Source organism: Gordonia sp. 852002-50395_SCH5434458 (assembly GCF_001665905.1).
GTDB classification, from domain to species: domain Bacteria; phylum Actinomycetota; class Actinomycetes; order Mycobacteriales; family Mycobacteriaceae; genus Gordonia; species Gordonia jacobaea.
On record NZ_LZTC01000098.1, the window covers coordinates 113,590 to 169,817 of the forward strand.

55 protein-coding genes, 1 tRNA gene and 1 pseudogene (1 of these 57 running past the window's edge) are annotated in these 56,228 nt (G+C 65.8%); 35 read left to right on the top strand and 22 right to left on the bottom strand.

All coding sequences use genetic code 11. The annotated features are described in order from the left end of the window. On the bottom strand, positions 1-524 hold the 5' end (the start) of the coding sequence (locus tag A5785_RS21410) for a prolyl oligopeptidase family serine peptidase (RefSeq protein ID WP_064869011.1). The gene continues 1,534 nt to the left of window position 1, outside the view; 524 of the gene's 2,058 nt are visible here — the first part of the coding sequence; it begins with the start codon at positions 522-524; its stop codon lies off the left edge, out of view. Positions 525-684: 160 nt separating this feature from the next. On the opposite strand from A5785_RS21410, the gene A5785_RS21415 reads away from it, so the two are divergent. After that, positions 685-3,228, top strand: a complete 2,544-nt coding sequence (locus A5785_RS21415; protein WP_064869008.1) for an AAA family ATPase — start codon at positions 685-687, stop codon at positions 3,226-3,228. A gap of 118 nt (positions 3,229-3,346) precedes the next feature. Here A5785_RS21415 and A5785_RS21420 read toward each other — a convergent pair whose 3' ends face one another. Together A5785_RS21420 and A5785_RS21425 are read right to left on the bottom strand one after the other, a co-directional pair. Then, complete coding sequence (locus A5785_RS21420; RefSeq protein WP_064869156.1) at positions 3,347-4,540, bottom strand: oxidoreductase; 1,194 nt, start codon at positions 4,538-4,540, stop codon at positions 3,347-3,349. Next, the gene (locus A5785_RS21425) at positions 4,537-5,139 is read right to left on the bottom strand and encodes a TetR/AcrR family transcriptional regulator (RefSeq protein ID WP_064869004.1); all 603 of its coding nucleotides are present in this window, start codon (positions 5,137-5,139) and stop codon (positions 4,537-4,539) included. The genes A5785_RS21420 and A5785_RS21425 overlap by 4 nt, the downstream gene beginning before the upstream one ends. 116 nt (positions 5,140-5,255) lie before the next feature. On the opposite strand from A5785_RS21425, the gene lpdA reads away from it, so the two are divergent. Then, entirely contained in the window at positions 5,256-6,641 is a 1,386-nt protein-coding gene (lpdA, locus tag A5785_RS21430) for a dihydrolipoyl dehydrogenase (RefSeq protein WP_082937874.1), read from the top strand. An 84-nt stretch (positions 6,642-6,725) separates the two neighbouring features. Here the strand turns inward: lpdA and A5785_RS21435 are convergent, their stop codons facing one another. Further along, positions 6,726-7,580 carry a universal stress protein gene (locus A5785_RS21435; RefSeq protein ID WP_049697622.1) on the bottom strand — a complete coding sequence of 285 codons (855 nt, stop codon included), beginning with the start codon at positions 7,578-7,580 and terminating at the stop codon, positions 6,726-6,728. A gap of 150 nt (positions 7,581-7,730) precedes the next feature. On the opposite strand from A5785_RS21435, the gene A5785_RS21440 reads away from it, so the two are divergent. Then, positions 7,731-8,615 carry a DNA-3-methyladenine glycosylase family protein gene (locus A5785_RS21440; RefSeq protein ID WP_064869154.1) on the top strand — a complete coding sequence of 295 codons (885 nt, stop codon included), beginning with the start codon at positions 7,731-7,733 and terminating at the stop codon, positions 8,613-8,615. Between the two features lie 44 nt (positions 8,616-8,659). Here the strand turns inward: A5785_RS21440 and A5785_RS21445 are convergent, their stop codons facing one another. Then, positions 8,660-9,352 (bottom strand): DUF2848 domain-containing protein, encoded by a 693-nt coding sequence (locus A5785_RS21445; protein WP_064869001.1) that lies wholly within the window; start codon positions 9,350-9,352, stop codon positions 8,660-8,662. Positions 9,353-9,482: 130 nt separating this feature from the next. On the opposite strand from A5785_RS21445, the gene A5785_RS21450 reads away from it, so the two are divergent. Then, positions 9,483-10,814, top strand: a complete 1,332-nt coding sequence (locus A5785_RS21450; protein ID WP_064868998.1) for an MFS transporter — start codon at positions 9,483-9,485, stop codon at positions 10,812-10,814. On the opposite strand, the gene A5785_RS21455 is transcribed toward A5785_RS21450, so the two are convergent. Next, positions 10,786-11,427: a GntR family transcriptional regulator gene (locus tag A5785_RS21455; protein WP_049697625.1), complete on the bottom strand. Its 642-nt coding sequence runs from the start codon at positions 11,425-11,427 to the stop codon at positions 10,786-10,788. The genes A5785_RS21450 and A5785_RS21455 overlap by 29 nt on opposite strands. A gap of 80 nt (positions 11,428-11,507) precedes the next feature. Here A5785_RS21455 and A5785_RS21460 point away from each other — a divergent pair, with 80 nt between their 5' ends. The 5 genes from A5785_RS21460 to A5785_RS21480 all read left to right on the top strand — a co-directional run bounded on the left by A5785_RS21460 (position 11,508) and on the right by A5785_RS21480 (position 16,186). Continuing rightward, positions 11,508-12,335: a carbon-nitrogen hydrolase family protein gene (locus tag A5785_RS21460; RefSeq protein ID WP_197494484.1), complete on the top strand. Its 828-nt coding sequence runs from the start codon at positions 11,508-11,510 to the stop codon at positions 12,333-12,335. A 173-nt stretch (positions 12,336-12,508) separates the two neighbouring features. Next, on the top strand, positions 12,509-13,507 hold the full coding sequence (locus A5785_RS21465) for an ABC transporter substrate-binding protein (RefSeq protein WP_064868992.1): 999 nt from the start codon (positions 12,509-12,511) through the stop codon (positions 13,505-13,507). After that, complete coding sequence (locus tag A5785_RS21470; RefSeq protein ID WP_064868989.1) at positions 13,507-14,349, top strand: ABC transporter permease; 843 nt, start codon at positions 13,507-13,509, stop codon at positions 14,347-14,349. Before A5785_RS21465 ends, A5785_RS21470 begins: the two co-directional genes overlap by 1 nt. Continuing rightward, entirely contained in the window at positions 14,346-15,086 is a 741-nt protein-coding gene (locus A5785_RS21475) for an ABC transporter ATP-binding protein (protein ID WP_156525547.1), read from the top strand. The genes A5785_RS21470 and A5785_RS21475 overlap by 4 nt, the downstream gene beginning before the upstream one ends. Further along, positions 15,083-16,186, top strand: coding sequence for an LLM class flavin-dependent oxidoreductase (locus A5785_RS21480; RefSeq protein WP_064868983.1), 1,104 nt, complete (start codon positions 15,083-15,085; stop codon positions 16,184-16,186). The genes A5785_RS21475 and A5785_RS21480 overlap by 4 nt, the downstream gene beginning before the upstream one ends. 78 nt (positions 16,187-16,264) lie before the next feature. On the opposite strand, the gene A5785_RS21485 is transcribed toward A5785_RS21480, so the two are convergent. Both A5785_RS21485 and A5785_RS21490 read right to left on the bottom strand, forming a co-directional pair. Further along, positions 16,265-16,921: a class I SAM-dependent methyltransferase gene (locus A5785_RS21485; RefSeq protein WP_064868980.1), complete on the bottom strand. Its 657-nt coding sequence runs from the start codon at positions 16,919-16,921 to the stop codon at positions 16,265-16,267. A gap of 9 nt (positions 16,922-16,930) precedes the next feature. After that, positions 16,931-17,491: a carboxymuconolactone decarboxylase family protein gene (locus tag A5785_RS21490; RefSeq protein ID WP_064868978.1), complete on the bottom strand. Its 561-nt coding sequence runs from the start codon at positions 17,489-17,491 to the stop codon at positions 16,931-16,933. Positions 17,492-17,517: 26 nt separating this feature from the next. Between A5785_RS21490 and A5785_RS21495 the strand changes: the two genes are divergently transcribed. After that, the gene (locus A5785_RS21495) at positions 17,518-17,985 is read left to right on the top strand and encodes a MaoC family dehydratase (RefSeq protein ID WP_064868975.1); all 468 of its coding nucleotides are present in this window, start codon (positions 17,518-17,520) and stop codon (positions 17,983-17,985) included. A 17-nt stretch (positions 17,986-18,002) separates the two neighbouring features. On the opposite strand, the gene A5785_RS21500 is transcribed toward A5785_RS21495, so the two are convergent. Then, complete coding sequence (locus A5785_RS21500; RefSeq protein WP_082937873.1) at positions 18,003-19,400, bottom strand: lipase family protein; 1,398 nt, start codon at positions 19,398-19,400, stop codon at positions 18,003-18,005. A gap of 242 nt (positions 19,401-19,642) precedes the next feature. Further along, entirely contained in the window at positions 19,643-21,064 is a 1,422-nt protein-coding gene (gene ramB / locus A5785_RS21505) for an acetate metabolism transcriptional regulator RamB (protein ID WP_049697635.1), read from the bottom strand. A 59-nt stretch (positions 21,065-21,123) separates the two neighbouring features. Between ramB and A5785_RS21510 the strand changes: the two genes are divergently transcribed. The 4 genes from A5785_RS21510 to A5785_RS21525 all read left to right on the top strand — a co-directional run bounded on the left by A5785_RS21510 (position 21,124) and on the right by A5785_RS21525 (position 25,785). Next, on the top strand, positions 21,124-21,891 hold the full coding sequence (locus A5785_RS21510) for a hypothetical protein (protein WP_064868972.1): 768 nt from the start codon (positions 21,124-21,126) through the stop codon (positions 21,889-21,891). A gap of 513 nt (positions 21,892-22,404) precedes the next feature. Next, positions 22,405-23,691: an isocitrate lyase gene (gene aceA, locus A5785_RS21515; protein ID WP_005209419.1), complete on the top strand. Its 1,287-nt coding sequence runs from the start codon at positions 22,405-22,407 to the stop codon at positions 23,689-23,691. 177 nt (positions 23,692-23,868) lie between these two features. After that, positions 23,869-24,762, top strand: a complete 894-nt coding sequence (locus A5785_RS21520; protein ID WP_064868969.1) for a 3-hydroxybutyryl-CoA dehydrogenase — start codon at positions 23,869-23,871, stop codon at positions 24,760-24,762. Between the two features lie 201 nt (positions 24,763-24,963). Beyond that, a complete protein-coding gene (locus A5785_RS21525; protein ID WP_049698014.1) occupies positions 24,964-25,785 on the top strand; it encodes a hypothetical protein in 822 nt (273 codons plus the stop codon). Positions 25,786-25,902: 117 nt separating this feature from the next. Here the strand turns inward: A5785_RS21525 and A5785_RS21530 are convergent, their stop codons facing one another. Then, positions 25,903-26,436 (bottom strand): helix-turn-helix domain-containing protein, encoded by a 534-nt coding sequence (locus tag A5785_RS21530; protein WP_065181035.1) that lies wholly within the window; start codon positions 26,434-26,436, stop codon positions 25,903-25,905. Positions 26,437-26,538: 102 nt separating this feature from the next. Between A5785_RS21530 and A5785_RS21535 the strand changes: the two genes are divergently transcribed. Beyond that, positions 26,539-27,750, top strand: a complete 1,212-nt coding sequence (locus A5785_RS21535) for a benzoate/H(+) symporter BenE family transporter (RefSeq protein WP_064869149.1) — start codon at positions 26,539-26,541, stop codon at positions 27,748-27,750. Between the two features lie 36 nt (positions 27,751-27,786). Here the strand turns inward: A5785_RS21535 and A5785_RS21540 are convergent, their stop codons facing one another. Together A5785_RS21540 and A5785_RS21545 are read right to left on the bottom strand one after the other, a co-directional pair. Further along, entirely contained in the window at positions 27,787-28,644 is an 858-nt protein-coding gene (locus A5785_RS21540; RefSeq protein WP_064868966.1) for a polyphosphate kinase 2 family protein, read from the bottom strand. Further along, positions 28,637-29,434 (bottom strand): TetR/AcrR family transcriptional regulator, encoded by a 798-nt coding sequence (locus tag A5785_RS21545; RefSeq protein WP_231894135.1) that lies wholly within the window; start codon positions 29,432-29,434, stop codon positions 28,637-28,639. Before A5785_RS21545 ends, A5785_RS21540 begins: the two co-directional genes overlap by 8 nt. A gap of 52 nt (positions 29,435-29,486) precedes the next feature. Between A5785_RS21545 and A5785_RS21550 the strand changes: the two genes are divergently transcribed. From A5785_RS21550 to A5785_RS21570, 5 genes are all read left to right on the top strand, one after another. Continuing rightward, positions 29,487-30,827 (top strand): DUF445 domain-containing protein, encoded by a 1,341-nt coding sequence (locus A5785_RS21550; protein ID WP_152930014.1) that lies wholly within the window; start codon positions 29,487-29,489, stop codon positions 30,825-30,827. A 72-nt stretch (positions 30,828-30,899) separates the two neighbouring features. After that, positions 30,900-31,430, top strand: coding sequence for a helix-turn-helix domain-containing protein (locus A5785_RS21555; protein ID WP_064868964.1), 531 nt, complete (start codon positions 30,900-30,902; stop codon positions 31,428-31,430). A 10-nt stretch (positions 31,431-31,440) separates the two neighbouring features. Then, positions 31,441-31,758, top strand: a complete 318-nt coding sequence (locus tag A5785_RS21560; RefSeq protein ID WP_064868961.1) for a DUF2516 family protein — start codon at positions 31,441-31,443, stop codon at positions 31,756-31,758. Positions 31,759-31,852: 94 nt separating this feature from the next. Continuing rightward, positions 31,853-32,686, top strand: coding sequence for a MerR family transcriptional regulator (locus A5785_RS21565; protein WP_064868958.1), 834 nt, complete (start codon positions 31,853-31,855; stop codon positions 32,684-32,686). A gap of 30 nt (positions 32,687-32,716) precedes the next feature. Further along, positions 32,717-33,796 carry an alpha/beta fold hydrolase gene (locus A5785_RS21570; RefSeq protein WP_064868955.1) on the top strand — a complete coding sequence of 360 codons (1,080 nt, stop codon included), beginning with the start codon at positions 32,717-32,719 and terminating at the stop codon, positions 33,794-33,796. 24 nt (positions 33,797-33,820) lie between these two features. On the opposite strand, the gene A5785_RS21575 is transcribed toward A5785_RS21570, so the two are convergent. Then, positions 33,821-34,903 carry a UDP-N-acetylmuramate dehydrogenase gene (locus A5785_RS21575; RefSeq protein WP_197494482.1) on the bottom strand — a complete coding sequence of 361 codons (1,083 nt, stop codon included), beginning with the start codon at positions 34,901-34,903 and terminating at the stop codon, positions 33,821-33,823. Positions 34,904-34,973: 70 nt separating this feature from the next. Here A5785_RS21575 and A5785_RS21580 point away from each other — a divergent pair, with 70 nt between their 5' ends. The 6 genes from A5785_RS21580 to A5785_RS21605 all read left to right on the top strand — a co-directional run bounded on the left by A5785_RS21580 (position 34,974) and on the right by A5785_RS21605 (position 39,903). Further along, positions 34,974-35,468, top strand: coding sequence for a DUF2505 domain-containing protein (locus tag A5785_RS21580; RefSeq protein ID WP_049697646.1), 495 nt, complete (start codon positions 34,974-34,976; stop codon positions 35,466-35,468). Between the two features lie 87 nt (positions 35,469-35,555). Further along, entirely contained in the window at positions 35,556-36,065 is a 510-nt protein-coding gene (locus A5785_RS21585) for a DUF2505 domain-containing protein (protein ID WP_005209386.1), read from the top strand. Positions 36,066-36,156: 91 nt separating this feature from the next. Continuing rightward, positions 36,157-36,858, top strand: a complete 702-nt coding sequence (locus A5785_RS21590) for a class I SAM-dependent methyltransferase (protein ID WP_231894134.1) — start codon at positions 36,157-36,159, stop codon at positions 36,856-36,858. A 44-nt stretch (positions 36,859-36,902) separates the two neighbouring features. Then, positions 36,903-37,697 (top strand): carbon-nitrogen hydrolase family protein, encoded by a 795-nt coding sequence (locus A5785_RS21595; protein WP_064869147.1) that lies wholly within the window; start codon positions 36,903-36,905, stop codon positions 37,695-37,697. A gap of 76 nt (positions 37,698-37,773) precedes the next feature. Continuing rightward, positions 37,774-38,949: an LmeA family phospholipid-binding protein gene (locus A5785_RS21600; RefSeq protein WP_064868951.1), complete on the top strand. Its 1,176-nt coding sequence runs from the start codon at positions 37,774-37,776 to the stop codon at positions 38,947-38,949. A gap of 150 nt (positions 38,950-39,099) precedes the next feature. Continuing rightward, on the top strand, positions 39,100-39,903 hold the full coding sequence (locus tag A5785_RS21605; RefSeq protein ID WP_064868948.1) for a hypothetical protein: 804 nt from the start codon (positions 39,100-39,102) through the stop codon (positions 39,901-39,903). Positions 39,904-39,964: 61 nt separating this feature from the next. Here the strand turns inward: A5785_RS21605 and purU are convergent, their stop codons facing one another. Further along, positions 39,965-40,858 carry a formyltetrahydrofolate deformylase gene (purU, locus tag A5785_RS21610; RefSeq protein WP_064869143.1) on the bottom strand — a complete coding sequence of 298 codons (894 nt, stop codon included), beginning with the start codon at positions 40,856-40,858 and terminating at the stop codon, positions 39,965-39,967. A 27-nt stretch (positions 40,859-40,885) separates the two neighbouring features. On the opposite strand from purU, the gene deoC reads away from it, so the two are divergent. Then, positions 40,886-41,563 carry a deoxyribose-phosphate aldolase gene (gene deoC, locus A5785_RS21615; RefSeq protein ID WP_064868945.1) on the top strand — a complete coding sequence of 226 codons (678 nt, stop codon included), beginning with the start codon at positions 40,886-40,888 and terminating at the stop codon, positions 41,561-41,563. A gap of 157 nt (positions 41,564-41,720) precedes the next feature. Here the strand turns inward: deoC and A5785_RS21620 are convergent, their stop codons facing one another. Both A5785_RS21620 and A5785_RS21625 read right to left on the bottom strand, forming a co-directional pair. Continuing rightward, positions 41,721-42,698, bottom strand: coding sequence for an NAD(P)/FAD-dependent oxidoreductase (locus A5785_RS21620; protein ID WP_064868941.1), 978 nt, complete (start codon positions 42,696-42,698; stop codon positions 41,721-41,723). A gap of 16 nt (positions 42,699-42,714) precedes the next feature. Further along, complete coding sequence (locus tag A5785_RS21625) at positions 42,715-43,566, bottom strand: class I SAM-dependent methyltransferase (RefSeq protein WP_231895497.1); 852 nt, start codon at positions 43,564-43,566, stop codon at positions 42,715-42,717. Positions 43,567-43,614: 48 nt separating this feature from the next. Here A5785_RS21625 and A5785_RS21630 point away from each other — a divergent pair, with 48 nt between their 5' ends. Next, on the top strand, positions 43,615-44,220 hold the full coding sequence (locus A5785_RS21630; protein WP_064868934.1) for a helix-turn-helix domain-containing protein: 606 nt from the start codon (positions 43,615-43,617) through the stop codon (positions 44,218-44,220). 78 nt (positions 44,221-44,298) lie between these two features. Beyond that, entirely contained in the window at positions 44,299-45,543 is a 1,245-nt protein-coding gene (locus tag A5785_RS21635) for a L,D-transpeptidase (RefSeq protein WP_156525553.1), read from the top strand. A 21-nt stretch (positions 45,544-45,564) separates the two neighbouring features. Here A5785_RS21635 and A5785_RS21640 read toward each other — a convergent pair whose 3' ends face one another. Beyond that, complete coding sequence (locus A5785_RS21640) at positions 45,565-46,365, bottom strand: SDR family NAD(P)-dependent oxidoreductase (RefSeq protein WP_231894123.1); 801 nt, start codon at positions 46,363-46,365, stop codon at positions 45,565-45,567. 90 nt (positions 46,366-46,455) lie between these two features. Between A5785_RS21640 and A5785_RS21645 the strand changes: the two genes are divergently transcribed. The 3 genes from A5785_RS21645 (at position 46,456) to A5785_RS21655 (ending at position 49,623) form a co-directional block, all read left to right on the top strand. Next, positions 46,456-47,574, top strand: a complete 1,119-nt coding sequence (locus tag A5785_RS21645) for an ROK family transcriptional regulator (protein ID WP_049697654.1) — start codon at positions 46,456-46,458, stop codon at positions 47,572-47,574. A 107-nt stretch (positions 47,575-47,681) separates the two neighbouring features. Then, the gene (locus A5785_RS21650; protein ID WP_197494476.1) at positions 47,682-48,506 is read left to right on the top strand and encodes a transglutaminase-like domain-containing protein; all 825 of its coding nucleotides are present in this window, start codon (positions 47,682-47,684) and stop codon (positions 48,504-48,506) included. Between the two features lie 4 nt (positions 48,507-48,510). Further along, a complete protein-coding gene (locus A5785_RS21655; protein ID WP_049697655.1) occupies positions 48,511-49,623 on the top strand; it encodes a zinc-binding metallopeptidase family protein in 1,113 nt (370 codons plus the stop codon). Between the two features lie 7 nt (positions 49,624-49,630). Here the strand turns inward: A5785_RS21655 and otsB are convergent, their stop codons facing one another. The 4 genes from otsB to A5785_RS21670 all read right to left on the bottom strand — a co-directional run bounded on the left by otsB (position 49,631) and on the right by A5785_RS21670 (position 53,759). Then, positions 49,631-50,410 carry a trehalose-phosphatase gene (gene otsB, locus A5785_RS21660; protein ID WP_064868931.1) on the bottom strand — a complete coding sequence of 260 codons (780 nt, stop codon included), beginning with the start codon at positions 50,408-50,410 and terminating at the stop codon, positions 49,631-49,633. Further along, complete coding sequence (locus A5785_RS21665; protein ID WP_049698023.1) at positions 50,407-51,930, bottom strand: alpha,alpha-trehalose-phosphate synthase (UDP-forming); 1,524 nt, start codon at positions 51,928-51,930, stop codon at positions 50,407-50,409. Before A5785_RS21665 ends, otsB begins: the two co-directional genes overlap by 4 nt. Before the next feature lie 123 nt (positions 51,931-52,053). Further along, positions 52,054-52,215 (bottom strand): hypothetical protein, encoded by a 162-nt coding sequence (locus tag A5785_RS23575; protein WP_005172211.1) that lies wholly within the window; start codon positions 52,213-52,215, stop codon positions 52,054-52,056. 104 nt (positions 52,216-52,319) lie between these two features. Further along, entirely contained in the window at positions 52,320-53,759 is a 1,440-nt protein-coding gene (locus A5785_RS21670; protein ID WP_064868929.1) for a threonine/serine ThrE exporter family protein, read from the bottom strand. Between the two features lie 4 nt (positions 53,760-53,763). On the opposite strand from A5785_RS21670, the gene A5785_RS21675 reads away from it, so the two are divergent. The 3 genes and pseudogenes from A5785_RS21675 to A5785_RS21685 form a co-directional block, all read left to right on the top strand. Next, positions 53,764-53,838 (top strand) — tRNA-Thr (locus tag A5785_RS21675). 138 nt (positions 53,839-53,976) lie between these two features. After that, a complete protein-coding gene (locus A5785_RS21680) occupies positions 53,977-55,563 on the top strand; it encodes a carboxylesterase/lipase family protein (protein WP_231894122.1) in 1,587 nt (528 codons plus the stop codon). Positions 55,564-55,694: 131 nt separating this feature from the next. Beyond that, positions 55,695-56,111, top strand: a pseudogene (locus A5785_RS21685) (hypothetical protein); the annotation flags it as partial. Positions 56,112-56,228: the final 117 nt, after the last annotated feature.

Consider the following 56,228-nt stretch of genomic DNA (forward strand, 5'->3'; position numbering starts at 1 on the left):
ACGTTGTCCTCGTCGATCCAACTCACCGTCGACTTGTTCTCGGGGAGCGTGAATCCGTCGGTGACCCAGGTGCGTGTGGTGAAGTCGAATTCGCGCACCACCGCGGCGTCGGCACCGCCGCGCGACAGCGAGATCAGCACTCGCCGATAATCGGGGCGCAGCGCCGTAGCGCCCTTCCACACCCAGTTCTCGTCCTCGGACTTGGCGAGTTCGTCGACGTCGATCAACACGTCCCACTCGGGATCGTCGGTGCCGTAGGAGTCGAGGGTCGTGCGGCGCCACAGGCCGCGCGTATTGGAGGCGTCGCGCCAGAAGTTGTAGAGGTAGTCGCCGCGGCGTCGAACGTAGGGGATGCGGTCGTCGGTATCGAGCGCCTCGAGAGTCTGTTCCTCGATCTCGGCGAACCGCTTCGACGCGGTCAGCCGGTCGACGGTCGGGGCGTTGTGCTCGCGCACCCAGTCGAGCGCGGAGTCGGAGGTGACCTCCTCGAGCCACAGGTAAGGGTCGGTGCTCTCGGATGTCATCGGTGCGCAACCTCTCGTCGGGGACGTCTGGCGTGGTCGATCGTCCGCTCTCACGGACCTACTGGCCAAAATAGCGCGCCCGTGTATTCGGATCGGCGCGCTGCTGGTCGGCGGTGTCGGCGGCGTGTCGATACGGTCGGGCGGGGATAGGCTCGAGAGGGTGAGCCGTTCCGTCGAGCACGTGTCTGCCCCTGTGCGTCGCAGTGCAGAGCCCGATCAGATCTCCGTGCGCGGGGCTCGGGTGAACAACCTGGCCGATCTCGACGTCGACATCCCGCTGCGCGCGCTGGTGGGAATCGCGGGGGTGTCCGGATCGGGCAAGTCGTCGCTGGCTCTCGGGGTGCTGTACGCGGAGGGGTCGCGGCGCTACATCGAGGCGCTGTCCACCTACACCCGACGCCGCATGGCGCAGGCAGCGCGCGCGAACGTCGACTCCGTCGAGCACGTACCGGCGGCGCTCGCGCTGCGACAGCGACCTGCGCCACCGGGAGTGCGTTCGACGTTCGGTACGTCGAGCGAGTTGCTCAACGTGCTGCGCCTGATGTTCTCGCGCCTGGCGTCGCACAGATGTCCCAACGGCCACTACGTGCCCCCGACGATCGACGTCGCAGCCGAACGGCCGTTCTTCTGCCCGGTCTGCGGCGCGCAGGTCGACGCTCCCGGCGCCGAGGATCTCGCCTTCAACTCGCGTGGCGCGTGCCCGACGTGCGGGGGGACCGGCGTCGTACGGACCGTCGACGACGACGCGCTCGTCCCCGACCCCGACAAGACCCTCGACGAGGGCGCGGTGGTGCCGTGGAACATGTTCGGGTTCAACGTGCAGCCTGCCATCGCCCGCGAGTTCGGGGTCCGCACCGACGTGCCCTGGCGCGACCTCACCGACGACGAACGCGAGATCGTGCTCGACGGACCGGAGGAGAAGAAGCACATCACCGTCACGTCGAAGAAGGGCGTGCACGATCTCGACTTCACCTTCCGCAATGCCCGGCTCACGGTCACCGAGGAGCTCAAGCGTGCTGACAACGAGAAGCGGCTGGCTCGGGTGAGCCGTTTCCTCACTGTCGGAACGTGTCCCGCATGTGACGGCACACGACTGAGCGACGCTGCGCGGGCACCACGGATCGGCGACGACAATCTGGCGGATATAACCGCGCTCTCGCTCGACGATGTACTCGCCTGGGCGCCAGGGGTTCCGGCAACACTGCCGTCCGAGATGCGGGAAATGGCACAGGGACTCGTCGACACGCTGTTCGGTATGGCGCGGCGGCTCGTCGAGTTGGGACTCGGCTATCTCACCCTCGATCGCGCGGGTGCCACGCTGTCGACGGGCGAACGGCAACGGGTACAACTCGCGCGGGCGGTGCGCAATCGGACCACCGGCGTGCTCTACGTGCTCGACGAGCCGTCGATCGGTCTGCATCCCGCGAACATCGAGGGTCTGCTCGGTGTGATGAACGACCTTCTCGCCGATGGTAATTCGGTGGTCTTCGTCGACCATGACGTGCAGATTCTGCGTCATGCGGAATGGCTCGTCGAGATCGGACCCGGATCGGGAAGTGACGGCGGCAGGGTCATCGCACATGGGACGGTGCCAGCGGTTTCCGACGACCCGGATTCGCGCCTGGCCGGATTCCTCACCGGCGCGGAGGAAGTGGTGGTTCGTGCGCAGAGTCCGCGCGACGAGGTGTTCGCGCTCGGGACATTCCATCTCGAGACGTCGGCGATCCACACCGTCGAACCGCTGGCCGTCGACATCCCGCGTGGTCGGCTCGTTGCCGTCACCGGGGTGTCGGGTTCGGGCAAGACCACGATGGTGCTCGAGTCGTTCGTGCCCGCGCTGGCGGCGTTGTCGACCGATCCTGCAGGGCGGCTCCCGCGCCACGTCGTCGAACTCGGTGTGCCGGAGCTGCCCTCGGGCAAGAGATTTCATCCCCAGGTGGTCGACGCGACGCCGATCGGAATCAACGTACGGTCAACTGTCGCAACTTATTCCGGTGTGATGGACGATCTCCGTCGGGCCTACGCCGACACCGACACCGCACGTGCTGCGGGTTTGACCGCTTCGGACTTCTCCTACAACACCGGATCGCTCTCGTGCCCGAGATGTGAAGGTACCGGCGAGGTCTCACTCGACGTACAGTTCCTGCCCGACATCGACATCGTGTGCCCCGAGTGCAAGGGGAGCCGGTTCGCGCCGCGCGCGAGGGAGTTCACCCGCGACGGAGTATCGCTTCCGGTGCTGCTCGGCTACACCATTCGCGACGCCGCCGACGCAGTATCGGGTCTGGCGCGAGTGACCAAGCGGCTCAAGGCTCTTGACGAACTGGGACTCGGCTACCTGACGCTCGGCGAATCAACCCCGGCGCTGTCCGGCGGCGAGGCGCAGCGTCTGAAACTGGTGAATCAGTTGCACCGCGACCAGTCCGACACGGTGTTCGTCCTCGACGAGCCGAGCGTCGGGCTGCATCCGCTGGACGTGCGCACGCTGCTACAGGTGCTGACCCGACTGACCGAGCGCGGCGCGACGGTCATCGTCATCGAGCACGACCTGGACGTGATCGCCAACGCCGACTACGTCATCGACATGGGTCCAGGGGGCGGCGAGGCGGGCGGTCGGATCGTCGCGGTCGGCACACCCGCAGAGGTGGCGAGCAGCTCCGCGTCGATCACCGGCCGCTACCTCGCCGAGCACCTGCGGGGCTGAGGGGTGGTCTCGACAAGCTCGACCAGCGGTGGGGCGCTCGGCCGGCGGTGGTCTCGACAGGCTCGACCAGCGGATAACGCTCGACCAGCGGTGGGCGCTCGATAAGCGGAGGGCGCGGTTACACGCGCAGCGGGCACCGCGTGCGCGAGTAGATGGTCGGCATGCACAGGTTGCAGTGCGTGCAATGCGAGCGCACGGTGGGGTCGTCGGCGATCCGCAGCGGTAGGTCGGGTTCGCGCAGCAGGGCGCGGCCCATCGCGAGAAAGTCGAAGCCCTCGCCCAGCGCGGCGTCCATCGTCGCGCGGTCGGTGATACCGCCGAGCAGGATTATCGGCAGGTCGATGCTCTCGCGCAGCCGGCGAGCGAGCGGCATCAGGTAGCCGGGGTGATAGTCGTAGTGCTTGAGGAAGAAGGGGCCCGCGGCCTTCAGTCCCCACCGCATCGCGCCGTGGAAGGCGTCGGCGAAAGCCTCGCGCGGTGCGTCGCCGTGGAAGAGGTACATCGGGTTCAGCAGTGAGCTGCCTGCCGTCGGCTCGATCGCGTCGAGGTGGCCGTCCGATTCCAGAAGTCGCGCGACCTCGCATGCCTCGTCGACGTCGAATCCGCGCCACCTCCCGACGCCGCCCACGCCGTCGTACATGTTGAGTTTCACCCAGACGGCTGCCGAGTCGCCGACCTCGTCACGCACCGACTCGACCACTTCGCGCGCGAGCCGCGCACGGTTGACCAGCGAGCCGCCGTACCCGTCGTGTCGATGGTTGAGCAGCGGTGAGAGAAAGCAACTGATGAGATAGTTGTGGCCGCAATGGATTTCGAGTCCGTCGAATCCCGAGTCGACCGCGATGCGCGCCGCCCTCCGGAACGATGTGCGGAGTTCGGCGATGCGGTCAGCCGAGATCTTTCGTGTCACCGACATCCCCATCGGCGCCGGAATGCGTGACGGACCAAGCGCTTTCGCGCGATTCGACGCCGAGTTCGCGACCGGCCCCGCGTGGCCGAGCTGTGCAGCGGCAAGCGCGCCTTCGGCGTGGATGGCGTCGGTGAGTCGACGCAAGCCAGGTTGCGCCTCGGGACGCATCCAGATCTGATGTCGATCGGTCCGACCCTCGGGGCTGACCGCGCAGTACGCAACCGTGCTCATGGCGACGCCGCCCGCCGCGACTTCGCGGTGGAACTCGACGAGATCGTCGGTGACGAGCGCGTCGGGCGTCGCGCCCTCGAACGTCGCACATTTGATGAGTCGGTTGCGCAGCGTCAGCGGCCCAAGGCGTGACGGCTCGAAGGGGCCGGAGGTCGACGACGAGCCGTTCACGAGCTGACCGCGGCCGGGTTGGTGACGGTTGCCGGTGTACACGGCTGACCGAGCCCGGCCACGACGAACTCGGTCAGCGACGTCACGGCGTCGTCGGACAGCGGACGTTCGGCGGAGAAGCTTGACAGGATCAGCTCGAAGGCGAGTGCCCAGCGTCGTCGAGCCTGGTTGTGGCCGAGGGCACCGACCATCGCGACCAGCATGTCGGCCCACCGGTCGAGGTCGAACCACGCACCGTGCCAGGGTGCCTCCGGATTCGCGTGGACGAACCGCGCGAGCAGCTGCAGATGCAGGTGGCCGGCGGGATCGTGTTGAATCTCGACAAACGGCGAGATCACGACGTCGACCAGTGCTGCCACCGAGGCGCGCGAGGTGTCGATCGACATGAGCTGATCTGCCCAGAGCGGCGTGAGGCGCGCCTCGAGCAGTGCCGTCGCGAGTTGATCCTTCGATCCGAAGTGGTAGTGAACGGCTGCCGGATTGGCTCCCGCGCCCGCGCAGATGGCGCGCGCCGAGACGGCGTCGTAGCCGTCGGTGAGGAAGAGGCGCTCGGCTGTCCGCAGCAATTGCTCGCGGGTGGGTGACGTGGACACGCTCATTCGGCGATTCAATCAATGATTGAACGACGCGGTGGCCGATTCGCCGGAACGGTCGATTCGGGTCAGTAAGGGGGACGTTCTGCGCGCAGGCTGGCCCTAGTCGTAGGCTGACAGTCGTGGCTGATCACTTTGAAACAGTTGTCCTGGGAGCAGGTCCAGGTGGGTACGTGGCCGCGATCCGGTCCGCCCAGTTGGGCATGAACACCGCCATCATCGAAGAGAAGTATTGGGGCGGTGTCTGTCTGAACGTTGGATGTATTCCGTCCAAGGCATTGCTGCGCAATGCCGAACTCGCCCATATCTTCAACCATGAGTCGAAGACGTTCGGGATGTCCGGGGATGTGACGTTCGACTTCGGCTCGGCATTCGACCGCAGTCGCAGCGTGGCCGACGCGAGCGCCAAGGGTGTGCACTACCTGAACAAAAAGAACAAGATCACCGAGATCGAGGGGTACGGCACCTTCGTCGACGCCAAGACCATCAAGGTCGGCGACCGCGAGATCACCTTCGACAACGTCATCATCGACACCGGCTCAGTGGTCAAGCTCCTGCCCGGCGTCGAGCTTTCCGACAACGTGGTCACCTACGAGACCCAGATCCTCACCCGCGATCTGCCGGGCTCGATCGTCATCGTCGGAGCAGGCGCGATCGGCATGGAGTTCGGCTACGTCCTCGCCAACTACGGCGTCGACGTGACGATCATCGAGTTCCTCGACCGCGTGCTCCCCAATGAGGACATCGACGTGTCCAAGGAGATCGCCAAGCAGTACAAGAAGCTCGGCGTGAAGGTCCTCACCTCCACCGGAGTGCAAACCGTCACCGACAACGGCAACGACGTCACCGTCACCTACAAGGACGCTAAGGGCAACGACGGCGAGGTCACCGTCGACCGCGTGCTGATGTCCGTCGGCTTCGCTCCCCGCGTCGAGGGCTTCGGCCTCGAGAACACCGGCGTCGAACTCACCGAACGCGGCGCCATTGCGATCGACGACTTCATGCGTACCAACGTCGACGGCATCTACGCGATTGGCGACGTCACCGCGAAGCTCCAGCTCGCACACGTCGCCGAGGCCCAGGGCGTCGTCGCTGCGGAGACCATCGCGGGCGCCGAGACCATGACCCTCGGCGACTACCGGTTCATGCCCCGCGCGACGTTCTGCCAGCCGCAGGTCGCCTCGTTCGGACTCACCGAACAGCAGGCCAAGGACGAGGGCTTCAACGTCAAGGCCACCACCTTCCCGTTCAGTGCGAACGGCAAGGCACGCGGCATGGGCGAGACCGCAGGCTTCGTCAAGCTCCTCACCAACGCCGACACCGACGAGCTCCTCGGCGCACACCTCGTGGGCGACAACGTCTCCGAGATGCTGCCCGAACTCACGCTCGCACAGAAGTGGGACCTGACCGCCAAGGAACTGGCCCGCAACGTCCACACCCACCCGACCATGAGCGAAGCAATGCAAGAAACGTTCCATGGCGCGATCGGGCACATGATCAACCTGTAGAAGACCTGCAGCACAACGGAATTCACGCGAGCCGGGACCGACGACGATGTCGGTCCCGGCTCGCGTCTCTTCAGCGACGAGACGTCACGGCACGATGATCAGCGGGCACTGGGCCGAATGCAGAACCCGTTGGCTCGTCGACCCCAATAGAAGCCCGGTGAATCCGCCGCGACCCCGGCTGCCCACGACGACGACATCCGAGTCGGCCGACGCCTTGGTGAGTGCGGCAACCGGAGCGTCGTTGACGATTTGCGTTGTCACCCGCAAGCCGGGCAGGCGTCGTCTGATCGCTTCGACGGGCACGGCGAGCGTGCCTTCGATCTGGTGTTCTGCGGTGGTGAACGCCTTGTGAGAGTGATCGAAACCCGTTGCGTCCCATGCCGAGAGTACGAGCAACTCGGCCGCTCGGTCGGTCGCCTCGTGCGCCGCCCAATCGAGTGCCTCGAGCGATTCGGGAGAACCGTCGACGCCGACGGTAACCCGACCGGTGGGTTCGACGTCGTTGCTGGTTTCGCGGATCACCGCGAGGGGGCACACCGAATGCGACGTCAGCGCTGACGCCGTGGACCCGATGAAAGCCGCTGTGAGACGGCCGGTTCCGGATGCGCCGACAGCGACCATCGACGACGTCCGTGAGCGCGAGAGCAACGCGCCACGTGGCGAACCGGTGACGATGTGCGTGCGCGGTGCGAGGTCGGGGTCCTCATGGAAGGCGACGTCTGTCGCCGCGTTGAGCGCGGCCTTGGCGCCGAGACGCGCGGCGTCGAAGAATGCCTCGGGCACCGCGAACTCGATCAGCGGGGGCGATGCAGGCTCGATCGCGAACACGATGTCGAGGGTGGTCTGATGGATAGATGCTGTGTGCGCTGCCCAGCGCGCCGCTGCCAATGCGCTCGACGATCCGTCGATGCCTACGGTGATGGGTTCCGAGTACCTCATACTTCGAGTGTGCGCTGGTCAGCGATGCCGATCGTGAGGCTTACGTCCCATCCGGATCGGGTCGCACGCCCCCGATGACGGGCAGTGCGCCCGCGCAGCGATGTCGGACCCGACGACTACAGTCGAGGTGGCGCAGGCGAGGAGAAACCGATGAGCAGGGGCGAGGCCACACGTTCGTGGACGCCGCAGCAGCCGGTCGACATCCGCGCCACGCTCGGACTCCACCGACGAGGTAGTGGCGACCCGGCTTTCCGGTACGGCGCCGACGGTTCCATCTGGCGCGCGGTGCACACTCCCGACGGCCCGGGCACGCTGGCGATCGCCTCCGACGGTTCGACGATCCGCGGGCGCGCCTGGGGACCTGGCGCCGCATGGCTACTGGAACAGATGCCGGACATGCTCGGCGCCTCAGATGACCCGGCCGCCCTGGTGCCGCGAGACGATGCCGTCGCTCGATTGGTCGCGGCGTCGACAGGTTTGCGCATCGGTAGCACCGGCCGCGTGTGGGAGGCGCTTGCAGCGGCGATCCTCGAGCAGAAAGTCGTCGGGACCGAGGCGTGGCGGGCGTGGCGGCACATACTTCGACGCTTCGGCGAACCAGCCCCGGGTCCCGTCCCGCGCGACATGCGCGTGCCACCCCCGCAAGCCGACTGGACCCGGATTCCGGTGTGGGAGTGGCATCGCAGTGGCGCAGAACCAGTGCGCATGCGCACCATCAGAGGTGCTACCGCCCTCGACGTCGAACGTCACCACGACAAGTTGGACGTGCTCCGCGGAGTCGGCCCGTGGACGGTTGCGGAAACCCGTGCGCGAGCCGTCGGCGACGTCGATGCCGTGCCGGTAGGCGACTACCACATCCCCGCTCTCATCGGCCATACGCTGATCGGCGAGAAAGTCGACGACGCCGGGATGTTGGAACTGCTGGAACCCTATGCGGGCCAACGCTATCGGATCGTGCGCATGGCAGAACTTCACGGCACGTATGCGCCGCGCCGAGGGAACCGGATGTCGGTCCGCGACTATCGGGAGCTGTGATCGGTTGTCAGGCAGTGAGTTTGGGGGTAAGCAGGGTTCGGGTGTCAGCCAATGGGTTCGGGCATGCGGGCAACGCGGTACCCGCACTCGATCGTCGCGCCCGTGGCCTCGTCGGTCATCGCGACCCGCCACGAATCGGCGAACTGGTCTATCCCCTCAACCATCGGAATGGTTCCCGAGATCACAATCGTGCCTTCGCGCAGCAACTTTCGTTCCGCGAGGACGTCGAGCCAGTAGTCCGGCGACAGCAGATCGCCGAGGGTGCCGGACTGGATCAGGGTGTCTGCGGTGTCGCTTCCGTGCCCGACCCACGCCGACAAGGTGATGTCATCTAAGTGGTCTGCGACGTCGGACAGGCGCCACGCCGCTGTACCGAGCACGTCTGGTGACGCGTTCTTGCTCCACGCGACTCCGTGAACTTCGAGTTCTCGGTCGGTGTGGTCGCATGCGACGGTGAGCAAGACGTCGTCACGGGTGTTGCCGGTGACGATCAGGGCCCACTCCGCTTCGCCGGAGGTGCGACCGTGCTGCACGGCGACCTCGTCGGTCTGCTGCGCGAGGTACGGCGAGATCGGGTACAGCGACGGAGTCACTGCGGGTGCAGGTACTCCGAGCTCGGCGAGTTCTGCGATGTGGCTGGCAACGGCGGCCTGGTCGCGGCCCGCGTAGCCGGCATTGCACACGACCTGCGGTTCTACGGCGACCGACGATCCATCGGGGAGCGTAAATGTGAGCATGTGGGTCGGAGTCCTTTCGTAAACAGCCTGTTTCGATAGCGCCGAAACACTTGCGCATACGTCTTGTATACAGCAAGTATGGGAGGCACGTCACACGACGACAGTCCGCGACAACGAATGGAAACTACCGATGACCGATGCTGTCACCGATAAGAAGTCGCTGGTCAAGGCGTTCGCTGCCAGTCTGACCGGCACCGCGCTCGAGTGGTACGACTTCGCTGTCTACTCCGCGGCGGCCGCGCTGGTGTTCCCGAAAGTCTTCTTTCCCGATAGCGATCCGCTGACCGGCACCCTGCTCGCGTTCTCGACGTACGCGGTTGGCTACGTGGCCAGGCCCGTCGGCGGTTTCGTCTTCGGCAGACTCGGCGACGTGATCGGGCGTAAACGCCTGCTCGTGATCACGCTGCTGCTGATCGGTGCGACCACCTTCGTGATCGGACTGATCCCCTCCTACGCGGCGATCGGGGTCGTCGCCCCGATCATCCTTGTCATCATGCGGTTCGCACAGGGAGTTGCGGTGGGCGGCGAATGGGGTGGTGCGGTGCTGCTCTCCAGCGAGTACGGCCCGCCGGAGAAAAGAGGCTTCTGGTCGTCGGCAGCACAGATCGGTCCGCCCGCGGGAAATCTCCTCGCCAACGGTGCACTCGCGCTATTGACCCTCACCCTCACCGAGTCCCAGTTCGAGTCGTGGGGCTGGCGAATCGCGTTTCTGCTCTCGGCGGTACTTGTCGCTTTCGGACTCTGGATTCGACTGCGTCTGGAAGACACACCGGTCTTCAAAGCGCTCCAGGACAGCGATGATCGTTCCGATGCCCCGGTGAGTGAAGTCTTCCGTACTCAGACCAAACCGCTTGTCTCGGCGATACTCTCGCGCATTGCGCCGGATGTGATGTACGCGTTGTTCACCGTCTTCTCCATCACCTATGGGGTCAACAAGCTGGGATTCGACCGTGGAGACGTGCTCATCGCGATTCTCATCGGATCGGCATTCCAGCTCGGCCTCATTCCGTTGGCAGGGGCGGCGTCCGATCGCGTGAACCGCCGACTGCTGTACGCCATCGCGGCCGTTGGCGGCGTCGCGTGGAGTGTTCTCTTCTTTGCGCTCGTCCGCGGAGACTCGCTGCCGTTGCTCATCCTCGGCGTGACGGTCGGACTGGTGTTCCACTCGTTCATGTACGGACCGCAGGCTGCGTTCGTGACCGAGCAGTTTCCGGTTCGGTTGAGGTCGACGGGAAGCTCGTTGGCGTACACGATCGCCGGAGTGTTCGGCGGCGCACTGGCGCCCCTGATCTTCACGTTCCTGCTCGACAAGACCGACAACTGGGTGCCGATCGTCGGGTACATCGGTCTCGTCGGTGTGCTGACTCTCATCGGACTGGCGATCGGGCGAGACCCGGACCGCGCTGAAGCCGAGGATGCGTCCCTGCGGAGAATCAACCCCGCAGCAGTGCCTGCAGAGTGATCTCCAGATGCGCGTCTATGGCATTTCCGACGGCCGATTCGTCTCCGGATTCAAGCGCGTCGACGATCGCGCCGTGTTCTCGGCAGACCGACTGTTGCCGATCCGGCGTCGTGGACAACGCCGTCAGGCCGGCACGGAGCTGACGCGACCGCAGCCCGGCGTAGGTCGTCGACAGCAGCTCGCTTCCGGCTGCGTCGATGAGTGCCATGTGGAACGAACCGTCGAGATCGATGAATTGTTTCGCCGCTTCATCGCTCGGCGCGTCGGCAAGTTGATGCTGGTCAGCCAGGATCGCGCGCATCTGAGCAACCGGCGCCGACTTCGCGCGCAGTGCGATCGACGCCGCGTGGCGCTCCAGCACGCCGCGCAGATCCATCAATTCGCGCAACTGGCGGCCGGACATCGGCGGGACGTGCGCGCCACGTTTCGGCACCAACTCGACGAGGCCCTGGGCCTGCAGCATCAGCAATGCCTCACGGACCGGCGTGCGGGAGACCCCGATCTGCGTCGCCAGGTCTTGTTCATTGAGAAATGCACCAGCGGCCGCGGGCGACGTGAGTACGACGTCGCGCACGTACTCGTATGCCTTGTCCCGGCCGGACGGACTTTGCATACCTCATGTATACCCCATCTATAACCCGTGGTCGCGGACCTATCCAGGAGGATCCAATGAGAACAACATCAAACCCGCAACTGCGCATCGGACTCGCACAGGTCAACAGTGGCACCGACCCGGCCGCGAATTTGAGGATCATAAAACGTCACGTCAGCGATGCCGCAGCACGCGGAGTTGATGTCGTCGTCTTTCCGGAGGCCATGATGTGCCGATTCGGGGTCCCCCTTGCCGAGATTGCAGAGCCGATCTCCGGGGACTGGGCGCGTGCTGTCGACGAGATCGCGTCGGAGGCAGGGGTCACGGTCGTCGCAGGCATGTTCACGCCGGGCGACGGGCCGAGAGTGCGCAACACCCTGTTGATCACGGGACCCGAAAACCGCACCCACTACGACAAGATCCACCTCTACGATGCGTTCGGATACTCGGAATCCGACACCGTGTCGGCCGGTGATCACCTGGTCACCGCGCAGGTGAAAGGCGTGACCATCGGATTCGCGACCTGCTACGACATTCGGTTCCCGGCGATGTTCCAAGAGCTTGCGGCCGCGGGGGCCGACCTCGTGGTCGTGTCGGCGTCCTGGGGTGCGGGCGAGGGCAAGGTCGATCAATGGACGCTCCTGGCACGGGCAAGGGCGCTGGACTCTACGACGTTCGTCGCGGCATGCGGACAGGCCGACCCGGCGGCAAGCGGCGAAATCATCACCGGCACTGCGCCTTTAGGTGTCGGACACAGCGTGGTCTGTGACCCTTCCGGGGCGGTGATCGGTCAGCTCGGCAGCGGCCCCGACCTGTTGGTTGCCGATATCGATACGGCGGCAGTCCGACGCGTGCGCGAGGCGCTGCCCGTCCTGCGCAACCGCCGACGCATTGATGCCTCGATGATCGGCAGTGCTGTGCCGAGCTGAACCAACGGTTCTTTCGGTCGCGGTGAGTGAAAATGTTTGCGGCGCAGCTGAGCTGGGCCGATGCGACCGGCCTCCGTGTCCGGCAGCGGCGGTGATTGGTGTGATCGCTACACCGGCGCCGACAATTCTTCCCAACATCGACGCCCACGGGGGTGGTCTGGGAAGGAAGAACTGTGTCGAGGAAACGTTGGGGCGCACTGGCCGTCGGACTCATAGCTGCGCTGTCGCTGTCGGTGAGCGCGTGCTCGTCCGACGATTCAGGAAGCGGTACGCAATCGGCGTCGGCGCAACGCATCACGCTGACCGTCGGCGATCAGGTCAAGCAGACGCAGTCGCTCCTGGAGGCGTCTGGTGAGCTGAAAGACCTGCCCTACGACATCGACTGGGCCTCGTTCGAGTCGGGTCCGCCACTGCTCGAAGCCGCGGCTGCAGGCAAGGTCGACATCGGTGGAACCGGCGATGTGCCACCGGTTTTCGCGCAGGCCAGCGGCGCTCCCCTGAAGATCGTCGCCGTCCAGGCACGCGAGAAGCCCGGAGACTTCCTGCTGGTTCCGAGCGGTTCGTCGGTGAAGTCGATCGCCGACCTCAAGGGCAAGAAGGTCGCATTCACCAAGGGATCGAGCTCCAACGGACTCGTGCTGGCGCTCCTCGACAAGGCGGGCCTCAAGCCCAGTGACATCCAACAGACCTACCTGACGCCCACCGAGGGTCTTTCGGCATTCACCAACGGCCAGGTCGACGCCTGGGCGGTCTGGAATCCGTTTGCTCAAGTGGCGATCTCGCAGCACGGCGCAAAGGCCGTCTCCGACGGTGCGGGTTTGGTCACCCAGCAGGCCTACTACCTCGCCTCGTCGGCATCGCTCGGCGACTCGGCGAAGCAGAAGGCCATCAGCGACCTGATCGGCCGTCTCGCGCGAGCCAACAAGTGGTCCGTGACCCATGAGGACCAGTGGATCCCGATCTACAGCAAGCTCACCAAGCTCCCCGAACCCGTTGCGCGAGCAACGTTCTCGACGTCGTCCGGTTCTCTGGTCCCGATCGGTGACGCGCAGATCGCCAAGCATCAGCGACTCCTCGACCTGTTCGCCGACGCCAAGGTGATCCCGAACAAGCCCAAGGCCGCCGACTACTTCGACAACCAGTTCAACGGCGCACTCTCGGGCACGAACTGATGACGGGGGCAGTCGCGGGCTCGGCCACAGCGGTCCGGGGTGACACCGAAGCAGGCAGTCGACGTGCGTCGGGCGGACGACGTCATCGCCTGTCGGTCGGCCCGTGGCTGCGCCTCGTCTCGCCGCTGGTCTTGCTGATCGCCTGGCAGGTGCTGTCGACCAACGGAGTCATTCCGGCCAGCAAGCTGTCTCCGCCGACACAGGTGTGGGCGGCAGCACGTGAGCTGTGGGGGACAGGAGAACTGCAAGCGGCGCTGGGGGTTTCGCTGCAGCGTGTCGGCATCGGCCTGACGCTCGGTGTGGTGCTTGCGGTCGCGCTCGGTCTGCTCGTCGGCTTCTTCCGGATCGCAGATCTGGCCATCGACCCACCACTACAGATGCTCCGCACCGTGCCATTCCTCGGGCTGATTCCGTTGTTCGTCGTGTGGTTCGGCATCGGCGAAGAGCCCAAGGTCTACATGGTGGCGCTCGGCGTGCTGTTCCCGCTGTACCTCAACCTGGTGTCGGGTATCCACGGAGTCGATGCGAAACTGATCGAGGCGGGACGCTCGGTGGGACTCGGCCGAATCGGATTGGCTCGCACCGTGATTCTTCCCGGGGCGATGCCCAGTGCCCTCACCGGGTTTCGACTGTCGCTCGGTGTGGCATGGCTATCGCTGATCGTCGCGGAGCAGATCAACGCCGACGCCGGACTCGGCTACCTCGTCATGAATGCGCGCACCTACTTCCGCAACGACATCATCGTGCTCGGTTTGGTGATCTACGCATTGCTGGGCTTGTTCAGCGATTCGATTGTCCGCGGCCTCGAGGCTTGGCTGCTCCGATGGAGGGTGAGTCGATGAGTGGGAAGACAGTTGTTCGTGCACAGGGGATTACACGTTCCTTCGGCAACGTCGAGGTGTTGCACGGCATCGATCTGACACTGCACAGCGGCGAGATCGTGGCACTCGTCGGCAGATCGGGATCGGGAAAGTCGACGCTGCTGCGGATCATCGCCGGGCTCGACGACCAGCACGGCGGCCGACTCGAGGTCGACGGATCGCGCGCGGTGGCATTCCAGGAACCGAGGCTGCTGCCCTGGCGGAGCGTCCGAAAGAACGTGTCGCTCAACCTCTCCGGTGGCAATGCCGCAGCGCGGGCCGTGACGGCGCTCGACGAGGTGGGACTGTCGCATCGCGTCGACGCCTGGCCGCTGACGCTCTCCGGTGGAGAAGCCCAGCGCGCGTCACTCGCTCGCGCGCTGGTGCGCAATCCAGAAGTACTACTGCTCGACGAACCGTTCGGCGCACTCGATGCGCTCACCCGGATCGAAGCGCACTCGTTACTCACGAGACTGTGGAGCACACACGGTTTCGCCGCGCTGCTCGTCACTCACGACGTCGAGGAGGCCGTCGTACTGGCCGACCGTGTGCTCGTCCTCGAGGACGGCGCCATCGCCTACGACGTCGCGGTCGACGTCGAGCGTCCCCGCCATCGAGACGATCAGCGCGTCGTCGAACTGCGTGAACGAGTGCTCGGCCACCTCGGCGTCGGAAGCCGGGATACCACTGCGACATCTGTTGAGGAGCCTGCCCGATGAGTGCGTCATTCCACTGGTTTCTGCCGACGTCGGGCGACGGTCGTGAGGTATTCGGTGCGCTGCAGTCGTCGGGCGTCCTCGGCACCGCGTCGGCACACCGCGCACCCGACCTCGAGTACCTGACCCTCGTCGCCAAGACCGCCGAGAAGCTGGGATTCGAGTCGGTGCTCACTCCGACCGGAACCTGGTGCCTTGATGCGTGGGTGACCACCGCGGCGCTCATCCAGGAGACGAGCAGGCTGAAGTTCCTCGTCGCGTTCCGGCCGGGATTGATCACGCCGACGCTGGCTGCCCAGCAGGCCGCGACGTTCGCCGAACTGTCCGGTGGGCGACTGGCATTGAACATCGTGACCGGTGGTGATCGCGAAGAGCAGGAGCGCTTCGGTGATCACCTCGGCAAGGAGGAACGGTACGCCCGTACCGCAGAGTTCTTGCAGATCGTGCGCGGGGCGTGGTCGGGGACACCGTACGACTTCGTCGGCGAGTACCTCGACGTCACCGGCGCCACCGTGGCACGGCCTCCGTCACCAGCGCCCGCCGTATTCTTCGGTGGCGCAAGCGAAGCCGCACGGGAGGTTGCCGCTGCACACGTCGACACGTACCTCACGTGGACCGAACCGCCCGAGAAGGTGGCCGCCCTGATCGACGATGTGCGTGCCCGGGCGGCGAGGCACGGCAGGACGCTCTCCTTCGGCATCCGTGCGCACGTGATCACCCGCGACACGCGCGAAGAGGCATGGGCAGAAGCCCGCAAGCTGGTCGACCGCATGGACCCGAACGTGATTGCCATTGCGCGAGAACGGCTTCTGCAGTCCGAGTCCGAGGGGCAGCGTCGACAACTCGCGTTGAACGCCGACCTCGCGAATCTCGAGGTGTACCCGGGCTTGTGGGCAGGCTACGGACTGGTGCGTCCCGGTGCCGGCACCGCTTTTGTGGGCAGCCACGCCGAGGTGGCCGACCTCATCGGTCAGTATCGTGCGCTCGGCGTCGACCACTTCATCCTGTCCGGTCAGCCGCACATCGAGGAGGCGTACTGGTTCGCGGAGGGCGTTGCGCCGCTGGTGCGTGCTGCCGAAGCCCGCGCGCCCCAGGTGATCTGAGGTTCGCGGCGTCTGGATGTGTGTCGTATCGGAGGATGTGGGTGCTGCAGCGCACACATCCTTCGATACGACACACATTCAGGGACAGTCCTCTTCGGCGGGCAGCCGGGCGAGGACGAATTGCCCCTGCCCGGTGATGGTCTGCTCGACGTCGACCGCGCCGGCCGCCCGCAGGCGATCAACGATCTCGGTGCGGCCGAAGATCCGATACCCGGTGAGCGCGGTGACGGTTCGGACTCCCGGCAGTCCGGTCAGGTTGGTGACCACGGAGGTGAACACCGCGACCTCGCCACCTGGTTTGGCAACCCGGACCAGCTCGTCGATCACCGGCAGCGGGTCGGGGATCAGGTACAGCGCGGCCAGGCAGACGACGGAGTCGAAGGTGTTGTCGCCGAACGGAATCGAATGCGCGTCGGCGCGGATGTAGGCGACCCGTTCGCCACTGTTCGTGGCCACGGCCTTGGCCAGCATCGTCGGCGAGAAGTCGATACCGACGCATCGGCCGTCGCCGGTCAATCCCGTCGACAGCCTGCGCGTGTAATTGCCCGGGCCGCACGCGACGTCGAGGATGCTGCGCTCACCGGGCCGCGCCAGATGCGCAACCAGTTCGCGGTCGGCGACCGCGGTCGACGACCCGCCGAAACTGAACAGTCGGGTGAACGCCGGTCGCCACAATCGCTCGTAGACCTCGCTGAACAGTCGGTTGTTCATGGCCCGCTGGGCCAGCGAGGTCATGGGTGAACCTCAGACGCGTTCGTCGCGCGCGACGCGCAGGGTGTGCAGCGTGGTGGCCAGCGAGTCGTACTGCATGGCGAGCAGGACGAAGGCGATGGCACGGCGTTCGTCGAGATGGCGACGCAGCGACGTCCAGGTGGTGTCGCTGATGTCCTTGTCGGCGATCAATTCGTCGACGGCCTGCAGCATCCACTTCTCCCGATCACCCCAGCCCGCGTCGTGGCCGGAGATGATCTGGGCGAACTCGGCGTCGTCGATACCTGCACGTTTGCCCAGGCGGCGATGGTGGTCGAGTTCGTAGTCGCTGCCACGCAGATGCGCGACCCGGATGATCACCATCTCCGACTCGCGGCGCGACAGTGAGCCGAAGGGCATCAGCCTGCTCGAGAAGTAGAGCCACGCGCGGAAGAGCCCGCGCGTGCGGCCCAGGGTGGAGAAGACGTGAGCGTCGCGGACGCCGATGACGCGTGCCGCGCCCCTCGCGAACACCCAGTTGATGAGTCCGAGGTCGCTCAACGTTCCCGGAGCAACACGCGGGCCGGTTGCCACGTCACCTTCGCTGGTCGTCATGAACGCAACGGTAGACTACAGAATTCATGACGGACATCACACCACGGACGTTCAACAGCATCTCAGAGCTGACCGCAGCGATCGGCGAGGACCTCGGCTACGGGGACTGGTTGGAGGTCACCCAGGACCGCATCGACGCCTTTGCCGACGCGACCGGCGATCACCAGTGGATTCACGTCGACCCCGAGCGCGCGAAGGACGGACCCTTCGGTGCGACGATCGCACATGGCTACCTGACTCTGTCGCTGCTCCCGCTACTGGCGGGCGACATCTTCACCGTGAACGGACCCAAGCTGGTGATCAATTACGGACTCAACAAGGTCCGCTTTCCCAGCCCGGTCAAGGTCGGGTCGCGAATCCGCGCCAACGCCGAGATCGTGTCGATCGACGACAGTCCGGCCGGGGTGACCATGGTGGTGCGCAGCACGGTGCAGATCGACGGTGTGGAGAAACCCGCCTGCGTCGCCGAGAACGTGCGCGTGCTCGTCTACTGAAATCACCGCCTGACTCATCACCGATGAGGGCAGCCGCTGCGTGCAGGTGAGCCGCGTAAACGAGCGTCGAGCCAACTCATCGCGTCAGGAAAGCCGATCACGGCGGCGGTGACGTGTTCGCCGACGACGTCACGGTATTGAGCGTTCGCGCCGAGTCGGCACTGTTCGAGGAACAGGTTGCGCGCCCCGGCGGCCGGTATCCACCACTCCTGGGCGCCGTTGTAGATGTAGAGCGGAACCGCCGATCGGGTGTCGGACATCTTTGTCACGCGGTAGATGTGTTCTGCGATGGGCGAATGGAACGGATCACCGACGTTCGCCATCAACTGCATCGGCATGAATGTGGCGCCCGCGAGGGCCTCGGGTATCACGCACACGTTCTTCAACGGCGACGGCGCAATCCACTGAGCAGGGTTGTTGGCCATGGTGAGGATCTCGGGCCGCTCACGGGCAATACCGAACGTCGCGGCATGGAACAGTCCCGTCGCGAGGTTGGCGTTCATACTGCCGACGAGCATGCGGAAGTCGGCAGGCACACCGCCCAGTGCCGCCCCGACGACGCGCGGCGCGAGTTCAGGCGCGTACCCGGCCAGGAGTTTCGCCGCGCCGGCGGTGGCGATCGAGCCGCCGGAGTATCCGCTCATCGCAATTGCGCTTTGCCCGAACATCTTCGGCTTCAGGTTCGACGCGGCGCGGATAGAGTCGAGCACGATATGACCTGCGACGACGGGCTCTGCATATGCCATCCGCGGGCCCTGGTGGTCGGGGATCAGCACGCCATAGCCGTGGGCAAGCGCGAGCTGCGTCGTCGGAGGCAGTAGGTCTGTCACACCACTTGCGATCGAAAAGCCATGGGCAAGCGTGTAACCCGGGTTGCACGCGGTCCCGAGTGAATCGATGGGGAGGTTGTTCAGGAGGATCGGTCGGGGTCCGCGCACCGGTGCGGACGCGGTAGGAGTTATCAGCGTCGCGGTACCGAAGCTCGGTTTTCCGACGGCGTCGGTGCTGCGGAACTTGATGAGCGTCGCCGACGCAATCGGCACGGTGACCACCGGCGCGGCCGGCGCGGTCACGTCGCGGGTCGCGATGACGGTGCCGGGCTGGAGGGAGCCGAGGTTCGACGGCCACCGGTCGAACATGGGATCCCCGGTCGGGGTAGGCAACGTCGCCTCGCGCAATTCTTGTGTCCGCCAAGACAACCCGGGTGACTGTGCGCGCAACGGGATGGTCGACAGATGTGGAAAGGGTGGTGCGGGGACGACGCGGTCGATGGTATCGGGGACCTGTTGGGGGATACCCATCATGTTCGGCGGATCCGCTGCGGCGACGCCCGGGGCAATCGCGGCGACAACACACGCCAGCAGGAAGACGGCGGCGGAGTTTCGCCGCGATGGGTGTCGCCGTGACGAACGCATGGCGCCTTGCCTCCAGACCGGGAGAAGGGAAGCACCCCCGACGGCTGCTTCCCCTCTCCCGCGCCCACCATAGGGCTGCATCCTGATCGTTCGACCCACAAATGGCTACGCCGTATGACATGTGATTGATCTGTAACCCTCGGACCGGGGTCCGCTTGTGCGACAAGAAGAGTTGTCGAGAATGCGTCGACTGCGTCATAGCGACTGCGTCGACTACGTCAAAGGCGACTGCGTCGACTGCGTCAGAGCGACATGTAGGGCGACACGCTGCTGCGATGCGAGTCGATGCGCAGGCTCGAGCCGAGCGGCGGGAATGCGCGCTGTGCACAGTGCTGGCGTTCGCACACGCGACATCCCGCGCCGATTGGGGTGATTCGCGCCTGCGGGCCGATTTCGAGGCCGTCCGAGTAGATCACTCGAGCGGCGTGGCGCAGTTCGCAGCCAAGTCCCAGCGCGAACGTCTTGCCCGGCTGGCCGTATCGCACCGCCCGCCTCTCCACTGTGCGTGCGACCCAGAAGTAGTCACGGCCGTCGGGCATTTCGGCGATCTGCGTGATGATCTTTCCCGGATAGGCGAACGTCTCGTAGACATTCCACAGTGGACACGTGCCGCCGCTCGACGAGAAGTGAAATCCCGTGGCGGACTGTCGTTTCGACATGTTTCCCGCGCGGTCGACGCGGACGAACGACCACGGCACACCACGGAGATTCGGGCGTTGCAGCGTCGAAAGTCGGTGGCAGATGGTCTCGTAGGAGACCGCGTAGAACGCCGACAGGCGTTCGATGTCGTAGCGAAAATCCTCTGCCGCACCGTGAAACTGCGTGTAGGGCAACAACACTGCGGCCGCGAAGTAGTTGGCCAGTCCGGTCTTCGCGAGCGCCTGCGCCTCGGTGTTGGTGAAATTCGCCTCGTCGACCAATTCGGTGAGGAGATCGTCGAATTCGACGAGCGCGAGTTCTGCGGCAAGTTTGAACGCCCGCTGGCCGGCCGACAGCGCGGCCGAGACCTCGAGACGTCGTGTCGTGGGGTCGAATCGGTGCAGGAGGTAGTCGCCGAGGTCGACGCGCGGCGCGATCGTCACCCCGTGGACGCGTTCGAGCCGGTCGGCGATCTCCCGTCGGACGTCGCCCGAGTGCATCCGCATGCGTGCGTTGAGCTCTTCTGCCGCGACGTCGAGTGCGTGAATGTAGTTGCGGCGCTGGTAGAAATAGTCGCGCACCTCCTCATGGGGTGCGGTTATCGATCCGCGCATGGCGCGGTCGCTGCGTTCGTCGGTCGCCGCGGCGAGCTGGTCGATCGCAATCCGATACCGGCGATGCAGATTCACCATCGCCTGCGCCATGTCGGGGTGAGCCGAGACCATCGCCGCGATCTCCTGCGGGTCGGCGGTCGTCGGCGCGGCCTCGATGTCGTCGTCGAGCAGCGCCTCGCGCAGTTCTGCGACGAGTCGGACGTCGTCTTGCGAGTCGAAGAACCCGCCGTCGACTCCGAAAGCCTCGGTGATCCGCGCCAGCACCGACGCGGTGAGCGGGCGGGCGTCGTGTTCGATCTGGTTGAGGTACGACGCGGAGATGCGCAGCGTCTGCGCCAACGCCACCTGCGACAGCCCGCGTTCGGAGCGGAGTTGCCGCAAACGCGATCCGACATAGGCCCTGTTGTTCATAGGTCGCCGCAGTTCATAGGTCGCCATTTCGTCGGACCCGCTCAGGGTACGGTGACCCGATGCGTGGGCGGTGGGTTCGACGGTGGGTGGCAGCGACGCTGCTCGGCTGCGTCGCTGCCACGCTCGCGGGCTGCGGCGACGATGACGCGGTCGTGACCGCCACGGCCGTCGCTCCCGCCGATCTGCTGCTTCGGCCCGCGCAGTTGCCTTCCGGCTTCGCGACGACGCAACTGACCGTCTCCGACCTCGTCGACTCCGACCGGGCCCAACTGGCCGCGGCACGCGCCGACGGTGTGGTGCCGCAGGAGTGCCGCCCAACCGCCGATACGAGCTTCACCGAGAAGGTCAGCGAGTCGAACTCAGCGGTGTTGGCGGCGAGCGCGGCCGACGTCGGGCTCGTCGAGCTGGTGTCCACCGTTCGACGCGACATCGACGACGACATCCGCACGAGGAGCGGGCAGTGCCGAACGACGCGAACCACCGTTGCGTCGGGAAGCCTCGCGGGTGCGACGGTCACCACCGAGTCGACGACGCTGCCCGACCCGCCGGAGGTCGCCAACGGTCCCGACGGACTCAGCGTCGAACGTGCTTTTCTCTCGCGGTCGGATGTGTCGACGGCACTGCCGGATTCGACGATCCGCAAGCAGGTCGGATATGTCGGATATGCGCTCGTGAAGCGCGCCGGAGGAGCGGTATTCACGGTCGCTCTCACGGTGAACGGCCCTGCCGGACGGGCGCAGAACCCGCCAGCCGACGCGGTGGAGCCGATGCCGTCGTCGGCCTTCGTTGATCTCTTCGGCACAGCCCTGAGCGCGGCCGCGCGGTGACGAGGAGTGGCGTCGGCGCCCGGGAGTACCTCGAACCGCAGTGTGAAACACGCCACATGTGAGGTGTCGGGAGTCTTTCCGGCGAGCGTCGACGCGGTGTGCCGCCGTGGGCGGGCCACCGCTGAGGCGTATCGAGAAAACGCAGTACGCGCGTACTTTTTAACGTCCTGCTGACGACTCTTCACATCTCCAGATTTGCAAAATTTGCAAATCTTCGCCACATGGTTGGCGCATTTTTGCAGTCAAAGGGGATTGGACCTGCGCGTTTCCGTTGTGGCACCCTTGAGTCAGGCGTTTCCGGGAAGTGCCGAAGAGTTCGCAAACTACGATCACACGCTGTGATGGTCGTCACACATGTGAGCTCGACGCGCGCCCGGAGGCCTGACACCACCCGGCCTGGATGCATTCCCTGGCAGCCTCGGCCGGGCCCATATAGGCCCCGGTCTCTGTGAGCCGGACAAGCATTCGTCCCGGGAGATCGGGACGAGCAGCACAACGAAAGCGAAGTGGCTAATGAGCAACGTCGGAAAGCCCCGCACCGCCGCGGAAATCCAGCAGGACTGGGACACCAACCCGCGGTGGAAGGGCATCACGCGCGAATACACTGCCGAGCAGGTTGCCGAGCTCCAGGGCACCGTCGTCGAGGAGCACACCCTCGCTCGTCGTGGCGCCGAGATCCTGTGGGAAGGCGTCAACAGCGACAACTACATCAACGCCCTCGGCGCGCTGACCGGTAACCAGGCCGTGCAGCAGGTGCGCGCGGGCCTCAAGGCCATCTACCTCTCGGGTTGGCAGGTCGCCGGTGACGCGAACCTCTCCGGCCACACCTACCCCGACCAGTCGCTCTACCCGGCCAACTCGGTGCCGGCCGTCGTGCAGCGCATCAACAACGCGATGCTGCGCGCCGACGAGATCGCCCGCGTCGAGGGTGACAACTCGGTCGACAACTGGGTCGTGCCGATCGTGGCCGACGGCGAAGCCGGCTTCGGTGGCGCCCTCAACGTCTACGAGCTCCAGAAGGCCATGATCAAGGCCGGCGCCGCCGGTACCCACTGGGAAGATCAGCTCGCCTCGGAGAAGAAGTGCGGCCACCTCGGTGGCAAGGTGCTCATCCCCACCCAGCAGCACATCCGCACCCTGACCTCGGCTCGCCTGGCTGCCGACGTTGCCAACACCCCGACCGTCGTCGTCGCTCGTACCGACGCCGAGGCCGCAACCCTCATCACCTCCGACGTCGACGAGCGCGACAAGCCGTTCGTGACCGGTGAGCGCACCACCGAGGGCTTCTACAACGTGAAGAAGGGCATCGAGCCCTGCATCGCGCGTGCCAAGGCCTACGCTCCCTACGCCGACCTCATCTGGATGGAGACCGGCAAGCCCGACCTGGAGCTGGCTCGCCAGTTCGCCGAGGCCGTCAAGAGCGAGTTCCCTGACCAGCTGCTGGCTTACAACTGCTCGCCTTCCTTCAACTGGAAGCAGCACCTGGACGACGCGACCATCGCGAAGTTCCAGAACGAGCTCGGCGCGATGGGCTTCAAGTTCCAGTTCATCACCCTGGCAGGCTTCCACGCCCTCAACTACTCGATGTTCGATCTCGCTTACGGCTACGCCCGCGAGCAGATGACCGCTTACGTCGACCTGCAGGAGCGCGAGTTCGCTGCTGAGGCTCGTGGCTACACCGCCACCAAGCACCAGCGCGAGGTCGGTGCGGGCTACTTCGACCGCATCGCCACCACGGTCGACCCCAACACCTCGACCGCAGCTCTGAAGGGCTCCACCGAGGAAGGCCAGTTCCACTAGGAACCAGCCCGCCTCTCTGAGGTTTTGCGCATCAGGCGGCTCGCAGCGTTACGTTGCGGGCCGCCTGTTGGCATATCTGGGGGCTTCCGGGCGTGCACCGGAGCTGCTCGTGTGCTCGCCAAATACGTTGTCGCGCATAGGTTATGGGCAGAGTGGATCGGGTCGGCGTTGATCTGAATGGAGGCAGTGGTGGCGGACGCATGGCGTGTCGGCGTGGTCGGTGCGGGCCAGATGGGCGCGGGGATCGCCGAAGTGTGTGCTCGGTCGGACGCAGACGTACTGGTCTACGAACCGACGCGTGAGCTCGTCGCCGGTGGCCGGTCGCGGATACTGCGCTCGCTCGAGCGGGGAGTGTCGAGCGGCAAGCTCACCGAGCGTGAACGCGAACAGGCGGCGTTGCGACTGCGATTCACCACCGAACTCGACGGTTTCGCCGACCGGCACGTCGTCTGCGAGGCCGTCGTCGAGGACGAGGCCGTCAAGACCGAGCTCTTCGCCGTCCTCGACAAGACCGTGTCGGATCCCGGTGCCGTTCTGGCGTCCAACACGTCGTCGATTCCGATCATCACGCTGGGCATGGCGACCCAGAACCCCGCGCGTGTGGTCGGCCTTCACTTCTTCAATCCTGTCCCGGTGCTACCGCTCGTCGAATTGGTGTCAACGCTGCACACGGGTGCCGACATCGTCACGCGCGCAGAGTCTTTCGCCAACGCGGTGCTCGGCAAGCAGGTCATCGCGTCTGCCGATCGGTCGGGGTTTGTGGTGAACGCGATGCTCGTACCGTACCTACTCTCGGCAATTCGATTGGTGGAGAACGGATTTGCCGACATCGAAGACGTCGACCGAGGCATGGTTCTCGGCTGTGCGCACCCCATGGGTCCGCTGCGGCTTGCGGACATGGTCGGACTCGACACCGTCACGGCGATCGCCGACCGCATGTATGCGGAGACAAAAGAGGCGCTGTACGCACCGACGCCGTTGCTGTTGCGCATGGTGGAGGCCGGACACCTCGGCAAGAAGTCGGGGCGTGGCTTTTATCAATACGCCGACGACCAGCAGGCACGATTCTGACTGTGTGCGGTATCACAGCGATTCGACAATTAGTGCTAGCAGATTGCTTGCAATAGCTAGCAAACGTGGCATACTGGTTTACGGAACCACTACAAGTGCTGGTGCGGCACCTATCGAGAGCAGAAGCGACAAAGTGGTTTGCCTCCTCGATATGCCTTGTGCCGCAACCTTTTTTGGTGACCAATGACTAAGGAGATCGCCATGACCACCACCGAACGCAATCTGCCCAGCCCGTTCTATGCCGTGGTTGGCGCGGGAGACCTTGCACTCAAGCAGGTGAGCGACGCTGTCACGCAGATCAAGGAGCGCACCGAGGCTGCGGGCGAGACCGCTCAGACCCGCTTCGAGGAGACCCGCGGCCGCCTGAACGCGCTGCCCGAGGAGCTCCCCGGCACCATCGAGTCGACCATCGACGACCTGCGCACCAAGCTGTCGCCCGAGGAACTGCGCAAGGTTGCCGACGGCTACGTCGAGTTCGCCACGACCATCTACACCTCGCTCGCCGAGCGCGGCGAAGAGGCCGTCGGCCGCCTCTGGCAGCAGCCGATCGTGCAGGAGGGCCTGACCCGCGCGGAGAAGACCTACAACGACGCCGTCGACCTGACCGAGGACGCACTCGGCGTGGTCTCGCATCAGACTCGCGCCGTCGGTGAGCAGGCTTCGAAGCTCGCCACGCTGGTCAGCACCCGCGTCGGCGAAGCGGGCGATGCCCTCGATGACGCCGTCGACGATCTCAGCGGCAAGGTCGAAGAGGCCGCCCTCGAGGTGAACGAGAAACTCGACGAGGCAAGTGCAGCGGTCACCGAGGCCGGCAAGACCGCCAAGGCCCGTAGCGCGACCGCAGCGTCGAAGATCGACGGTGCCGCAGGCGCGGTCGAGGGCAAGGCGCGCACCGCAAATGCGTCGCCCGCCAAGAAGATTGCCGCCAAGCGGACCACCACGGCTGCTCCGGCAAAGTCGACCACCGCGACCAAGTCGACCACCGCCAAGAAGTCGACCACGGCCAAGAAGAGCACCAGCTAACCCATTTCGGGTAGCAGAGTTCGCGTCCCGCGTACTCGGACCTCACGATCGATGATTCGATCGTGCAGCGTCCGAGTCGCGGGACGCTCTGCGTTGACGAGACCATCCACGTGGCCGCTAGCCGGGTGAGTCGATGGTGAGTACGGCGAGGACGTCGTCGTCGGTGCTGTAGGTGTGCGGGCGGTCGCTGATCCATTGCAGTGATTCGCCTGCGCCCGCGGGCTTTTCGTCGCCTACGGGTCCAGCGACCAGGTTTCCGCGCGCCACCCGGACATGTTCGACGACGCCTGCGCCGTGTGCGGGGGAGCGTCGGACTCCTCCGGAGGAGACGTGGAGCCAGAAGACCTCCGTCGTCGAACCGTCGTCGTGATGTTCGACTTGGAGTAACCGTGCGGTGAGGTGCGTGCCGTCGCCTTCGGTTCCCGACGCCTCGCCGAGGAGTGCCGTCAGTGGCACGCCGAGCGGGCCTGCCACGGCATAGAGCGTGTCGAGGGTGGGGTTGCGTTGTCCCGCTTCGAGTTCGGAGAGTGAGCCCTTGCCGATCCCGGCGGCGCGGGCGAGTGCGGACAGGCTGAGGTTGCGTTCGATGCGTAGCGCGGAGATCCGCTCACCGACGTCTCGTCGTCGATCATCACGCTTCGAGTCGCTCACAACTCCGTCGACCACGTGCCTGCCTTCCGCTTCATTCGTCGGTCGCGGTGGGCACCGCTCCCGAGTGTTCTGTTTACAGAACGATACCGCTATGCTGGCATCGTGACCACACAGCAGCGGGTGTCGAACACCGAGCCGATCGTCGCAGGCATCGTCACCGCGCTCGTCGGTTTCACCTCGTCCTTTGTGGTCGTTGTCTCCGGGCTCCGCGCTGTCGGCGCGTCGTCGACGCAAGCCGCCTCGGGTCTGTTGGCGCTGACGGTGACGTTCGCGCTCGGCATCATCGTGCTGTGTCTGCGCTATCGGATGCCGATCACCCTGGCATGGTCGACCCCGGGCGCAGCCCTCCTCGCGGCGATGGGCGCGAGCTACCACGCGGGCTGGCCAGCCGCCGTCGGAGCATTTCTCGTCGTCGGAGTTCTCGTCCTCGCAACGGGATTGATCCCGGCGCTCGGCGATCTCATAGCGAGAATTCCGACTCCCATTGCACAGGCGATGCTCGCGGGCGTGCTGCTGACCCTCTGTCTGGCGCCGATCAAATCCCTTGCGGTGCAACCGTTGCTGACCATTCCGATTCTCGTCGTGTGGTTGTGTGCCACTCGCTGGTTGCCGCGCTGGGCGTTGCCGCTCGCTCTGATCACGGCACTCGTCGTGATCGGAATCTATCTCGCGGTGCACGGCGTCGACTCCGCGGCGCACACCGAGTGGTGGCCGCAGATCACTTGGACCACACCGCATTTCGACGCCTCGGCGATCGTCGGGATCGCGATCCCGCTCTACGTGGTCACGATGGCATCGCAGAACGTGCCAGGCGTTGCGGTGTTGAAGTCGTTCGGCTACCAGACCCCGTGGCGGGCTTCGATGTTCGTCACGGGTACCGGAACGGTCATCGGCGCGCCGTTCGGTGGCCACGCGATCAATCTGGCGGCGTTGTCGGCAGCGCTCGCCGCAGGTGACGAGGCCGGACCGGATCGTTCTCGACGCTGGATCGCCGGGATCTCGGCGGGCGTGTCGTACCTGATCCTCGCAGCACTGTCGGGGGTGCTGGTCACGATCACGGCGATCGCGCCGCACGGTCTGCTCGAAACTGTTGCGGGACTGGCGCTACTCGGCACCTTCGCCTCGGCGCTCGTCGGTGCGCTGGCGCAGGAGGAGTATCGGATTCCCGCCGCACTCACGTTTGTGACCGCGGCCGCGGGAATCTCGTTCTGGGGCATCGGTGGAGCGTTCTGGGCGCTCGTCGTCGGACTCGTGGCGCACACGGTGCTTCGACGCCGCGACGAGTCGGGCGCCGGATCGGCTACGCGGGACTGAACCTTGCGCGACCTAACTGACGTAGAACCAACGCGCTCAGACGGATTCGGCGAGCCGCTTCTTCTGGGCCTCGATGTCGAAGTCGGCCTTCGGCCATTCGAGGTCGAGCCCTTGCAGTGCGGAGATCAGCAGTTCGCAGATCGCGAGGCGCGAGAACCACTTCTTGTTCGCGGGAATCACGTACCAGGGTGCGGCGTCGGAGTCGCAGCGATCGAAGATCGCCTGGTATGCCGCGAGGTAGTCGTCCCAGAACGGGCGTTCGTCGATGTCGGCCGGATTGAACTTCCAGTATTTGTCCGGCCGTTCGAGGCGCTCGGCGAGACGCGTGCGCTGCTCCTCCTTGGAAACGACGAGCGCACACTTCACGATGGTCGTTCCGGTCGCGACGAGGTCGTCCTCGAACTCGTTGATCGTCGCGTAGCGCCCTTCCCATTCCGATTGCGGCACAAGGTTGTGCACTCGCACGGGCAGCACGTCCTCGTAGTGGGAGCGATCGAAGATGCCGATGCGTCCCGCAGGCGGCACGGCCTTGCGGATGCGCCACAGGAAGTCGTGTTCGAGCTCTTCGGGCGTCGGCTTGCCGAAACCCTTGATGGACAAGCCCTGTGGGTCGACGAGGCCGCCGACGTGACGCACGATCCCGCCCTTGCCCGCAGTGTCCATCCCCTGCAGCACGAGCAGGACCGATCGGTGATCGCCCGACCGGCCGTTGGCGAACAGCAACTCCTGGAGGTCGGCGAGCACCTCCCCACGCTCGGTGAGCAACTCCGCACCGCGGTCACGGTCGCCGTCGAAGCCGGGGGTCGAGTCGGGATCGAAGTCGGCGATCGGCCCGAGCGTCGATGCCCGCAGCGACTCGGTCGCGGGCGTCGTCCATCCAGCCTTCTTAGCCATCGAAGCTGACCTCCTCAGGTCTCGTCGGTTGTGTCAGCACGGGAGGGTCGGCGATGAACGCTTCGCGTGATCCGTTGACGCGTGCGATCCCGGTGACCGAACTCCAGACCATCATCGTCAGGTAGTCGATCAGGTCGTCGACGGGAAGCTCGCGGTCGGTCATCCACCAGTCGACGGCGCGCTGCATGCCGCCAACCAGAACGTGCGACCAGACCATGGCGCCCGACGTGTCCGCGGCGCGCTCCTCCATCCGCGCGACGATGGTCGCGGTGAGCAACTGCGCGACCAGACGTTCCGATTCGACGGTCCCGACAGACGACGTCGGAGAGTTCGTCAGGGCGAAGCGGTAGAGGCCGGGATCGTCGGCGACGGCTCGCACGTAGACGCCGATGACGGTTCTGGTCAGGGTGTACTCGTCGGCGTCGTCGGAGATCGCCTCCGCCAATCGAGGGAGGAGCGTTGTCTCGAAGAAGCGCACCGTGACCGCTGTGCCGAGGTCGTTCTTGTCGCTGAAGTATCGGTAGAGCACGGTCTTGGAGACGCCGATGTGCGTGGCGATCTCGTCCATGCCGGCGTCGGCTCCGAGTGCCCGCACGGCCTCGATGGTGCCGTCGGTCAACTCGCTGCGGCGTTCCTGTTTGTGCTTTTCCCAGCGCTGTCTGCGACCGTCCGGCTTGACCGCGTCGTCGGTGACCGCACCCAACAGGGCCTGTTCGACCCCGCGTGTCACATGTGCGGCAGCCGAAAGCGCAGTACGTGCCGCGGCCGCAGGGCTTGGCCGGTTGGGTATCACTCGGCCAGCCTAATCCCCGGGAGAGGGTAGAACTTATTGAGTGTCGACAGTGATTCCGGACGTATCCGGCCAACCGGGGCAGACGCCCGCGCGGGCGAAGGGGTCGTCGCCGGGATTCGGTGCCGCCGACGGACCGGGTGATCAGCGCCGCCGACGTGACCTCCGCAAGATGAAAGTGGTCTCGACCGGCTTCCTCGTGGTGGCCGCGATCGTCTACCTCTGCATGCGCTACCTCGAGCATCGCGACGGCGCCGACGTGGCGGCATGGGTGGGTTACGTGCGAGCGGCGTCGGAAGCGGGCATGGTCGGCGGACTCGCCGACTGGTTCGCGGTGACCGCGCTGTTCAAGCATCCGCTGGGCATTCCGGTACCGCACACGGCTCTGATCAGGAAGAAGAAGGACGAGATCGGAGACCAGCTCGGCGAGTTCATCGAAGAGAACTTCATGACGCCCGCCGTCGTCGTCGAACGTGCGGAACAGCTCGACATGCCGCGCAGAGTCTCGACGTGGCTCGCCGATCCCGCGAACCGTCCGCGGATCTCCGACGAGGCGGCACGCGCGATCAAGCTGGCCTCGGAGATGCTCGGCGACGAGGACATCGAGCAGTTCATCCAGGCCGTGCTGAAATGGGCGGCAGAGCCGGAATGGGCGCCCCCGATCGGCCGAATTCTGGAACAACTCGTCGACGAGGACCGGCTCGATCCGGTCTTCCAGTTGCTCTGCGACCGCGCCTACGACTGGGCCGTCGGAAGCCAGGACCTCATTGAGCGTGTCGTCGACCGCGACGTCGGACCGTCGTGGAAACCGAAGTTCGTCTCGACGCTCGTCGGCGACAAGATCTACCGAGAACTCGTCGACTTCACCTACAAGGTCAAGACCGATCCCGATCACGAGATGCGACGGTCGATGCATCAGTTCGTCGAACAGTTCTCACACGACCTCCAGCACGACCCCGTGATGATCGAGCGTTTCGAGGGCATCAAGCACGACCTCGTCGGTAGTGCCGAGGTCGCCGACGCGGCGTCGACCGCATGGAACACCGGCAAGGCGGTCATCGAGCAGATGCTCGAAGACCCCAACAGCACGCTGCGCAACACCCTGACCGACGCCGTCATCCGACTCGGAACGCGCATCCGCGACGACCGCCCGCTGCAGGAGAAGATGAACGGCTGGGTTGCTCGGGTGGCTCAGCACGTCGCGACGAACTACTCCCGCGAGATCATCTCCGTGATCACCGAGACCGTGCGGGGCTGGGATGCCGACGACACCAGCCGGAAGATCGAACTGCAGGTGGGGCGCGATCTTCAGTTCATCAGGATCAACGGCACCGTGGTCGGTTCGCTGGCCGGACTCGCGATCTACACGGTGTCGGTTCTGATCTTCGGGTGACGTGACTGCTTGCACGAGCTAGCACGCACCCCGATACTGGCATGGGGCAGCGAGTATCGGGAGTGAGAAGCAGTGCAGAGCAAACCAATCCCATCGAACGACGACGCGAACACCGGGTCCGACGACGCGGGCGAGGTCGTCGAGCAGACGGTTGACGAGGCTGTCGAGGCGGCAGGGGATGAGGGTTCGAGCAACCCCGTCGAGACGGTCGCCAACGCGGCACAGGACGTAGTCGCGACGGCGGCGCAGGACATCGGTTCGTTCATCCGCTCACAGCGTGTGGCAGCGGAGGTCTCGCTGCGTCAGCTTGCCGACCGTGCGGGAGTGTCGAATCCGTATCTGAGTCAGATCGAGCGCGGGCTGCGCAAACCGTCTGCGGATGTCCTGGCGCAAATCGCCAAGGGACTGCGTGTGTCCGCCGAGGTGCTCTACGTGCGCGCGGGCATCCTCGAGGAACGCCCCGCGAGCCCCGTCCGTGATGCGCTGCTGATCGACACGTCGATCAGTGAACGGCAGAAGCAGATGCTGCTGGAGATCTACGAGTCCTTCCAGCGCGAGAACCGCGAGAACGACGCAGACCCGACCGTCGGCAAGCACGACTAGAGTGTGATTCGTGAACTTTGTGAGCTTCATGGCTGCGGGCCAAAACCTGATCCTGTGGGTGCTGACCGTCGTCGCAGGTGTTGCGGCGATCGTGTCGCTGATCCACGCGTCGATCCAGCGCTCCGACGCCTTCCCTGCCGTCGATCGGCAGAAGAAGGTCATCTGGGTGGCGATCCTTGCCGCTGCAACGGTGTTCATCTGGTTCTTTCAGGCGCCGTCGCTGTTCTATCTGATCGGCGTCGTGGCCGTCCTGGTGTACATCGTCGATGTGCGGCCCCGCGTCGACTCGATTCAAGGGAAGTCCTGGTTTCGGAAGGTCGGGCGCTAGTGACGTTGGGGGCCCGAACTGCCTGAATCGCTACGTGTCGATCCCCTGCAGGGAGTGGCGGGAGCCACGATGGGTGGCGAATACACTCTGATTCATGGCTGAGTATCGGATCAACGAGCTCGCGGACGCGTCGGGAGTCAGTGTTCGCAACATCCGCGTGTATCAGGACCGCGGACTGCTCCCGCCTCCGACGATCCGCGGCCGCACCGGTTGGTACTCCGAAGAGCATCTGGTCCGCCTCAACCTGATCTCCCGCATGCTCGAGCGTGGCTACACCTTCGCGACGATCAGTGAACTCCTGCATGCCGCCCACTACGGGATGAAGGTCGAGCACGTGCTGCGCGGCGAGCCCAAGGGCGGCCGCTTCCGAAACTTCAAACGCGCCGCGACCATCACGATCACCGAACTGCGCAAGACGCTCAATGCCTCGGACAAATCGATCGCGCTCGGCCAGAAACTCGGTCTGTTGGTCAAGGACGGCGCCCACTACGCAATCAAGAATCCCGAGGTCCTCGAGGGTGCCGAAGTTCTGGTCAAGAGCGGCATCGACATCGATGTCCTGCTCGATCGGTTCGTCCGTGTGCAAGACGACCTCGAAGACGCGGCGCGCAGTTTCGTCTCGATCATCACCGACAAGTACTTCGACGAGAAGCTGCCAGAACTCGGCGAGGCCAACGTCAGCAAGATGGCCGAACTCATCCAGACGGTCCGACCGATGGCCCACGACATCGTCGAGACCACGTTCCGCAAAGCCCTCGACGACGAGATCTCCAAGGCCATCGGCGAGGCGTCGACCTACTTCGACGCCGCGTCAGGCGGGCCCGAGGCAGACACTGACGGGGAACCGGCCGAGGCGTCGACCTATGAGCCATCGCCGTCGAATCTGACAACGGGTAGTGTTACATCGGAAGATGTCATTCGCGAGTAGCGAGCACCACACGGGGCGGAGTGGAGACGTATGAAGACTCGGAACTGGGCGCTCGGCGCCGCAGCGCTCGGCCTCGGCGGAGTGGCCGTCGGCGCAGGCACCAACCTCGCTGGAATCGCGCGCGGCGTGATGGCGTCGGCTCCGGCCCTCGACGATGGACCCGACGACCTGCTGGCCGACCCGACGGCACCTCGAGTGCAGCGCAGCGTGGAGAGCATCGACGGAACCAGGCTGAACGTCGAGTTGTACGGGCCCGATCCGGGTGCGGCCGACACCGGCGACGTGATCGTCGCGGTACACGGGTGGACCTGCAACACCCACTACTGGAATCCGCAGATCAACCACTTCGCGGGTGAGCGGACCGTCGTCGCGTACGACCAGCGCGGGCACGGGCTCAGCGAACTCGGACGCCGCAGACCAACCGTCGACACCCTTGGTCACGACCTCGACGCCGTGCTCGGTGCGGTTGTCCCGCCCGGCCGCAAGGCGATCCTCATCGGCCACAGCATGGGTGGCATGACCATCATGTCGTGGGCCAAGCAGCACCCGGAGAAGGTGTCGACGACGGTGTCGGCGGTGGTGCTCGCGTCAACGGCGGCGCGCGGCGTGATGCAGAACCATCTGCTCATCCCCGAGGGGCTGCCGCGATACAGCAGGCCGTTCGTGCCCGCGGTCAGTCGGCTCGTCACCAGTGCGTCGACGCCATTGCCGCACGGCCAGTTCACTTCTCGCGTTTCCCAGTACGTGACGCTCGGCTCGGCGGCGCGCGCATCGCATGTGGAGTTCGTCGACACGATGATCATGGCGTGTCCGCCTCGCGCGCGTGGGCGCTGGGGTGCGGCGATGGGCCGCCTCGACGTCGAGGCCGGACTCGAGGCCCTGAGTGTTCCGACAACCGTGATCGTGGGCACCGACGACCGACTCACCCCTCGCCGACACGCCGATGAGATGGCAGACATCTTGCGCCGCAACGGTTCTCTGCGCGACCAGGTCATCTTCGACGGCGTCGGGCACATGTCGACGATCGAGGCGGCGCAGCGCGTCAACGAGCTGCTCGACGACGTCGTCGGCGAGGTGTCGCGCACGCAGGTGCAGGCCGCTCACCTCTGAGGTGTGTTGATCGAGCCGTCCCGGTCAGAGTGAGCAGTTCACCAGGACCGGCTCGGGGTGCAGCGTGACGCCGAACGCCTCGCGCACGCCATTGCGTACGTCGCGCGCGAGGTCGAGGAGTTCGTCGGCGGTCGCGCCGCCCCGATTGGTCACTGCCAGTGTGTGTTTGGTCGACAGGCGCGCGGGGGAGGCCGGTCCCGGGTAGCCCTTGGCGTAACCCGCGCGTTCGATCAGCCAGCCCGCCGAGAGTTTGACCCCATCGGTGACGGGGAACGAGGGCATCGAGATGTCTGCGCCGACGCGGTCGCGGATGCGCGCAATGACGGCAGGCGCGTCGTCGGATCCGATGATCGGGTTGGTGAAAAACGAACCGGCACTCCAGGTGTCGTGATCGTCGGCGTCGAGCACCATGCCCTTGCTGCGGCGCAGTCCGAGGACCGTGTCGCGAACAAGCGACGCGTCGACTCGTGAATCCCGCGCGACGTCGAGCCGGTCGGCGAGGTCGCGGTAGCGCAGCGGTGCGCTGAGCCGATCGTCGTTGAGCCAGAACGAGACGGCGACGACGACGAAATCGTCGCGGTACTTCAAGTTGCTCGTCCGATAGCCCAGTCCGAGTTCGCCAGGCGACACCCAGCGCAGCGTTCGAGCTCGCCTGTCGAGCACCTGCACGCTTCGCAAGATGTCGGCGACCTCGACCCCGTACGCGCCGACGTTCTGTACCGGTGTGGCGCCCGCAGCGCCCGGGATTCCCGAAAGACATTCCAGCCCACCGAATCCCGCGTCGATCGTTGCTTCGACGAGAGCGTCCCACGCCACCCCGGCGTCGGCGGTCACGTGCGCGCGGCCCGATTCGCGTCCGGTACCGAAATCGACGTGTCCGCTCTCGATCACGACGGCGGTGCCCTCGAATCCGTCGTCGGAGATCAACAGATTCGATCCGCCGCCGATGATGAGGACCCGTTCGGACTCGGCGTCGAGCGCGGTGATCTCCTCGACGACGCTGCGAGTATCCGGGCAGTGCACGATCGCGTGCGCCGGGCCGCCGACCCGCAACGTGGTCAGATCGGCGAGCGGCGCGGACTGCAGGGCGGAGGGGTTGTCGATCACGGTGTAACGGTAACCGAGCGGGCGCTGTCGTGGCCGATGGTGCACGGCGGCTCGGGTAGTCTCCTCAGTCATGGCGAGCACGCTGAATCACACCGTGACCTACACGTTCTCCACCGCGCGGTACTGGGAGATCATCACCAACGAGCAGTACTGGCGTGATCTGCTCCAGATCATCAACTCGAGTCACGGCGTGCTCGAGTCGTTCTCCCTCGACGGCGACACCGTGACCGTCGAGATGAAGCAGGGCATCCCCGAGGACAAACTGCCGTCGATGATCACCAAGGTTCGCCCCGGCGACCTGGAGATCCCACGCCGCAACGTGTTCACCCGCAACGGCGAGACCATCAGCGGGACCATGACCGCGTCGGTCACCGGCGCACCCGCGACGGTCGAGGCCACGGTGTCGGTCACAGGCGATCCCGCGTCGATGCAGTACAGCGGCAGCGCAACCGTCTCGATCCCATTCGTCGGCAGCAAGATCGAGAAGGCCGTCATCGACGAGCTGACCAAGTTGCTCGACGCCGAGCACGACGAGACCGTCACCTGGGAGCAGTCCAACCACTGAGCTCGACGTCGAGTCAGCACGGTGCGGGCAGGTCGGCGCCGGTCCCAGTTTTTGATGGCCGTACCGTGCTCGGTTAGCCTGAAACCCATGGCACGACGGCTTAGTTACTCAGCGCGCTACTCGCACCCCGTGGAGAAGCTCTACGAAGCGCAGAGCACAAAGCAGTACTGGGACGACATGATGGCGGGGTTCCAGATGATCTCGCCGCACTGCGAGGTCGAGGATTTCCGATCCGACGAGACCGGCATGAGTGTTGTCCTCAAGCAGACCATCGGACGTGATCAGCTCCCGGCACTGGCGCAGACAGTGCTGATGAAGGACATGGTCATCACCCGCGAGGAGTCGTTCGGTCCGTTCGACCCCGACAACACCAAGGGCGACTACAACGCGTCGATTCCCGCCGGTCCCGGCAGCCTCAACGGCTGGCAGGAACTGTTTCCCACCGAGACGGGCTGCACGATCCGCAAGACCACCGAGGTCAAGGTGTACATCCCGTTCGTCAACGGCAAGCTCGAGCAGCTGATGCTGGTCAACCTCGTCGACCTGTTCCGCGCCGAGGCCGAGTACGCCGCAGACTGGATCACGAAGAACCTCTAGCGCGTTGCCCCAGCGCGGCTCCGACAAGCCGACCGGCCGAATCACCCGCGGCACGACGAACATCAACCGTCTGCGCCGCGTCGACCGTTGGATGGCGACCGATCCGTCGGTCCTCGCCGCGCTCGACGAGGTGAGCGCACCGCTCGTCGTCGACCTCGGCTACGGAGCGCGACCCGACACCACCGTCGAGATGGCGCAGCGGCTACGAGCCGTGGCGCCCGATCTGGAGATGGTGGGTCTCGAGATCGATCCCGAGCGCGTCGTCGAACCTCGTGACGGCGTGCGTTTCGGTCTCGGCGGTTTCGAACTCGCGGGACTGCGACCGCAGGTCGTCCGAGCGTTCAACGTGCTGAGGCAGTACGACGAAGACGAGGTGTGGCCCGCATGGCGTCGGTTGATGAATCGGCTCGGGCCGAGCGGCGTGATCGTCGAGGGCACCTGCGATGAACTCGGTCGACGCTGCACGTGGGTCTTGCTCGACGCCGACGGCCCCCGCAGCCTCACCCTGAGCTGGGCTCCCGCGCACACGAGCCGACCGTCGGAGGTCGCCGAACGACTACCCAAGGCGCTCATCCACCGCAACGTGCCCGGCGAGCCCGTGCACGATCTGCTCGTCGCCGCCGACCGGTGCTGGGATATCGCCGCTCCGCACGCCGCGTTCGGGCCGCGTGCGCGGTGGCGCGAGACGCTACGGCTCTTGTCCGAGTCGGGTGTTCCGGTCGAGCCGGTCCGTAGACGCAGCGTCGACAACGTGCTGACGGTTCCGTGGTCCGTCGTTGCACCGACGAGCTAGCCGAGACAGTCTCGACGGTCGGGGCCGGCAACTACGCTTGCCACATGCGCATCGCAATGGCACAGATCAACTCCAGCGATGACCCGGGCGCCAATCTCGTCGTCGTAGCCGACGCCGCGGCGCGGGCCGCTGCCGACGGAGCCGACCTCGTCGTGTTCCCGGAGGCGACGATGTGCCGGTTCGGGGTTCCGCTGGGCCCGATCGCCGAACCGCTCGACTGGCCGTGGGCCTCGCGGGTCTCGCAGATCGCCGTCGACCAGCAGATCGCGATCATCGCGGGCATGTTCACCCCCGCCGACGACGGCCGGGTGTTCAACACCCTGCTGATCGCGCATCCCGATGGTCGTCGGGAGTCGTACGACAAGATCCACCTCTACGACGCATTCGGGTTTCTCGAGTCCCGGACCGTGGCCGCCGGCGACAAACCGGTGATCGTCGACGTCGCAGGCACCGCGGTCGGCGTCGCCACCTGCTACGACATCCGATTCCCCGACCTGTTCACAACCCTTGCCGAGCGCGGCGCGCAAGTCATCGCGGTGCCCGCGTCATGGGGTGCGGGGCCGGGGAAGGTCGCGCAGTGGGAAGTGCTCGCGACGGCGAGGGCACTCGATTCTTCGTGCTACGTGGTCGCGGTCGGGCAGGCAGAACCCGAGGATCCGGACCTTGCGCGGGGCAGTACACCAACCGGTGTAGGCCACAGCCAAATCACAGATCCCTTGGGTACGGTGGTCGCCGCGTACGGGTCCGGAAAATGTGTCCGGGCTCACGACATCGACCTAGCGGCGGTGGAGACGGCACGGACGCGCATCGCCGTCCTCGCCAACCGGAAATCCATCTGACCGATCTCGGCCCAAGCCATCACCACCGAGCTTGCGCGCCACAGATCGACGACCACGGACCGGAGGTGCTCTGACCATGACCGACAACGAGAAGGAACCCCAGGCGCGGCCAGGCGACGCCGACCCATCGGCAACCCCCGACAGCGAATGGGCGCCGGTGGCCGACTCGACTTCGTCGTCGACGACCGGTGGGGCCTCATCAACTGATCAACCGTCAGCTCATCACGCGTCATCTGATGACGCGCCAACCGATCACGCTCCCGCCTATCACGCCCCGACCGAGCAGTTCGCCGCGGCACCGACCGAGCCCGGACCGCGGGCGTACTCGGCGACCGACGGTGGTACCCGGTCATTCGAGCAGGGGACGGCGACGACTGTCATCGATCCGGCCGACCCCGCAGGCGAGCCGGTCCTTACGTCACCTGTGCGTCGGCGTCGCACCGCCAAGATCATCGGCATCACTGCGGCTGCGCTCGTCCTGGTGCTCGTGATCGGCGCGGTGGCGTCGGAGCTGATCCTGCGTAAGCGGGTGACCGACTGTCTCGAACAGCAGTTCAGCAGCCTCACCGGGGTGCCGACGAGCGTCTCGCTCAGCAAGAAGCCGATGCTGCTGCAGGCCACGGGAAGTGAGATCCCCTGGGTGCAGGTCGACACCGCGAACGACTCGGGCGCGACCAGGTTGCACATCCGCGCGGACCGGATCGACGCCGATGGCGACAAGACCACCGTCGGCTCGCTCGACGGCAACGGATACGTCCCGTTCTCTCGGGTCGTCGAACTCGGTAAGCAGGAGACCGGCGGGAACGGCACGGGCACGGGCACAGGCGGCACCGGCACGAACGGCACCGGAACCGATCAGAGTGGTGCCGGTGGGATCGTCTCGGGCGCGAACATCGAGTCGATCACCGGCAACGAGGCAGACGGCACCGTCGACGTCAGTACGTCGTTCAACCTGGGATTCATCCCGATCCCGGTGAGCGCGACGATCAAACCCACGACAGAGAACGGTCACATCAAGTTCGAGGTCGTCAAGGCCAACGCCTTCGTCTTCGGCATCCCCTCCGACTACGCCCAGCAGATCGTCGACGGTGTGTCCAAGTCGATGTTCGGCCCGTTCTTCGATCAGGTGAACGTCAAGAACCTCAAGGTGACCAACGACGGCGTCGACTTCGCTGTCGACGGCGACAACCTCACGCTGACCAGTTCCGCCACGGGCGGCAACGAGAACTCGGGCGGCTGCAACGTCATGTGATCTTCCGCGACCGATCCGGGACCAATCCCTGGCCAACCGGGCCAGTCGACGACGTTGTCGCAGGCCGGACTCGCGCGGCATCGGTACCCTCGAAGGGGGATGTCCGATTTTCTGCCACGATGTCCACTCGCCCCCGTGTTGGAGGAGAACATGACCGCGCTGCTCTTGATCATCATTGTCGTCGTCCTCGTTGTTGGGGTGGTGGTGGTGTCGCAGCAGCGTTCTGGCGCGAGCAAAGCCCGCAGCCTCGACGACGCCAAGGCCGATGCCCGACAGGTCATCGAACGTCTCGGCGGCCAGGTGTACATGCTGGTCGGCGACTCACCTGCGTCGAAGCAGGCGCTCGCCGATGCCGGGGAGCGCTACACGGCGGCAGGCTCGCAGATCGATCAGGCCAACTCACCCGCGCAGGCCCGCCTCGCGAAGCAGACCGCGATCGAGGGGCTCTACTACATCCGCGCCGCGCGCACCGCGATGAACATGGACCCCGGTCCGGCGATTCCTGAGCTCGACGGCCAGCGCAGCGCGGGCGCGGTGACCGAAGACCGCACCGTCGAGTTCGACGGACGCCAGGTCGAGGCCTCACCCGCCCCGTCGTCGCGGACCCCGAACTACTACCCGGGCGGCCGCGTCGCCGGACGACCCGTGCCTGCCGGGTGGTACTCCGAACCATGGTGGAAGCCTGCTCTGGTGGCAGGTGCCTGGGGCGTCGGCTCCATGCTGCTCTTCTCGACGCTGTTCTCGGGTATGCACGGAGTGCCCTACGACGCCACCGCATTCGAGAACGGTGCGGGCGACGGCTCCGACATGGCAGGCATCGACGGTGGCGGCGACTCCGGCGATTGGGGCGGCGACTCGGGCGACGGTGGCGGCGACTGGGGCAGCGGCGATTCCGGTGGCGACTTCGGCGGCGGAGATTTCGGTGGCGGCGACTTCGGCGGGTTCGACTTCTGACCGTCGACTGTGCGCTCTATCCCGCCGACTGTGCGCACTATTTAGCCGACTGTGCGCGAATCTAGTTGAACACCACGGTCTTTCGCCCGTGAACGAGGACGCGATCCTCGAGGTGCCAGCGCAGTCCGCGTGACAGAACGAGCGTTTCGATGTCTCGGCCCTGACGCACCATGTCGTTCACGGAGTCGTTGTGGTCGATGCGGCTGACGTCCTGCTCGATGATCGGCCCGGCGTCGAGGTCGGCGGTGACGTAGTGGCACGTCGCGCCGATGAGTTTCACACCGCGCGCGAACGCCTGATGGTAGGGGCGCGCTCCGACGAAGCTCGGCAGGAAGCTGTGGTGGATGTTGATGGCCTTGCCTGCCCACCGATCGCACAGCTGCGGCGGCACGATCTGCATGAAACGCGCCAGGACGACGGCATCGGGGTCGAGGTCGTCGACGATCGACGCCACCTTCGCGAACGCTCCCTGCTTGTCGCCCGCGGGGAACGGCACGTAATGGAACGGCACGCCGAACCGCGTCGTGAGGCCCTCGAGGTCACGATGGTTGCCGACGACGGCCTCGACGCGTGCGGGTAGTTCGCCCCGATCGGCGCGGCCGAGCAGATCGGTGAGGCAGTGCCCCTCCTTGCTGACGAGCAGCACCACCGACTTCTGCACTCCGCTGTCGGTGAGTCGCCACACGGTGTCCGGCCCGAAGTCGGCGATGGCTTCGGCAAAGCGCTCGCGCAATTCGTCGACGCCGGTCGAGACGGAGTCGGCGCGGACGGCTTGGCGGGTGAAGAACCAGCCGGTGTCGGGGTCGGAGTGGTATGCGGCCTCGGTGATCCAGCCGCCGACGTCGGCGAGGAACGTCGAGATCCGCGCGACGATACCGGTCCGGTCCGGACATCCGAGGGTCAGCACATACCTTCGGCTGGAGGAGTCTGGGTTGGAGGTGTCTGCGAGGGTCACGCCACTCAGTGTGCCAAGCTCGCCTATGTGACCAACACCGACCTGAGGCGCGCCGACGTCGCCGCGATCGTCGACCACACACTCCTCAAACCAGAAGCCACCCGCGCCGATGCCGAAGCGACGGTCGCCGAAGCTGCCGACCTCGGCGTCTACGCCGTCTGCCTCTCACCGTCGATGCTGCCGATCGCGACGGGAGCTCAGAAGTCCTGCGTCGTTGCGGGCTTTCCGTCGGGTAAGCACCACTCGCTGGTCAAGGCTGCGGAGGCGCGGCTGGCCGTCGACTCCGGCGCCGACGAGGTCGACATGGTCATCGACGTCGGGGCAGCGCTCGCGGGCAGCTTCGAAGAGGTATTCGTCGACGTGCTGACCGTGCACGAAGCGATCGGTGAGGCGGCGGTGCTCAAGGTGATCGTCGAGTCGGCCGTACTCCTCGACGTGGCGGGCCCCGAGACCCTCGCCGAGGTGTGCCGTCGCGCAGTGGCGGCAGGCGCAGGATTCGTCAAGACGTCGACGGGTTTCCATCCGGCGGGCGGCGCGTCGATCGAAGCGGTGCGCATCATGCGTGACACCGTCGGCCCGACGGTCGGCGTCAAGGCCAGCGGGGGCATCCGCACCGCCGACTTCGCGGCAGAACTCATCGAGGCCGGGGCCAGCAGGCTCGGACTGTCCGGCAGCCGCGCGGTGCTCGACGGCTTCCCCGAGTAGCGTTCTGGAGCCTGCGGCCGGCCTGCGTGAGTAAATGTGTGCCGTATCGAAGGAATTGGGTGCTGCAGCACACACATCCTTCAATACGACACACATCCTCCGGTCAGCCGAGCGCGTGCTGCGCTGAATCGGCGAACGACTCCCACACGATCGACGACTACGCGGCTGCGCTGCCGACTGTCCTACGTGCATCGGTCATGGCGAGGTCGGCGTTGATCATCGCGCCGGCCTGCGTGCCCGCTGCGGCCGCTGCGCCGACCATGGCCATCGGATCTGCGCAGTTCCCCGCGGCCCACACGCCCGCGAGTGGGGTCCGACCGCCCATCTCCGTCGGAATGAACACACCCGTCGGCGTCGCGGTCGGTTCGCCGCCCAACGACTCGTACAGTGCGGTTCTCGCGACGAAACGCGGTGCGACGACCAGCGCGTCGAGTTCCACTTCGCTGCCGTCGGCAAAGACCGCGGCGCGAAGACGTCCCGATGTATCCGTGTCCAGCCGGGCCACCGGCCCTGCGGCGTGCTCGACGCCGAGTGCGTCGAACATCGCGCGGTCGTCGTCGGACAGCTGCGGCATGCCGTGATCGATCACCGTGATGTGCGGACTCAGCTGCCTGAACAACAGTGTCTGATGCAGCGTGGCCGGTCCCGTACCGAGGATTCCGATACGCCTTCCACGAACCTCGTACCCGTGGCAGAAGGGGCAGTGCAACACGTCTGTGCCCCATAGTGATTCGATGCCCGCGATGTCGGGTAGTTCGTCTACCAGTCCGGATGCCAGCAGCAATCGGCGGGCGCACAGCGTCGTTCCATCGGTCAGAGTTGCGTCGAAGGTGGTGTCTCTGTAGGGCTCTGCGCGGTCGAATTCTGTGCGCGTGACCGACTGTACCTCTCCCGAGATGATCTGTGCGCCATAGGATTGCGCTTCTTCGCGACCGATGGCGACGAGCTGCAACGGCGAGATTCCCTCGCGGCCGAGGAGGTTGTGTGCTCCCTCGGCGGGCGCGTTGCGGGGCTTGCCCGCGTCGATGACCGCGACCGAGCGTAAGGACCGGGCCAGCGCGACGGCGGCAGCCAAACCTGCTGCGCCACCGCCGATCACGAGCGCGTCATACGTGACAGCCGATGTCTGTGGCATGACAGTGCCTCCGTTCTCAGAGAGTTGTGTCAGTTGTGCTGTGCGGCTTGGTGATCCACATCCTGCGGCCGCTGCGGACGTTCAGGTCGGTGCGCCGAGCGAGTGACGACGGCGACTCGTCGTCCACGAGTGCATCGATGGCGGCGAGGTCGTCGGCGGTCAGGTCGTCGGCCAGGCCTGCTCGTATCCGCGACAGCCACGACGTGCCGTACCGGAGCACCGTCGGCGTGATCTCGGAGATCTCCACAGACAGGTCGAGGCCCTCGACGACGTCGAGATCCGCCTGTGAAAACGCCTGCGTCCAGTCCGCGAACGGGTCCATCTCCTGTGCACTCATCGCCGCGGCGATGCGCTCTTCGAGCGGGTTGCCGCTCGGCAAAAACATTGGGGGAGAAGTCATCTCGATGATGGCGAGAACCCCACCCGGCTTCAGATGTGCTGCCGCCGTGCGTAAGAAGGAGTCGGGGTCGGCGATGTGATGCAGAGACGACGACGCCCAGATGACGTCGGCGTCGGGGAGCGCTGCCGGCCAGCCGTCGTCGAGGTCGGCGATCGCGGTACGCACGCTCGGGTGGCCCGCCGCGTCGATGTGGGCGGTCATCTCGGGAGAAGCGTCGACGCCGATGATCTCCGCGGTCGGAAATGCGCGTACGAGGGCGCGAACCCCGACGCCCGTGCCTGCGCCTACGTCGACGATCACCGACGGCTCACGCCCTAGCGTCGCGCGGATGTGGCCGGTTGCTGTGTCGAGGTATGCGCCCATGACGGCGGCGTCGAGTTCGAGCATCTCGACCATGTCCTCGCCCTGGTGCTCGTGCTGGTGCTGGTGTCCATGGCCGTGCCCGTGCGGGTGTGAATCGTGTCCCATGGCTCCGAGGTTAGCCAGCTCGTGCGCTTGAGGCATACAATTTTGCGTATGGAGCAAGAACTCGACGACGTCGTCCGGCAGCGCATCCGCGGCCTCCGACTCGCGAAGGGCTGGACGCTCGACTCGCTTGCCTCGCGTTGCGAGATGAGTCCGTCCACGTTGAGCAGGATCGAGACCGGTGGTCGACGCGTCGCCCTCGACCAGATCGTGGCCATCGCGCGCGCACTCGGCACGTCCGTCGACCAACTCGTCGAGCCGGCGTCCGACGAGGACGTGGTGATCCGGCCGCAGCCGCACGACAGCGAAGGCGTGACAGTGTGGCCGCTCTCCGGGTCGGACACGCCGGGCGGGGTGTCGGTCGCCAAGATGAGGATCGTCCCGGGGGCGCCCGTCGACCCCAAGAACCTCGGGGTGCATCCCGGGCGCGAATGGTTCACGGTGCTCTCGGGGACCGTCGAGCTCTGGCTCGGCGACCGCGTGATATTGGTTCCTGCAGGTCAGGCGGCCGAATTCGCAACCATGATCCCGCATGCGATCCGGGCCCGCGACGGTGCGGTCGAGATCTTGTCGATCTTCGACCATGACGGCGAGCGCGCCCACCTCGGTCCTGTGCGTCAGGCGTGGTCGACGAAAAGGGGCCAAGCAGCGAAGTGAGTCGAAGGTTCCTCACAGGTCTTCGACGGCACTAACACATATGCGATCGCTATTGTGTATTCGATGTCCGAGAATGTAATGCCCAGTCGCCGCACGGTGCTCGCCACCGGCGGTTTGGCGACGCTTGCGGCAGTTGTGCTCGCGGCGTGCGGTAAGTCGAACGACACCCAGGCGGCGAGCGGTCCCAAGAAGCCGACGGTCCGCGTCGAGTTCACGCCGTCGCTGACCGATGAGGCTGCGCCGAATCCGACCGCAAAGGTCGAGGTCAAGGCCGTTGACGGGGTGCTCAACCCCGACGTGAAGCTCCTCAACCCCTCGGGCAAGGCCATCGCGGGCACCATGTCCGACGACCGCACGACATTCATGGTCACAGAGCCGCTCGGTTACGGCACCACCTACACGTGGCAGGGCAGTGCGACCGGATTCGACCGGATGAGCGGCCCGGTAGAAGGCAAATTCACCACTCTGGACCCGAAGACGCAGCTCAACGTCGTCGTCAACATCGCAGACGGTCAGGAAGTCGGCATTGCGGCGCCGCTCATCCTGAAGTTCGACGGCACGGTCGACAACAAAGAGGCTGTCGAGAAGGCGCTCACGCTCACCACCGAGCCGCCCACAGAGGGAAGCTGGGCATGGCTCGGCGAGGACAACGGTTCGCGCGTGCATTGGCGGTCCAAGGAGTACATGGCTCCCGGCACCAAGATCCACATGTCGGCCAAGCTCTACGGGCTCGACCACGGCGACGGCGCTTACGGCGCGGCCGACGTCACCAGCGACTACGTGGTCGGGCGTTCGCAGATCGTCAAGGCCGAGGCGTCGAGTCACCAGATCGTCGTCGTGCGCGATGGCGCGACGCTGATGACGCTGCCGTGTAGCTACGGTCAGGGCGACGTCGACCGCAACGTCACGCGCTCGGGCATCCATGTGGTCAGCGAGAAGCACGAAGATTTCTACATGAGCAACCCGGCCGCCGGGTACTTCAACATCCGCGAGCGATGGGCCGTACGTATCTCCAACAACGGCGAGTTCATCCATGCCAACCCGCAAACCGTTGGCGTGCAAGGCGCGTCGAATGTCACCAACGGGTGTATCAACCTGTCGCTCGAGAATGCGCAGCAGTACTTCAACACCGCGATCTACGGCGACCCCGTCGAGGTGACCGGCACGCGGATCGACCTGTCGGAGGCCGACGGCGACATCTTCGACTGGATCTTCGACTGGCCGACCTGGAAGTCGATGTCGGCCATCAAGGGTGAGCCGCGCACGGCGTCGGCCCCCGCCACACCCAAGGGCGCCCCGACGTCCGTGGGCGCCCCCAACTGAGCCGAGACGGACTGATCGGTCCTACCCGGTACGCACGTTGCGGCGCGACGACGCCTGATCGCGTGGCCGGATGACGATCTGGTCGAGGTCGACGTGCGCGGGCCGGGAGGCGACGAATCCGACGACCTCGGCGATGTCGCCCGCGGTCAGCGGGGTCACTCCCGAGTAGACGGCGTCGGCGCGGTCTTTGTCGCCGCCGAAACGTACCAGCGAGAAGTCGGTCTCGACCATCCCCGGGCAGATCTCGGTGAGCCGAATCGGCTTGCCCAACAACTCGAAACGCAGCGTGCGGTGAAGCACGCCCTCTGCGTGCTTCGCCGAGGTGTAGCCGGCGCCGTTGTCGTAGACCTCGAGCGCTGCGGTTGAGGTGATCGTGACGATCAGTCCGTCGCCCGACGCCTCCAGCGCGGGCAGCAGGGCTTTGGTGACGCGCAGCGTCCCGAGGACGTTGGTCTCCCACATCCAGCGCCAGTCGTCGAGGTCTGCTGTCGCGACCGGGTCGAGTCCTTTCGCGCCTCCCGCGTTGTTGACGAGCAGGTCGACGCGGTCGAGACCGTCGACGAATCGGGCGACCGACTCGTCGTCTGTGATGTCGAGTTGCCTTCCGGTGCCGCCGATTTCGGCCGCGAGCTCGGTGATGCGGTCGACGCGACGCGCACCGACGACCACGTGGTAGCCCTGCGCTGCGAGCGTGCGCGCGATGGCCTCGCCGATACCTGAGCTGGCTCCGGTCACCACGGCGACCTTCGCGCCGTCGATGTGCGCTGCGAGGGGCTCGACGTCGGGCGAGGTCGTGGTCGGGTCGTCGGAAGGTGTGGTCATGGGCTTCACTTTATCGAGTCCGAGTCGTCCGACCGACGTCGCTGCGCGGGGTGCTGCTGTCAGTCGTCGGTGCGCTGCTACATTCAGCGCATGTTGCGTGGAGTCGTCCCGGCGACATTGCAGATAGGCTCGACGCCTGCTGCAGCCGTGCTGCACGCAATCCGGGTCAGTGCGCCGATCACCCGTGACCGACTGGCCGACATCACAGGGTTGTCCCCGGCAACCATCAACCGCCAGGTCACAGCCCTGGCGGGTCAGGGTTTGGTCACCGAGCGGCCAGACCTCGTCAGCCCCGGCAGCATCGGGCGCCCCAAGAATCCACTCACCCTCGACCGCGACACGCTGTGCGCTGCCGGCATGCACATCGGAGCGCGGCGCACCCTTTTAACCATCGTGGATCTGGGCGGGCGACCCCTCTACAGCCATGCGGTCCTCACCCCGCACGGCGACGCCGACACCGCCCTCGCCGAACTCTGCGGACAACTTCGCGAACTCGCCGACCGCTTCTCGGGTCGACGCCTGCTCTGGGGTGGGGCGGCCGTCGGCGGTTCGGTCGACGCGGCGTCGGGCACGGTCGATCATCCGATACTCGGGTGGCACCGCGCACGTCTCGGACCGGCGCTGGCAGACGCACTGGGTGTGCCGGTGTCGGTCTGCGAACATGTCGAGGCCATGGCGGCCGCCGAACTGCTGCTCGGGCAGACGATCGTCGACGCCGCGTCCGGCCTGTTCTTCTATGCGCGCGAGACCACCGGCATGGCCATGACGCTCAACGGGCGCGTCCACATCCCCGCACGGGGTGCGGGCAGCATCGCGCATGTGAGGGTCGACGCCCCGGTGCTGTGTCCTGGGCGAGCCGCGACGCTATCCGACGTCATCGGCAGCGAGCCGACGTTGCGGGCGGCGCGGCGATTGGGGATCTCGCCGGACGCATCACCGATCGTCGACGAACGCGCACGCATTCTCGGCGAGGTTGTCGCGACGTTCCGTGATGCGCTCAATCCGGATTCGGTCGTCGTCGCGGGCGACGCCTTCGCCGCGCATCCCCACGGCCTCGCGCCGGTGCAGGCGGCGTTCGACGCCGCGTCGAAGACGGACTGGCCGATGGAACTCACGCCGTCCCTGTTCGGGGTCACGGTGCCCGAGGGCGCGGCAATTGTGGTGGCGCTCAGCGTGATCTACGCAGATCCGGTGGCCTCGCTCTCGTAGCGGTTCATCCCGACCCGACGCCCAAACGGCGTGCGGTGCGCAGGGCCAGAGCGCAGATGTGACGCTCGATTACGCGTGATGGGCAATTCGCCCTTACAGTGAGCGATATGTCGAGCTCCCCCCTGACGCTGCCGCGTGACGTCTCCGCAACCATGTCGATTTCTGTGACCGCACCGACCGAACTCGAGATGCAGATTGCCGTGGCGAAAATGCCCGGCATCGAGCTCGACGAAAAGCTCGTCGTAGCCGTCAACGGCGACGAGATCACCCCGGAGGAGATCATCGATCCGCACGGCGGTCGAATCCATCGGCTGAACGTGGAGTCGGGTGTCGTCGCCGTCAACTACACCGCGTCCGTGACCGCACCGGCCGATCCGGTGGCGGTCGCACCGACGGACCGCTCGATGTACCTGCGCCCCAGCCGATATGCCGAGTGCGACAAGTTCTTCGGTTTTGCCGCCGGACAGTTCGACGCCTCGCTCCCCGCCGGTGAACTCCTCGATCAGGTGACCGCATTCGTCGAAGACCGCCTCGACTACATTCCGGGTGCCAGCGACCCGATCGACGGCGCCGTCGACACGCTGCTCGCGGGTGCGGGTGTGTGCCGCGACTACGCGCACCTCGTCGTCGCGCTGTTGCGCGCGTTGAACATTCCCGCCCGGTTGGTCGCCGTGTACGCGCCCGGGTGCGACCCGATGGACTTCCACGCTGTCGCCGAGGCGCTGATCGAGGGGCAGTGGGTCGTGGTCGATGCGACAAAGCTGTCGCCGCGACAGAGCCTCGTGCGCATCGCCACCGGCCGCGACGCCGCCGACACCGCTTTCCTCGACAACCACAACGGCTCGATCTCGCTGGACAACTACCAGGTCATGGCGACAGTCCGTGGCGAGCTGCCCATTGACAGTGGAAAAGAGCGCATCAGCATACGATGAACCCATGCATGCACTGACATGTCCCATCTGTAATGCGCTGTCGGGCTTTCTCGGACAGCAATGCCCCAACTGCGGCACGACGGTCGGCATCCACCTGCCGAGTCGATCACTGGTCGTCGCCTCTGACGACGGCGTCGACATCGACGGCGCACGCTGGGTGCGCTGCATCAATTGGGACAGCGGCTGCAACTGGATGACCCCTGCCGAGTTCTCCGAGGAGGACGCGGGGATGCGCGGCCGGTGCTTCCCGGATTCGTTGCTGCGCAAGATTCCTGACGCCGACGACCCGATCGGTCGCGAGAAGCTGCCATCTGCGCTGTCGGATCTGCGCATGCTGGTCTATCAGCTCGTCGATCTCGGGCTGCCGGTCGAACCCTTCTGGCGAACCGACGGCGGGCTGGCCTTCGATCTGCTGTCGAGCCAGACGCTCGGCAGGCCGGTGACGATCGGGCACGCCAACGGCGTCGTCACCATCGACCTCTCCGAGACCCTTGACGCGTATCGCGAGCGGCTGCGCGTGGATCTGGGCGAGGCGTACCGGACGATGCTCGGACACTTCCGGCACGAGGTGGGCCACTACTACGAGAGCATTCTCGTCGAGAACGGCGAGGGCGCCGACCTATACCTCGAGAAGTGCCGTGAACTCTTCGGCGACGAACGTGCGAGCTACAGCGACGCCATCGACCGTCACTACAAGTTCGGCGCGCCTGCCGACTGGGCCGAGTCCTACATCTCCGAGTACGCGACGATGCACCCGTGGGAAGACTTCGCGGAATGCTTCGCCCACTATCTGCACATCACCGGAACCATCGACACCGCACGGGAATCGGGCGTTCGGCTCGACAACGACCAGGTGCGTTTCGCGATGGACCGCGACATCATCCCGCTGGAGTCCTACGCCGACCAACCCATCGAACGTCTGCTGTACGACTGGAAGTGGTTGGGCACCATGTTCAACCGTGTCAATCAGGCGATGGGTGCGCGGCCGCTGTACCCGTTCGTCATCCCGCAACCGGTTGTCAGCAAGCTAGGCTTTGTCCACAAGGTGATCCGCGAAACAGACAAGCGCTCCGCGCACGACGACCCGCTGATCGACCCGGTCGCCGCACCGGCGTAAGTCGAGCCTAGAGGGCTTGCTTACGTAACTCGACGACGAGCGCGAGAAGTGTTGCGACGTCGTCGGTGTCGGCGATCCGGTAGCGGGCGCCGGTATCGCCGTCGCCCACCTTGACGCTGATGTCGTGCTCGCCGGTGAGGTGCGCGAACGCCTTCTCGTCTGTCACGTCGTCGCCGATGTAGACCGTTGCGTCCGAACCGAACTGGGTCTCCAATATGTCGAGCGCGTGACCCTTGCTGGTCTCGATGACCGCGAGCTCGATGACCATCTTGCCCTCGGTGACCTGAACCCCCGGCCACGACGCGGGCCCGGACCGCGCCTTCGCGAGGGCGTCGTCGGCGACGTCGGGTTCCGCGTTGCGCACATGCAGCGCGGCGCTGATCGGCTTCACCTCGACCGTCGTGCCCGGATGGGTGTCGGCGATTTCATTGAACGCCTTGACGATTCGATCGAGGAGGGCTCGCTCGTCGTCGGTGACCTGCTCGCCGAACCCGGTGGTGAACTCGGTGCCGTGGCTGCCGACCAGGGTGACCGAGTCGTCGTCGAGACCCGACAGTGCGCGTAGGTCGTGAAGCGATCGGCCAGAGATGACCGCGGCCTCGGTGTCGCGTAGCGCACCCGCGGCGCGGATCGCCGAGATCGACGCGGTGTTGGGCTTGGCGTCTTGCGGACGCGACACGATGGGCGCGATGCAGCCGTCGTAGTCGCTCGACACCAAGAGTCGAGACACGGTGACCGTGTGTGCGACGGCGTCACGCAGGTCGTCGGGAATTCCCGTGTCGCTCACGAATTCTCGTCCCCGCGGTCGGTGTCGTCTGTGCTGCCGCTGGAGACGAGCTGGACTCCGCGATTGGCCGACGACGTGGTCTCCGTTGTCGACGTGAGGGTGTCGAGGAAGCTCTTCGCCCATTTCTCGACGTCGTGGGTGAGTACTTGCCTGCGTAGTGCCCGCATGCGACGCTTGCCTTCGGCCTGTGTCTGCTCGACGGCTGCGACGATCGCGTCCTTCACCCCGTCGAGGTCGTACGGGTTCGCCTGATATGCGGTGCGCAATTCCGCTGCGGCACCGGTGAATTCACTCAGTACCAGCGCACCACCCAGGTCGCTGCGGCATGCGACGTACTCCTTGGCGACGAGGTTCATCCCGTCGCGCAACGGCGTGACGAGCATGACGTCTGCCACCACGTAGTAGGCGAGTAGGTCGTTGCGGGGCACCGACCGATTGAGGTACTCCACCACCGGATGGCCCACTTCGCCGTACTGTCCGTTGATGTTTCCGACGAGCTGCTCGATTCCTGCCCGCATGCGGACGTAGCTCTCGACGCGTTCGCGGCTCGGGGTCGCGAGCTGAATCATGACGGTGTCGTGTGGATCGATACGACCCTCGTCGAGCAGTTCCGACAGCGCGCGCAGCCGGACATCGATGCCCTTGGTGTAGTCGAGTCGGTCGACGCCGAGCAGGATGGTCTTGGGATTGCCGAGTTCCTTGCGGATGTCGCGGGCGCGAGATCGGATGTCCTTGGACTTCGACTGGGTGTCGAGTTCTCCGGAGTCGATCGAGATCGGGAAAGCGCCGACGCGAACGGTCCGGAAACCGACCTGCACCACGCCGAAGCGCGACCGGACGCCGACAGTGCCCTTGCTCGTGGCCTGGCCGGCGAGGCGTCGGGCCAGGTAGAGGAAGTTCTGTGCGCCGCCCGGCAGATGGAACCCGATGAGGTCGGCCCCGAGGAGGCCTTCGATGATCTCGGTGCGCCACGGCAACTGCATGAACAGTTCCACCGGCGGGAACGGGATGTGGAGGAAGAAGCCGATGCGCAGATCGGGGCGCAGCATGCGCAGCATCTTCGGGACGAGCTGAAGCTGATAGTCCTGCACCCACACGATTGCCCCGTGCGCCGCAGCCTTCGACGTCGCCTCCGCGAATCGGCGATTGATCTCGACGTAGGCGTTCCACCACTCGCGGTGGTACTCGGGCTTGACGATCACGTCGTGGTAGAGCGGCCAGAGTGTGGCGTTGGAGAAGCCCTCGTAGTATTCGGCGATCTCCTCGGCCGAGAGCGGGACCGAGCGGATGCTGATGCCGTCGACCTCGGCTTCCTCGGTGTCGGATTCGGCAGCTCCCGACCATCCGACCCATGCGCCCTTGTGCTTGCGCAGGATCGGCTCGAGCGCCGTGACCAGGCCGCCGGGACTGCGCTTCCAGGTGACGTTGCCGTCGGCGTCGACCACCTTGTCTACGGGCAGTCGATTGGCGACGACGACGAACTCAGAACCCGGGTCGTCGGATGAACCGGCCGGACCCAAGCGGGAATCGCCGGGTTCGGGGAGGCGTGCGCCGAAGGTGGCCTCCGTGTTGTGCACGCCCGACGTTGCGGGTGCGTCGGTGTCGGAACGCTCGGATACCTCTTCGGATCCCGGGTTCACGACTCAGGCGTTCTCGCCCGGAGCGATCCCCAACATGGACAGCAGCATCCGGCACTCGTCGGCGTCGGTGGCGTAGGCGGCGACAACGCGGCGTGCGGAGTTGGCGGTCTCGTCGGCCACCGGCTCCAGCTCTTCGTCGGCGATGTCAGTGGTCTTGGGGGGCATCTCGTCCTCTCGGCTTGCTGTTGCGCGAGGTTGTGCTGTGCGCAACACCCGATCTTACCCGCTGGCGATGGGCTGTACTTCAAGACCTCGTCGGGCCCGACACCTCACCAGCGTCGTCGTGCGGCGCGTGCTTCGCGACGGCGGCGCGCCCAGTCGGGTGCGACGGGCAGGCGGGGGCGTCGCAGCGTGCGTGCGACGAACTCGCCGAGCGTGACGCCCGCGGCCAGTGCGCAGCCGACGCCGAGCGCCGCGGCCATCCAGGTGAGTCCGGTGAGCGTCTGGTCGTTGAGCACGCCGTAGAGCGCGCGGTAGACGGCGAGACCGGGAAGCAGGGGAGTGATGCCCGCGATCGCGACGACCAGCGGCGGAACCAGCGCGCGGCGGGCCAGCAGACCGCCGACGAGGCCGACGCAGGTGGCGGCGAGTCCCGCGGCGATGACGTCGCCGACCGGTAGGAACGACGCCGCTGCCGCGACGCCTGCGCCGATGAGACCGCCCAGGAACGCGATGGGCAGCGCACGACGCTCCGCATAACTGGCGAGCGCGAACGCGAAGGCCGCGATTGCGCCTGACACGACGCGGATGGGGACGTCGACAGGTGCGAACTCTGTCGACGACGTGATCGTCGGCAGGTAGATGCCGACCGAACTCATCAGGCGCAATCCGATACCGACTCCCGCGATGATGCCGCCGGTCATGAGCAGCAGTTCGAAGAAGCGCGCGACGCCGGTGATCGGCGCGCCGGTGATGGCGTCCTGCACCGAGCCGACCAGCGAGAGTCCACTCAGCAGCACGACGATCCCCGCGGCGATGACCTGTGACGGGGTGATCGACAGGCTTTGCCACCCGGTCTTCTCGCCGAGTTCGTACACGAGCGCGGCGGGTACGACGGCGATGAAACCGCCTGCGACCTGCTGGAAGAAGATCGGTGTGCCGATCCTGTTGAGTCGGCGGTTGAACGTGACCGTGACGACGGTGGTGAGCCAAGCGAGGACCGCCACGACCACGTCACCGCCGAGGAGCACCGAGATGCCCGACGCCATGAGGCCCCACGCGAAGGTCGAGACCCAGTACGGGTAGGGGTGTTTGGCCGCGATGATCTGGTCGACGATCCGGTGTGCCGTCGACGGTGTGATCGCCGAGTCGCGAATGCGACGGACCAGCCGGTCGACGGCTGCGAGACGCGTGAAGTCGAGCGAGCGGTAGTGCACCGTCTGCATCGTTGTGATCGGGGGAAGGGTCGCACCACGTCGGGCGACGACGACGATCGTGTTGTACGTGACGTCGACGTCGACATCCTCGACGCCGTAGATGCTCGCGACGAACCGGATCTGCGAAGAGGTGTCTATCGCGCCGGTTCCCGAGTCGAGGAGCACGGCACCGATCTTGGTCGCGAGGTCGAGCACCTCGGTGATCGCGCCGACGTCGAACCGGTCGATCGGGCGGCGCGGTGCCACCATGATGCTGCCCGGTTCGATCGTGTCGATCGTCGCCTGCCTCGTCCCGGTGAGGCGGCGGACAGCGCGCCCGATATACTCACGCACGCATGCCTCCTTAGCTCAGTGGTAGAGCACTCGCCTTGTAAGCGAGCGGTCGTCGGTTCAATCCCGACAGGGGGCTCCACCCGTCCCGGTTGTGTCTCGCGACGCCTGATTCCCCACACCGGGCCCCGTATCCGATGTCCCGCGTAAGTGTGGGGTCGGATGATCCTTTGGCACAAACCAGCAGGCCGAACCGCCAATGGCTCCCTATCATTGCGGCGTGAACAGTGCAGCCGACGCAGTGGCCGGCCAGACGGTCTACCGGGGTCAGACGACCGGCAACGTCGATGTCTGGCGTGGCATCCGATACGCAACACCGCCGACGGGCGATCTACGGTGGCGCCGCGCGCGACCGCTCGAGCCGACGTCGGGAACCGTCGACGCGACGACATTCGGGTCTGTGGCGCCCCAGCAAGTGAACCCGGGCGTCCCCTTGTCACCCGACGCGGTCAAGAGCGAGGACTGCCTGTTCCTCAATGTCTGGGCGCCGCAGGGAGCGGCAGGCGATGGTCGTCGACTGCCGGTCATGGTGTGGATTCACGGTGGCGCATACGTTTTCGGCGCGGGCACACAGCCCATCTACGACGGCGCGAATCTCGCGTCGACGCAGAACATCGTGGTGGTGACGCTGAACTACCGTCTCGGTGCTCTCGGCTTTGCCGATCTCGGCGCTCCGGAACCCGGTACGGCTGGTGCTGCCGATCCCACTGCCTCCGCCGGTGGACGATACGAATCCAACGCGGGCCTCAGCGATGTCCTCACCGCGCTGCGCTGGGTGGCCGACACCATCGACGCGTTCGGCGGCGATCCGGACAATGTCACGGTCGCGGGCGAGTCCGCGGGCGGCGGAATGGTGACGACGCTGCTGACGATGCCGCTCGCTCGGGGACTCTTTCACCGCGCCGTCGCGCAGAGCTCGCCGGTGACGTCGGTGTATGACCGCGCACGCGCACGGTTCGTCGTCGAGCGGTTGACCGCCGCCGTCGGAGGAACGTGCGGCGACATCGAGAGCTTTGCTGAGTTGGACACCGACAAGTTGGTCGCCGCCACGATGAAGGCATTCACCGGGGTGCCTGCCGCACATCCGGGCACCATCCCCTTCTCGCCGGTGGTCGACGGCGATCTGGTGCCGCGACATCCGATCGACGTCTACCGAGAAGGCGAGTCGCTGCCGATTCCACTTCTCATCGGCACCAATCGCGACGAGGCCGCGCTCTTCAAGTTCATGAAATCGCCATTGCTGCCCATCAGTGAGCCCGCGATCGTGCAGATGTTCACCGCGATCGCGTCGGAGTATCCGGAGGTCTCGATCCCCACGGCCGAGCGCGTCGCGGCAGCCTATCCGGGCACGAAGGCGAAGTCCATGGGCCTCGACGTCGCGCGCGACATGGCGTTCCGGATGCCGACGGTGTGGGCCGCGGAGGGGCACGCGGGAGTCGCTCCGGTGCATCTCTATCGGTTCGACTGGTCGACAAGGCTGTTGCGGGCCATCGGGATTCGTGCGTCGCACGCCACCGAGGTGCCGTATCTGTTCGGCTACTTTCCGAGCGGCAAGGCCGGCTTCCAGTTCTGGCTCGGCGGCAGACGGATCGGTGAGCGGATCGCCGCGGACATGCAGGCTCGGTGGGGTTCGTTCATCCGCGACGGCGACCCGAACTCCCGTCTCGACTCGGCAGCGCCCTCGTGGCCGACGTTCGCCACCGACCGTCGCGCGACGCTGGTCATCGACGCTCACGACAGCGTCGTCGACGATCTCGACGGACCGCTGCGTGAAGCATGGGGCGACGAGGTTCTCGGGTTTCGCTGAGCAACCGTGTCCCGCAGGCGAAAGATCAACCTGAGCGCAGCAGATTTGCGTTCTCGAATGAGACGGCATTAACCTCGCGTCTCAGACTCTTCTTACTTGCAAGTAAGTAGGGGATGACGTGGAGGGGAACAATGCGCAGATTCTTGGGGACATCTCTGCTCGCAGCAGTGGTTGTCACGCTCGGATTCGTCGGAGTGGTCGCGGCGACGCCGCAGGCGTCGGCGAGTGATCGACTCGACAGAGTTCTGAACCTGCCGCTCGTCAACCGGGACGCGTCGAACGGGCCCGGTGGTGTGAACCCCGCGTTGCCCACCGATCCGACTGTGCTCCGCTCGCTGCTCGACGAGGCGCGCAGTCGCTCGATCGCGCCGTCGTCGTATCGCGCGCTGCTCTTCCAGTACTGGCTCGCCGACACCACGAAGGCCGCGGGGATCGATCTCGCGTCGTGGAACCCGCGGGCAGGTGTGAGCGCCAATCGGCAGAATCTGGTTCGCTCGTACCGGTTCTACGAGAACCTGCAACTGTCGCATCGCGAACTGCAGTGGGCGAAGTCGTAGATGTTGGTCGCGAGTTCGAAGTCGAGGAGTCCGCCACCGAAGTCGGCGCCGACGAGCCCACCCATGCCCTGTCTCTTATACACATCTGACGCTGCCGACGATCGCATA

Excerpts from the sequence above, each read along its gene's own strand:
- A5785_RS21425 (WP_064869004.1), bottom strand. The coding sequence starts at position 5,139 with ATGAGCGTGTCCACGTCACCCACCCGCGAGCAATTGCTGCGGACAGCC.
- A5785_RS21435 (WP_049697622.1), bottom strand. The coding sequence starts at position 7,580 with ATGAGGTACTCGGAACCCATCACCGTAGGCATCGACGGATCGTCGAGC.
- A5785_RS21440 (WP_064869154.1), top strand. The coding sequence starts at position 7,731 with ATGAGCAGGGGCGAGGCCACACGTTCGTGGACGCCGCAGCAGCCGGTC.
- A5785_RS21445 (WP_064869001.1), bottom strand. The coding sequence starts at position 9,352 with ATGCTCACATTTACGCTCCCCGATGGATCGTCGGTCGCCGTAGAACCG.
- A5785_RS21450 (WP_064868998.1), top strand. The coding sequence starts at position 9,483 with ATGACCGATGCTGTCACCGATAAGAAGTCGCTGGTCAAGGCGTTCGCT.
- A5785_RS21455 (WP_049697625.1), bottom strand. The coding sequence starts at position 11,427 with ATGCAAAGTCCGTCCGGCCGGGACAAGGCATACGAGTACGTGCGCGAC.
- A5785_RS21470 (WP_064868989.1), top strand. The coding sequence starts at position 13,507 with ATGACGGGGGCAGTCGCGGGCTCGGCCACAGCGGTCCGGGGTGACACC.
- A5785_RS21475 (WP_156525547.1), top strand. The coding sequence starts at position 14,346 with ATGAGTGGGAAGACAGTTGTTCGTGCACAGGGGATTACACGTTCCTTC.
- A5785_RS21480 (WP_064868983.1), top strand. The coding sequence starts at position 15,083 with ATGAGTGCGTCATTCCACTGGTTTCTGCCGACGTCGGGCGACGGTCGT.
- A5785_RS21485 (WP_064868980.1), bottom strand. The coding sequence starts at position 16,921 with ATGACCTCGCTGGCCCAGCGGGCCATGAACAACCGACTGTTCAGCGAG.
- A5785_RS21490 (WP_064868978.1), bottom strand. The coding sequence starts at position 17,491 with ATGACGACCAGCGAAGGTGACGTGGCAACCGGCCCGCGTGTTGCTCCG.
- A5785_RS21495 (WP_064868975.1), top strand. The coding sequence starts at position 17,518 with ATGACGGACATCACACCACGGACGTTCAACAGCATCTCAGAGCTGACC.
- A5785_RS21500 (WP_082937873.1), bottom strand. The coding sequence starts at position 19,400 with ATGCGTTCGTCACGGCGACACCCATCGCGGCGAAACTCCGCCGCCGTC.
- ramB (WP_049697635.1), bottom strand. The coding sequence starts at position 21,064 with ATGAACAACAGGGCCTATGTCGGATCGCGTTTGCGGCAACTCCGCTCC.
- A5785_RS21510 (WP_064868972.1), top strand. The coding sequence starts at position 21,124 with ATGCGTGGGCGGTGGGTTCGACGGTGGGTGGCAGCGACGCTGCTCGGC.
- aceA (WP_005209419.1), top strand. The coding sequence starts at position 22,405 with ATGAGCAACGTCGGAAAGCCCCGCACCGCCGCGGAAATCCAGCAGGAC.
- A5785_RS21520 (WP_064868969.1), top strand. The coding sequence starts at position 23,869 with ATGGAGGCAGTGGTGGCGGACGCATGGCGTGTCGGCGTGGTCGGTGCG.
- A5785_RS21525 (WP_049698014.1), top strand. The coding sequence starts at position 24,964 with ATGACCACCACCGAACGCAATCTGCCCAGCCCGTTCTATGCCGTGGTT.
- A5785_RS21540 (WP_064868966.1), bottom strand. The coding sequence starts at position 28,644 with ATGGCTAAGAAGGCTGGATGGACGACGCCCGCGACCGAGTCGCTGCGG.
- A5785_RS21565 (WP_064868958.1), top strand. The coding sequence starts at position 31,853 with ATGGCTGAGTATCGGATCAACGAGCTCGCGGACGCGTCGGGAGTCAGT.
- A5785_RS21570 (WP_064868955.1), top strand. The coding sequence starts at position 32,717 with ATGAAGACTCGGAACTGGGCGCTCGGCGCCGCAGCGCTCGGCCTCGGC.
- A5785_RS21580 (WP_049697646.1), top strand. The coding sequence starts at position 34,974 with ATGGCGAGCACGCTGAATCACACCGTGACCTACACGTTCTCCACCGCG.
- A5785_RS21585 (WP_005209386.1), top strand. The coding sequence starts at position 35,556 with ATGGCACGACGGCTTAGTTACTCAGCGCGCTACTCGCACCCCGTGGAG.
- A5785_RS21590 (WP_231894134.1), top strand. The coding sequence starts at position 36,157 with ATGGCGACCGATCCGTCGGTCCTCGCCGCGCTCGACGAGGTGAGCGCA.
- A5785_RS21595 (WP_064869147.1), top strand. The coding sequence starts at position 36,903 with ATGCGCATCGCAATGGCACAGATCAACTCCAGCGATGACCCGGGCGCC.
- A5785_RS21600 (WP_064868951.1), top strand. The coding sequence starts at position 37,774 with ATGACCGACAACGAGAAGGAACCCCAGGCGCGGCCAGGCGACGCCGAC.
- A5785_RS21605 (WP_064868948.1), top strand. The coding sequence starts at position 39,100 with ATGACCGCGCTGCTCTTGATCATCATTGTCGTCGTCCTCGTTGTTGGG.
- A5785_RS21620 (WP_064868941.1), bottom strand. The coding sequence starts at position 42,698 with ATGCCACAGACATCGGCTGTCACGTATGACGCGCTCGTGATCGGCGGT.
- A5785_RS21625 (WP_231895497.1), bottom strand. The coding sequence starts at position 43,566 with ATGGGACACGATTCACACCCGCACGGGCACGGCCATGGACACCAGCAC.
- A5785_RS21630 (WP_064868934.1), top strand. The coding sequence starts at position 43,615 with ATGGAGCAAGAACTCGACGACGTCGTCCGGCAGCGCATCCGCGGCCTC.
- A5785_RS21635 (WP_156525553.1), top strand. The coding sequence starts at position 44,299 with ATGCCCAGTCGCCGCACGGTGCTCGCCACCGGCGGTTTGGCGACGCTT.
- A5785_RS21640 (WP_231894123.1), bottom strand. The coding sequence starts at position 46,365 with ATGACCACACCTTCCGACGACCCGACCACGACCTCGCCCGACGTCGAG.
- A5785_RS21645 (WP_049697654.1), top strand. The coding sequence starts at position 46,456 with ATGTTGCGTGGAGTCGTCCCGGCGACATTGCAGATAGGCTCGACGCCT.
- A5785_RS21650 (WP_197494476.1), top strand. The coding sequence starts at position 47,682 with ATGTCGAGCTCCCCCCTGACGCTGCCGCGTGACGTCTCCGCAACCATG.
- A5785_RS21655 (WP_049697655.1), top strand. The coding sequence starts at position 48,511 with ATGCATGCACTGACATGTCCCATCTGTAATGCGCTGTCGGGCTTTCTC.
- A5785_RS23575 (WP_005172211.1), bottom strand. The coding sequence starts at position 52,215 with ATGCCCCCCAAGACCACTGACATCGCCGACGAAGAGCTGGAGCCGGTG.